Raw genomic sequence first — 46,782 nt, forward strand, 5'->3', positions numbered from 1 at the left:
CGACATCGATCTCGACGAGGCCATCGCCATGATCCGCGGCGCGGGGGGACCGACCGCCCATCTCGACGAGGGGCAGATGCGACGGCTGTACGAGCGCTACCAGCTGTTCGTCGACCTCGGCCACGACCACACCCCGGCCCGGTTCTCGGGCGATCTCCAGTTCTTCTCCGCGACCGTCGATTCCGATCCCACCCTCACGCCGTGGGCATGGCGGCGCTACATCGCCGGGTCGATCACCGACTACCCCGTCGACGTCCCGCACAACGCGATGGGCACGCCGGACGCGCTGGCCGCCGTCGCACGTCGCCTCGGCGGTGTGCGTCCGGCGCTGCTCGCCGGTGCCCGGTGACCGCCGGACTCTCCGGAGGAGCGACTCTCGCCGTCGACGTCCGATCGTTGGTCAAGGACTACACGGGACGACGTAACACGCACCGGGCCCTCGACGGCGTCGACCTCACGGCCGCTGCGGGACAGGTCACCGCGGTGCTCGGCCCCAACGGCGCAGGCAAGACCACCACCGTGCGGATCGTCGCGACACTGATTCGGCCCACGTCGGGTTCCGTCCACGTCGCGGGCGTGGACGCCGTGAAGGACCCGCGCACCGTGCGTGGGCTCATCGGGCTGTCCGGCCAGTACGCCGCCGTCGACGGTCGGCTCACCGGCTACGAGAACCTCCGTATGCTCGGGCGGCTCTACGGGCTCAGCAGCCGAGACGCACGCGCGCGGGCGCGCGAGCTCCTCACCCGGTTCCGCCTCGACGACACGGGAACCCGCTCGGTCTCCACATTCTCCGGCGGTATGCGCCGCCGTCTCGATCTGGCGGGCGCGCTGGTGGCGCGGCCACCCCTCATCGTGCTCGACGAACCCACCACAGGTCTCGACCCCCGCAGTCGGAACGACATGTGGGACATCGTCACCGACCTCAAGGCGGACGGAACGGCAGTGCTGCTCACCACCCAGTATCTCGAGGAGGCCGACCGACTGGCCGACGCGATCGTCGTCGTCGACGGCGGTGTCGTCGTGGCCAGGGGCACCCCGTCCGATCTGAAGTCGCGCGTCCGTCCGCCGTCCGTCGAGGTGCGCCTCGCCGACCCTCGTGACCTGCGCCTGGCAGCGGATCTGCTTCCGCGGATGAACTTCCGCGTGCACCGCGCCTCTGCGTCCGCCGGGTGGTTCACGGTGGATGCGCCGTGGGGCAGCGAATCCATGGTCGACGTGCTGAGTCGCCTGCACGGCACCGGTATCCGTGTCGGCGACGCGCGGGTGAACGTGCCCGATCTCAACGACGTCTTCTTCCAGTCGACCGGTAGCGCGTCCCCCGCCGCCGCCCTCGCGACGGCCACCGCATGACCGCCGAACTGGTCGGTCCCCGCGGAGTCCGGGAGCAGAACGCCTCGAGCTTCCTCGTCGACTGCGTGACCATGACCCAGCGCAACCTGCTGACCATCCTGCGGGTCCCACAGCTGTTGCTCGGAGCGACGATTCAGCCCCTCATGTTCGTCCTGCTCTTCAGCTACGTCTTCGGCGGAGCACTGGGCGGTGCCACCTACCGCGAGTTCCTCATGGGCGGCATCTTCACGCAGACCGTCGTGTTCAGCGCCGCGTTCACGGCCATCGGGCTCGCGACCGACAGCAAGGAGGGCATCGTCGACCGGTTCCACTCGCTGCCGATGTCGCGTCTGTCCATCGTGCTGGGGCGCACTCTCTCCGACATGCTCGTGTCGGTGGTGAGCATCGCAGTGATGATCGGCGCGGGCTACGCCGTCGGGTGGCGTATCCGCGGGAGCGCTCTCGACGCGCTGGGCGCCGTACTGCTGCTGATGTTCTTCGGCTTCGCCATGTCGTGGATCGGCGCCGTGGTCGGATCCGTCGCCAGCACTGCCGAGAGTGCCCAGAGCGCGCTCATGATCATTCTGTTCCCGATCACGTTCATCTCGTCCGCGTTCGTGCCGTCCTCGACGCTGCCGGGTCCGCTCCGCGCTGTCGCACAGTGGAATCCGATCACCTCGGTGGCCCGGTCGACGCGCGAGTCGTTCGGCAATCCCACCGCACCGTCCGTCGCGATCCGCGAACCGATCAACTGGGCGTCGACACACCCGATGCTGTACTCGGTGATCGTCTCGCTGCTGATCCTCGCGATCTTCGTCCCGTTGACATTGCGGGTGACCCGCTCACGCGAGGGCTAGTCCGTCCCGAGCGGATCGATCGAGACGGCGAGCCACACCACCGCGCTGCCCACAGCAGCCAGCGAGAAGGTGTCGAAGGCGCGCGACCGCACGGCCAGGATCCCGACACGCTCACTTCCGAGGCACAACCGGCACGCGGCGGCGATCAGGGTCGCGACACCGAACACGAACGCACCGCGGCGCCACCGGTCGGCGAGCACCAGGACCACGGCGACGACGATCACCAGCACGACGGCGACCACCGGAATGCTGCGCCGGAACATGTCCCGCGCCGGCCTCCGCCGCGTCGGCTTTCTCACGAACGGCCGGCCTCCGGCCTTCCCGCCCGTCACCGACCGGCCTCCGGCCTTCCCGCTCATGACGAGACCGACTCCGATGCGGCCAGCATGCGCTCCGCGCGCTCGACGACGTTGCTCAGCAGGAACGCGCGCGTGAGGGGTCCGACGCCGCCGGGATTCGGGGACAGGAAGCCGGCGACCTCGTCGACACCGTCGGCCACGTCGCCCTTCAGCCCGTCGTCTGTGCGTGAGACGCCGACGTCGATGACCGCGGCACCGGGCTTGACCATGTCCGGGGTGATCAGTCCGACGACGCCGGCACCGGCGACGACGATGTCCGCGCGCCGCACCTCGGTGGCCAGGTCACGGGTACCGGTGTGGCACAGCGTCACGGTGGCGTTCTCGGAGCGCCGGGTGAGGATGAGCCCGAGAGGACGGCCGACGGTCACGCCGCGTCCGACGACGACCACATGAGCACCGGCGATGGGGACGTCGTAGCGACGCAGCAGGTGCACGATGCCGCGGGGAGTGCACGGGAGGGTGGAGTCCTCGCCCAGGACCAGTCGGCCGAGGTTGACGGGATGCAGGCCGTCGGCGTCCTTCTCGGGGTTCACGCGTTCGAGGGCGCGGTTCTCGTCCAGGTGCTTCGGCAGCGGGAGCTGCACGATGTATCCGGTGCAGGCCGGGTCGGCGTTCAGCCCGTCGATGACGGCGTCGAGCTCGTCGCTGGACACGTCCGCCGGGAGGTCGCGCCGGATGGAGGCGATGCCCACCTTGGCGCAGTCGTTGTGCTTGCCTCGCACGTAGGCAGCGGAGCCCGGATCGTCACCGACCAGCACCGTCCCCAAGCCGGGGGTGATCCCACGCTCGCGCAGTGCGGTGACCCGCGCGGTGAGGTCGACGAAGATCTCGTCGCGGGTGAGTTTGCCGTCCAGTCGCGTTGCGGTCACACCGCACAGTTTCCCACGCTCGGGCAGGCGGGTGGGACATGGCAGGCTGAACGGGTGTTCCGTCTGATGTTCCACGAACCGCGTATCCCGCAGAACACGGGAAACGCCATCCGCCTCGTCGCCGGTACGGGGTGTGAGCTGCACCTGATCGAACCGCTCGGCTTCGACCTGTCCGAGCCCAAGCTGCGGCGCGCCGGCCTCGACTACCACGACCTGGCGTCGGTCACGGTGCACCCGAACCTCGAGGCGGCGTGGGACACCCTCGCGCCCGAGCGGGTCTTCGCCTTCACCGCCCATGCCACCACGTCCTACGCGTCGGTGTCCTACCGGCCCGGCGACGTGCTGCTGTTCGGGCCCGAGCCCACCGGCCTCGCACCGGAGGTACTGGCCGACGAGCACGTGACCGACCGCCTACGCATCCCGATGTTGGCGGGGCGCCGGTCGATGAATATCACCAACGCCGCATCCGTCGTCGTCTACGAGGCCTGGCGTCAGTGCGACTTCGAGGGCAGCGTCTGAGCGTCCCGGGCGTTCGAATGGCGTTTTCGCTCCCGTCGAGGGCGTGCGGAGCGGGATCCCGCCGGATCGGCGCGCGAGAGGAGCAGAACGCCCACCATCAGCGGAAGTCTCGGGAGCGCAGCAGCACTCGCAGGTCCAGCGTCTCGAGCTTGTCGGCCACCAGCGTCACCACCCCCTCGGCGTTCTGCACGATGCCGCGGATGAACAGGGCCTGCGACAACTGCGCCGCGGAGCGGTACTTCTGCCACAGTCCCACCGAGCACACCACGTTGATCATCCCGGTCTCGTCCTCGAGGTTGATGAACGTGACTCCCGCGGCGGTGGCCGGACGTTGGCGGTGGGTGACCGCCCCGGCCACGAGCACCCGATCTCCATCGGCCACCGACAGCAGGCGGTCGGCAGGGACCACGTCCATCCCGTCGAGCCGCTCGCGCAGGAACTGGGTGGGGTAGCTGTCGGGTGAGACACCGGTGGCCCAGATGTCCGCGGCGGCCAACTCCCACGCACTCATTCCCGGCAGCGACGGAGCCCGGGTGGACGCACCCAGTGCCGGGAGTCGATCGGGGCGTTCGGCTGCGGCGGCCCCGGCTGCCCACAGCGCCTCTCGACGTGTCACACCGAAACACGCCAGGGCGCCGGCGGTGGCCAGCGACTCTGCTTGCGTGACGGAGAGTTCGACACGTCCGGTGAGATCGAGCAGAGACGTGAACTGCCCGCCGGACTCCCGCGCCGCCACGATCTTCTCGGCCAACGCCGTCCCGATGGACCGCACGTCCGACAATCCCAGGCGCACCTCGAGGCCGTTGTTCTCCACGGTGGCGTGGGCGAGACTGGCACGGACGTCCGGCCCGTGCACCAGGACACCGTGCCGTCGAGCGTCGGCCACCAACGATTGCGGCGAGTAGAAACCCATCGGCTGAGCGCGGAGCAGCCCGGCACAGAACGCCGCCGGGTGATGCAGCTTGAACCACGACGAGTAGAAGACCAGCGACGCGAAGCTCTGCGAATGACTCTCGGGGAAGCCGAAATTGGCGAAGGCGTAGAGCTTGTCGAAGATGCGGTCGGCCTTGGCGCCGGTGATGCCGTGCAGGTCGCGCATCCCGTCGTAGAAGCGTTGCCGCATGCGGTCCATCTTCTCCGGACTGCGCTTGGACCCCATGGCCCGGCGCAGTTGGTCCGCCTCGGTGGCCGAGAACCCGGCGACGTCGACGGCCATCTGCATCAGCTGCTCCTGGAACAGCGGTACGCCGAGAGTGCGTTCGAGTGCCCGCTCGAGCGACGGGTGATCGAAGGTGACGGGCTCGAGTCCGTTGCGGCGCCGGACGTACGGGTGCACCGAATGTCCCTGGATGGGTCCGGGTCTGATGAGGGCCACCTCGACGACGAGGTCGTAGAACTCCCGCGGCTTGAGGCGAGGAAGCGTCGCCATCTGGGCCCGCGACTCAACCTGGAACACCCCGACCGAATCCGCGCGCTGCAGCATCTCGTACACCGCGGCCTCGCCGAGGTCGAGTTCGGCGAGATCGACGTGCAGTCCCTTGTGCTCCTTCACCAGGTCGATCATGTAGTGCAGCGCCGAGAGCATGCCGAGCCCGAGCATGTCGAACTTCACCAGACCCACTGCGGCACAGTCGTCCTTGTCCCACTGCAGCACGGTGCGGTTCTCCATGCGCGCCCACTCGACGGGGCACACGTCGGCGATCGGCCGATCGCAGATCACCATGCCGCCGGAGTGGATGCCGAGATGCCGCGGGAAGTTCTCGATCTGCGCGGCCAGCTCCAGCACCGGCAGCGGGATCGTGGTCTCGCGGGCCTCGGCGGACAGGTCGCGGCCCGGCACGCCGGACCAGCGGGTGATCTGCTTGCTCCACGCGTCCTGCTGCCCTTGCGATGCACCCAGCGCCTTCGCCATGTCGCGTACCGACGACTTCCCGCGGTAGGTGATGACGTTGGCCACCTGTGCCGCGTAGTCGCGGCCGTACTTGGCGTAGACGTGCTGGATGGCCTCTTCCCGACGGTCGGACTCGATGTCCACGTCGATGTCCGGCGGGCCGTCGCGCTCGACGGAGAGGAACCGCTCGAACAGCAGACCGTTGCGCACCGGGTCGACGTTGGTGATGCCGATCGCGTAGCAGACAGCGGAGTTGGCCGCAGATCCTCGCCCCTGACACAGGATGTCGGCCCTCTTGCAGAAGTCGACGATGTCGTGGACCACCAGGAAGTAGCCGGGGAAGTCGAGTTCGGTGATGACGGCGAGTTCGCGGTCGATCTGGGCGTAGGCCGCAGGTTCGTCCTCGCGTCGACCGTAGCGTCGCTCGGCACCGCGCATCGTCAACTCGTGGAGCCACGTGATCTCGGTGTGGCCCTCCGGCACGTCGAACGGCGGCAGCTGCGGCGCGATGAGGTGCAGGTCGAACGCGCACTCCTCCCCCAGCGCCGCGGCGTGGGACACGGCGGTGGGATAGGCGGAGAACATCGCCGCCATCTCGGCCCCGGAGCGCAGATGGGTTCCGCCGAGCGGCGGGAGCCACCCGGACGCGTCGTCGAGACTGCGCCGCGCACGGACCGCGGCCATGGCCATCGCGAGCCGGCGCCGACTCGGCCGCGCGAAGTGTGCCGACGTCGTCGCGATGACGGGCAGCGAGAGACGCGCGGCGATGTCCGCCAGGGCGTCGTTGCGATCGTCGTCCTCGGCGACGCCCTGCCGCGTCAGCTCCACCGTCACACGGTCCGTGCCGAACCGATCCACCAGGTCGCGCAGCGCCTGCTCGGCAGCCGCGGGACCACCCTCGCTCAGCGCGCGACGCACGCTGCCCTTGCGGCACCCGGTCAGGATCTGCCAGTGCCCCCCAGCCGCCTCGGCCAACGCATCGATGTCGTAGCGAGGACGCCCCTTCTCGCCCCCGGCGAGATGCGCGGTGGCGATCTCCCGGGAGAGCCGCCGGTAGCCTTCCTGCCCGCGAGCGAGTACGAGAAGATGAGTTCCGTCCGGATCGGCTGCGCCGGTGCGTGATTCGGTCGGCATACCTGGATCACCGAGCGACAACTCGGACCCGAAGACGGTCTTCATCTCCAACTCACGTGCCGCCTCCGCGAACCGCACGACGCCGTACATGCCGTCGTGATCGGTCAGCGCGATGGCGTCCAGACCCAGCCGTACGGCCTCCTCGACCATCTCCTCGGGCTGGGAGGCGCCGTCGAGAAAGCTGAAGGACGAGTGGGCGTGCAGTTCCGCGTAGGGAACGGTGTCGCGCGGCCGCACCACCGCACCCTCGTAGGGATCACGCTTGCGCGACCAGGCCGGACTGTCACCGCCGTCACCCATCGCCAGCGGATCGATGACACGAGGCTTGCCCGAGAGCAACCGCTCCATCTCGGTCCACGTGGGCGGTCCGTCGTTCCATCCCATGACGCACCCTCGTCCGCTTGCTGGAGAACTTGTGTTCGAACGTATGTTCCCATTGGACCACCACCTCCACTCCGGCGGCAAGTCGACGGAAACCGTGGTCTCGCCCGGAACCACACCCCCACGGGGGCACCCGGTACGAAAGGTGCCGAACGGTCCGCTTCCGTTGCACACTTCCCCTGGAAGCGACCATCGACGACGAAGAGGACATGCCGTGCGGAAACTCACCCGAACCCTTCTCGGCACTGCAGCAGTGATTCCCCTGGCCCTCGCCACTCCCGGTCTCGCTGCCGCGGCGGAACCCACCGACGTCACCTACGCGTTCGCTGTCGACGGCACCCGCACCTGACGGCGTCCTGCCGCCGCTGGAACCGTTCTCGGGACCGATCGGCGAGGGGGGTACCCGCCACCGGCAGAGCGATTACAACGATCACGTTTCTAGCAGCAACTATGTCATAATATAAATTATCGGCAGATCAGTTCTCGTGGGCATCCGAGATGCATCGTGTGGGTAGCTATCGACGGTGGCAGGAAGCCGGAGCCTGCTCCTTGACGTCTTGTTCAAGCGCTGGCGCGTACACCCAGTGGCTCAACGTCGCCACCACCACCCTCCGGCCGGATCTAGCGCCTTTGCGCGCCGCGCATGGCGGGGCCCACTCCTAGCTCTTGCGGTAGCCCTCGTGGCCGCGGGTGCGTCTTCGATGACTGCTCTGCGGTCTTGAGTTCGCCGTCCACGCACTTGGTACGACCTTCGCACCCATCAGGGGCACGGGTCCATCTACCGCATCCTGACGGTCCTGCACGTATCGGACCATCCTGAATGTAAGGAACAAGTGCCAGCAATCGCGAACACACCCGGCAGGCGCGGGTGGCCTAGTGAAGAAGGGCGCGGACCGCCATGACGAACTATCTGCCCAGCGCAGCTGAGGCTTACCGAATCGTCGGGGCATGGCAAACTCAGCGGCAGCTAGCCGCTTTTATTTCGCGCTATCCGACTGTTTGACAGTCGAATTGAACGCACACGCTGGGTTCGAACGCCCCGTTTGGTCGGATTGCCCGGTCCGATCCCCCGGCGCAGAACGCTAGATCCAATCGTGTCGCGAGCTTGGGTCTCCTGTCCTGGCAAAAGGGCGCAACTGAGTAACACCCGCCTGTAAGTTGACGATGAACCGATGGGACCGGAAAATCCGGATTTCCATGGGAGGGGTTTGCGTAATGCAAAACTGGAAAAAGTTGATCGCGTCAGTCGGCTTGACGGTCCTAGCTGCATCTGTGGCAGCAGCACCAAGTGCGGGTGCGCAGTCAGCCGCTACCGAGTGCTCGGAGGCGCAATCACTCGCGGGTGAGTGCTTCGTGGGGTATGTCAGTCCAGGGGAAAGTCCGGAAGCTGCTGTGGTGAAAAGCGCGATCATGGGGGGATACGCCGACGCCGCACTGAAATATGTTCAACGCTACGCGAGCAGTCGCACGCCAGCACTTCAGGCGGAGCTGCAAAGTTTTGTTGACGGCTGATCTGACTGTTCACTTTAACGGCGGCTCGGATGGGACGCCAATTAACTCCCGTGAATGGAACCTGAATACAACGGAAGATCTCCAGGTCTGTTTCGATACCTGTACAATTATTGATACGGTGTCAATTCAGTACCGGGTTAGCGGATACCGAACTGGTGAGCTTTTGCTTGCCGGCCAAATTGCGTCGCAAGGCGGTAAAAAAGTCACGGTAACAAACCACAGTTGTGAAGTATATCAAGACATTCCGTACTTCGTGGATCCGCAAGTAGGGTTTTTCTCCTCTTGTCAGACCTTTACGGATGCAGCTAGCTACCAGATACTTGAATCATCGAGTTCGTCTTATCTGGCACGAACAAACGATTACATAAGAATTAATGTCGTGCTGATGCCAGGGACAGGAAACTCCAATGCTGTATTGAAGATTCCCAAGAATCTGAACTACGAGTCGCAGAACTTTGCATCGGATTCCGGGCGTACTATCAACTGGATGGCGTCTTAATCTTCGCCAAGAGGAAGGGACACCCTTTGCCCGAAAACGAAAGTCGGGAGTCGGAACGACTGAGGATCCTTCGTGCCCTGGATACGTGTCTGAACAGCACTGCTCAGGTCATGACGCTGGTGGCCGACTCGGTTGACGATCACGATGCGGTACGCGCACTTCAGGCGCACTTCGATTTTGACGAACTTCAGGCGCGAGCTGTACTTGCAATGCAGGTCAGGAGATTCTCGGCAGCAGAGAAGAGCAGCCTGAGGGCAGAGATTGCCGAGCTTGAAACCGAGAACGGGGGGTAGGATCCGTTTTGCGAGCGAGACGAGCCGGCTTCCTCTCGCTCCTGCTGCTGGCTGGATGCGGTGATACGTCGTTGCCGGTGACCTACCACGACAAAGGCGCTTCGTACGAGCAGTCTATTGCGCCGTCCACACAGATTCGTATAGATGGTGGTAAGACGTGCAGCCTCGCGTTGCTCGGCAAAACCAGCGACGGACGTCTCGCGGGATTGACAGCGGGCCATTGTGGAAAAGTCGGATCAGCCGTATTCACGTCAGCGATCCCGGGTCGTGCGTTGGGAACACTGTCGGCGAGCGATTTATTGATCGACGTTGGATTGATAACGTTTGACGGCAGTGTCCTCTCTGCTCCCGACGCCGCCTCTGTGTCCGCATTAGCAGCAACGGCACCTGCGGTCGGTGACACAGTGTGCCAAGTCTCACCGGAAACCGGTACGAATTGTTCTTTTGTTGGTGGAATCGACGAGATAGAAAGGCGTGTGCTTGCAAATTATTGCTCGCTGCCAGGAGACTCCGGCGCCCCGGTGTACTTCAACGATAAACTAGTCGGAATGAATCTGGGAAACGTTGGTAACCGGGGCGACCTAGGCCGCAATTTTGATATCCCGTGTGAAGATGCGGTGAGCGCGGTGCCGCATAACTTCGCGTTCTATAGGCCTATTCAAGACGTGCTGAACGTAGCTGGAAGCCTTACATTCTCGGACGTTGGTTTCTCCCCACTGCAATAGTGATTCCGCCAGCGGCGCTGTGAGAAAAGTTCGGTTGATGCATCGGGACCGGACCAGCGACCAACTTGGCGACCGGTGCGGGCACAATTTGGCTGGCGTTCTCAAGAGCGAACCGTTCGGCTCGGTGGTAGCCACGCGCAGTGTGCTCTGGCTTGCCGTGACTAGCTGCACCACCGTAACCCGCAAGGTTCGACCACGCGGACGCGATTTACATCGTGCAGCAAGCACAACGTGGCCACGGTAATGAGTCACCGTGGCCACGCTGTGTGTTCTGGCGTCCGTACCTTAGGTGGTCTCCTTCCACCCTCGGTTACAAATGAGTGCGGGGCTCACGGACGACGTGCGCCAGGCCCTCTTCGAAACTCAGGTATGGCTTCACCAGGCCGAAGACATCGTGTTCGCATCAGCCGCGAGCTCCGGCAGCTGAACGTGAACCCACCCCGGCAAGGCCGTTGCACCTCGGCCCGTGTACGCCCGGTGACGTCAAAGAGCAAGGCTCCTGGCTTTACCTGACAGAACCTAAATTATCGGCAATGACTATCATTATTGAATATCGAACTCGGAAGGTGCCCAGTACCGACCGTGTGACGGCGGTTCACGGTGTGCGAAGGTCGCTACTGACTGCGTCAGGGCAGAGGCGATGGACCTCGTCCTGGGGCGTTCCGGGGCGGCGGGCCGGAACTGAACTCGGGGCAGCCCCATTCACCCTCTTATGTTACCGGCTGAGCCATATCGTCACCAGTGACCTTTCGCGGGGACCGCGCGGTTGTGGCGCTCAGTCGGAGCAGGACTCGTGATCTCCCCGTAGCGACACCGTGAGCCGAGTCGTAGTCGTCTGGCAGACTCGACGCACGCTATTGAGACGTTCAACTGGAGCGACCTGGCGTCGATAGGAGTCGGGTCTACAGATGGCGCGTCCTCAGCGTTGGGAACTCCTGCTACGCGCGTCGCAGCAAGAGGCCATGCTTGCTGTCAGCTTGTTCAACGATCCAGGTCGAGAGCGAGCACTCGAAGGCTTCATCATTCACATGCACATCGCCTGGCTCTACGCGTTCCAGTCGAAGTGGATGCAGGAGGGCAACAACTACCACGTGCTGCGTTCCGAGCAGCCTCGCCGGTACAAGTACATCAACGGTGAACGCATGTCGCAGCCGCTGGAGTGGTTCGTGAAGGAGGAGTGGCCCAGCGAGAAAGCCACTGTGCGCGCCAACCTTGAGTTCTTCATCAAGCTGCGGAACAAGATCGAGCATCGCCACACCGGTACGGATGTAGCACTCCTGACGATCGTGAACGGGGAGTGTCACTCGATGCTGCTCAACTACGAAGAGTTCGTGACTGGGTTTGCGGGTACCGGCTACTCACTGGCTCACCGGCTGCACTTCCCGGTGTTCATCGGCGGGTTCACTGACCAAGGAAAGGAGGATCTGCTTAAGCTCACCAAGACCCTGCCGAAGGACCTGCGTACCTTCCTCGCGGAGTACGACGCCGGACTCGATGACGCGGTCTCCCGCGACCCCCGCTACTGCATGCGACTCACCATCGTCTTGGAGAGCGGCAACCGTAAGGGCGATCTTTCGCTTCAGTTCGTGAACGACAAGGATCTGTCTGACGAGGAGCGCGCGGTGATGGAAGAAGTTGCTGCGAACAAGGGATACGTCATCACCAAGCAGAAGAAGGTCCCGGTAGCTAATATCGGGAAGCATCGACCAGGGGCAGTTGCGAAGATGGTTTCCGCCGCGATCCCCTATCACTTCGGTGCGTCATCTCAGATGGCCGCCGCGTGGAGGAAGCACGGATGGCGACCAGCCGCCGGCGCAGCAGAACCCGAAGCGACGAAGTCTGAATTTTGCGTCTACGACGACGCTCATAACGATTACCTGTACACCGATTCCTGTGTGAAGTGGCTCATCAAGAAGTGCAAGACTGCGGAGGGGTTCCGAGAAGCCACAGGACATGAACCTCGTATGAAAGCGGAGTGATCAGTGGTGCATGAGAAACGCTGCTAGACAACCATTCGAACGTTACCTGCCATAATAACTATTATCGGCAATGAATACAGATAGCGTTCATCGCACCACGAGCTGCTGGGTGGCGCGTTTCATGGCAACTTAGCGGTCGACGGTGCGATCCACACCCGATCGGTCGACGAGGATGACAAGATTGAAATCGAGTCACTCAGCCGACCGTGCGCTCAGCGATGGGATTCTTTCGGTGTGCTGAAGAGATGGCATTTGAATGACGCGTGCCTGGTGGTAGTCCGACTACCACGGCATCAAGGAACACGTGGAAAACCTCGTGCCGTGGACGACGTACACCGTCCAGCAGGAGTGCTCCGTCATCACCATCGACGAGGAGGCGTTGGCGGAGCCGGTGGTTTCCGAAAACGGCGATCTCAGGGACGCGTTCGGCAGCTAGGAGCCGGGGCAGGGCCGCTCGCTTTCGGCAGATCTAGTGGTGAGCTGGATCAAGTGGGACGATGCAGTGATCTCTTACACCGGAGGTCCGAGGCTGCCGGAATCGCGCTCTATTCTAGGGATGCAACATCCACCAAGGTCTGTCCGCTGACGGGCGAGGCGTCGGTCAACGCATCGAGCCAAGGCAAGGCAATCGGTGTACCGATTGTGGCGCCAGTCCGGAGGTCGTGCTGCGAATATCTGGCATTTCGTCCGGGCACTACCACGTCTACTTTGCCATTGTCTACCGAAGCGACAGCATTGCCTTCAACTCCCGGCAGCGACCACTCGCGCCTGACTATTCCCGCAGCGTCGGACAGGTCAACGCTTAACACCTCTTTGGCGGCGTTGATCCAGTACGCTCTGCCGTCGAGAACGCTCATTGTCCCAGATACGACGCTCCAATCGAGGCCGGCCATGCCCAATGGTGTATCTGTTCTGGAGCCTGTACTGGTGTCGACTCGTGCGAGCGTCAGACCGGGCATACCGTTTTGTGAGTTCAAGGTTGCATTGTCTGCGTAAAGCGCATAAATCGCTTCTCCGTTCGGCCCGCACGCTGCCGTTCGGGAGATGGGCTTGAAATCTGCGGGATAGTCCCAAGCTGCGGTCAGCCGTATGCCATTGCTGTCGGCTCGATACAAGCCGCTTCGTGTTGATTCCTCGCCAACTCCGGTAGCTATATCCTGAATGATTGAATACGCGAGATCCCCACACTGCGCAACGGTGCGAGTTAAGCCATTCACGGTGCCACCGAATAGCTCACCCTGTGAGCTTATAGAGGCGTAGGAGTTTGTGTAGATGCCGGACACCATGCCACTGTTGTACCAATATGTCGCTGTGCCGGCGCGCTTGTCTGAGGTAGATGCTTGGACGATATTCTCAAACCCAATTGCGAATTCGGATTGTCCGCTCGGTGTTGTTAGCGTCAGCTGTTTCGACGACGTGGATGCCAGTTTGTCGCCTAGCGAGGAGACGCTGTTCGCGTAGATGGCGGGCCCGGTTATTGCTCCAACGAGCGATCCCGATGCATCAAAGGTGTAAACACTCGACACGTCGTCGGACTTTATGCCCTCCATAGTCGACGGACCCAGGGCCACGGCAGCGAGAGTGTCTTGGAGTGACGTGAGTTCTTTGGGTTCAATTGCTGCATTGTCTTGCCCGCAGGACGTCACTGCTAGCGCGGCCACCGCAGTGAGGAGAACAAGATGGGGTCCGCGTCTGCTAATCAACTCGTAACTCCTAGAGTGCGTGCCACGACGCGGGCGCCTTTCCCGGCGTTATGAGCAGGCGCCCGCGGGTGACTTGTGCCCGCAGTTACGGGTACAGGGTTGTCCAGTCGGACTTTACTATCTCGTTAGGGAAGATGCCTGAAGGGGTGGCATCTTCGCCGCCGCCTGGCTCTTGGTCTAGATCTACACCACCACCGGACGCTGACTGGAACGCCGCCCAGACCAGGGATGAGCAATTGTAAGCATCGCCGTTGATGAACCGCTTGTTGAAAGCGAAGTTACTGTTGTAGTCCTTCCCGACCTGATTAAGCGCAAAAAACACAGCATTCGCGCGGACACCGCTTGACGTGTTCACGAACATCATCTTGGGGCCGTAGACCGTACGGCGTGTCCCATCAGGATTTCCGGTCGTGTTGTCCGTCAGCTGGACGCCCTTTGTCGGATTGAGCGCCTCAACGGTTTCAGTTGTCGAAATGAAGATGCCGTTGTGCCCGTGGTTGACGTTGGCGGTATCAGCATCTGCGTAAAAGATGTCGCCTGCGCCACGGGCGAAAGGCAGGGTTGTCGGGGAGCCAGTGACCGGATCGGAAGCAAGGGTCTCGATCCGGCCACCTTCGACGGCCTCGAGAATCACGTCAGCGACGTCGAGAGCTCGCTGTTGCGCGTTGAAAATCGCCTCATCGATCATCTCCTGGGCAGTGGTTCCAGGATTCTGGGTTGCGAGCTCGACAGCGTTAGCTCCAGGGGTCTCCAACTTTCCACCCTGAAAGCTCTGCTCAATAGTGACGCCGTTGTCTACCTGTTCTGCGGTCGGGTAGCGCAGTGGTCCAGTCTCGTAACCGACACCAGCCCACTGGTCCAAGATCCTGCCCGTGACCGGCCACGCGCCAGTCGCGGGTGACCAGTAGATGACGCCGTTTTGGAAGCGTGCCATCTGGCCTCTCTGTCGTACCCGCAGGGCCCGGAAGCTCCCGCCGGCGACGGCGTCGGCACCCGCCAGGCATTCTTCGGTGGCACCGTCTACTACTCCCCCACCACCGGCGCCTACATCGAATAGCCAGACCAACCGAACGCCACCGGACAGCAAGGAGCACACCGTGCGAATACCCAGACGCGTAGCGATGATCGCAGCCATCGCGGTACCCCTGGCACTGGCGGCACCCGGCAGCGTCTCCGCAGCCGAGCCCTCCGACATCACATACTCCTACGACGTCGTCGGCGATACCGTCACCAACACCATCACCAACACGGCCGACGGCACCGTCCTGTGCACCACAGGCCTGGCATCGGCACCCGAAGGTGTCCTCCCCCCGGTCGAGACAGTGCTCTCGCAAACGCACGAGTACTACGACACTGGTTCAGTCGAACCCGGCACCACCGCGACTCAGACGGTCACCGACATCCCACCCGGCTCGTACGTCGTGCTGGCCACCTGCACGCTCGGCGAGTTCAACTCCACCGAAGCCTGGTGGTTGTCTGACTATCCCGGCATCAAGGAACACGTGGAAAACCTCGTGCCGTGGACGACGTACACCGTTCAACAGGCATCCGTCGTCATCACCATCGATAAGGCGGCGCCGGAGCCGGTACTTCCCGCGATCGGCGATCTCACAGACGCGTTCGGCAGCTAGATCGAGGCCGGGCCGTTCGCGTCACCCCGGACGCCCCGGCGTCAACGCCACCGGGTTCGCCACGATCCCGGTGGGTCGGCATGGCGCCGATAGATCTCCGTGTGCGGAAAGGCCTTGGCCCGGATGTAGGCGTCCTGCCACAGTTGTTGCGAATCGGTCGAATCCGCGACAGCGCGTTGCGAATCGGTCACCGGGAAGTGGAACCGCACTGCGTCCATCAGCGTCTGCTCCACAGTCAGGATGCGCCGCAAACGGAGCCCCAGACCGTCCAACCAGTCGACGACCGAGAAAACGGGCTGCTCGTATCCAGGGGGGCGCGATCCGTCTCGCGGATGCTCTCCGCCCTCTTCGAAGAACGCCCTCATCTCTGACAGTTCGGTGGCGATGTCGTCGATGTGATCGAGAAGCCGGCCGGAATCGATCACCAGCCGCGCGTAGAACGACGATGCTTCCGCTGCCGTGAGTGCATCTTGTACGTCACCGGACAACCGGTCCAGCTCGCGGGAAGGGACGCCGTTTACGAACGAGTTCGGTTCGCGCGCAACGGCGTCGAACGCCGCCAAAGGTCTGCGCACCGCCACGATCGTGGACCACAGATCCGCAACCGCCCGGGCCGTCTGCTGATTCGCAGTGAACGCGCGGTCTCGTCTGTTCGTCGTGAGCGCGACCACGACGGCGCCGGCTGTCAGAATGGCGCCGACCCAGGCTGCGAGTGGGCCGAGGACTTCGAGCGTGAGTGCCCCGTATGCAGCGGTAGCCACGACAACCGAAAGCACGTAGCCGACTACCAGAACGGTGGCCGCGGCCAGCCGACTGGTCTTGATCCGAGCCCACCGCTCACCGAGGGTTCTGCCCGCCGCCCCTCGACGAGCTTTTGGGGAACGCTGCCGACGCCACTTTCGGCCCATATCGGTTCCTTCGATGGGTAGCTCAGCCCTTCGGGGGGTGCGGATCCTTCTTGCCGATCGTGTCGGTGTTCCTGATCTGGTTGTTGTCCTTGCGGTGGTCCCGTACTTCGCCGCCGCCGCTGCGCTCGGCGTACCCGGCGGCCGCGTCGGCCTGCGTATCGAATCGGCCAGCTACTCGGGACGCCCCCGCTCGCTTCGCGGTCCAATCACCGGAATCGTGGTCGTACTGCACGTCGTAATCAGCCACCTGCACTCCTCTGCACGGGAAACCGTCGAACTGGATGTACCGACCGTACCGTTCGGCGTGGTCGCCGACGCTGACTTCCGTCCGTGTCACAGGTAGCCCCGACAAGGACGCGGCCTTTAGCTGACAGAACCCAAATATCGGCGATGGTTGACGTTATTGATGATGTGCCGGGTGTGGTGGTGGTGGTTCGCCATAGGCGCCCATGCGAAGTGCCGGCGTCGAGGCGACGATGGCCACTTGTTTCAAGGAGCCAGCACGTCGACGTCGGCGTTCACATCGACAACGAACCCGTCGGAAGTGTGGACGGTTACGTCGTGAGACGCCACGTTCAAGGACATCGATGATGGTGCCGTCCGGTTGAGATACGCGATCGTCGCCGTGGGCGGCAAAATGCGTGCCGGCGGCCTCCCGGCGTCTGCTGCTGGTAGCATAGCTGCCGTATTCAGCGGATCACGATCGCAACGGATCAGCGAACGTAAATAGCTTAAGCCTTTGAAAAGCGAATGGGTAAGCGAAAGACTCGTGTCGTAGCTCGAGCCGAGGAGGTTGAGTTTCGTGGATGACCCGTCAGTTAAATACGAGGTTTCGTACGACCCGGCGGCGTTTGCTTCCGACCTCGAAAAACAACCATTTGCGGAAGTTGGCACTGGCTGGCGAATGGAGTTTTTCAGCGCCTTGGTGGCAGCGTTGCGCCGGGGTGAAGCCCAGTCGCAATTTCGGGTCGACCAAATTACTCTGCGCAATTATATAGTCACTACCATCTTAACTACCTCCGAACAAGGCCAGCATCGAACATACGGAAATAATGCGAGTATCGAATACATACAATCGAAGTACCACTCCCCTGCTTCTGTAGCTGCAGAGGAGTGGTATTCCGATCTATCGAGTCCCAAATGGGATGCGACCCGAGTTGTTGATGGCATCTGTTGGCGGGATTACCCAGCAGGGCCCGTGGCGACTCAGTAGAAAGCGTCGATGATCCACTGATCGCTTCGGCAGGCACATACGCGGCCCTGTCCGCGGACCGTCACCGACTTCTCGAGCATCGCGACCGGCCGATGCTGACTCCGGTTGAAAGTCAGTCCGCAGCGCTCAGTCGACACGAGAGATCGAATGGTGGCAGCCCGGGCTCGCTGGGATCGCGAAAGCGCCGGGCACTCCTGGACGCGGCCAGTAGTTTCGGCGGTGGCCGTCGACGATCGAGGCGAGGGGCACCACCGCCCCCTCGTGTCTAGTGCAGGCTGCCTCCGCCCATTTCGGTTCGGCCGCGCGGTAGATAGTGCACTGTGTCTCGCCCTCGTCCAAGAGCTTTCGGGCGAGCCCTGCCACGTACCAGGTGTTGAATTCGGAGCGCGCCAGACTGCTCGCCGCGTGTTCGATGTTCACCCGCTGCGGTCGGCTCACGCCATGTCGCGTAGACATTTCCATCGTGTGCCACAACTCCGAACGGGCTATGGCTCTTCCCAGGGTCACTTCGTTACCGTCGGGATCGTTGATGGCGTCGAGCATCAGCGACGGCCACTCACGCACACCGAGATCAGTCAGTCGCGGAGACCGGTAGGGCCTTCTTGCGCCAGACTCCTCGATCGCGAGGCATCGCGCCATCCACTCACGGGTACTCACGTCCAGCTCGCGAAACGTCATCTTCATCAATCCAGGCTATCGAGTAGCTCGCGCCGACAGGTTGGTCGATCGGGGGCTATCCCGACGTCGGCAACGCGCGTGGTGATCTTGGGTGCGACACCGCCGCGGGGTCACGACAAGTCGATGTGTACACGTCCCGTGTCGTTCAGGTCGTGGTTCGCACACAACCACGCGCTGATGTGAATGGTTGCGTGAGGAACCGAGATGTCACCGACATGTAGATTCCGTCCTTGGCTTCGTCTTGACGGGTGGCCGGCGCCGTGCATCCCTGAACGGCGCACGTGTGCTCGTCACTCATCCTGCGAATTCCCACGTGTGATGGTTACGCCGCTCGGTGGTCCACAAGATTCTGATACCTGTGCCCGCTGGCAACTTTTGGTCGAACGACTGACCAGGTGCGAGGGCGTGCGGGACCTCGGTCTCGATGACGCTGCCGATGCCCGTCAGTGTGATCATCTCGGCCAGGGTGTCGGTGGCGTTCGTGAAGCGCCACTTCCCGCTGCCCACCAGCTCGACGGTCCACGGCTCGATGGCGCTCATCCCTGGCTGTCCTCTCCCACGGTGCGGATGGTGGCGAACTCCTCGACATCAATGTCGCGGCGGTAGTAGGCGGGGTCGATCTGGTGGAGCCTGTCGTTGCCCTCGGTGGTGTACTCCAGGAACACGTGAACGCCGTGCTCCAGCGGGCCGCGCTTGGGGCGGATGTGCCACACGTCAGCGATTCGCCAACGGTTCGAGTTGCCATCGACGTAGCCCTGGCCGACAACGGGCGGGATCTTCACCCACTCGGCATGGTCGGAATCCCCGTCGGGGTAGTGATAGTTCACGGTGAGGTTGTAGCGGTCTGAATCCTGCATCGCTGTGGTCTCTCTCGTTCGGCTAGCGTCCGGGGTGGACGAACCGAACGGTATGACACCCCACCGACAGCGTTCCCGTCGGACCTGTTGCTAGCACCGAAACCAATCGCTACGGTTCCAACCATCCCATTCCGCCCCATACCGACCAGCGAGTTCACTTTGACGTGAAGAACCCGCAGATCGTTGATGCCCTCACCTCCCGACCGGGTCATTCATCGACGATGCGCCGGAATGCGATACTGTGCAACTTATTTCAGCTTGTGTCACGACTTTCGGTAGTGGAGTCGTTGTCGCGACAGGGGGTCGTGGGCGCTGATAACTGTCGGACCACCCCGGCATCAAGGAACATGTGGAAAACCTCGCGCCATGGACGACGTACACCGTCCAGCAGGAGTCCGTCGTCATCACCATCCGGTGCCTGGCCGTCAATCGATGCATCGTCGACCACCACCCTGAGTAGGGGCTCAGGGATCGACCTGCCCCGGCTGACCATCGCGTCCAAACGGACAGTGGTGCGGGGTCGAACGTGCAGTCGAGAATGTAGAACGGTCGGTCTCGCCAGCCAGCACAATTAGTGACATTCGCGGGAAAGTTGGGACCGTGAGCCACCTCTGTAACCGCAAGCTAAGGACGGCGACCGAGTAGACACCACATATATAGCGCTGCTCCGGAACAGGATCCCGTTCCGGAGCAGCGTCTCACACTACTTCTGTCTCTATCTCACGGGCTCGCCGTCCACCTGCGGAGGTAGGTCAGGCCCCTCCGGCAGTTCTGCCTCGGATCCGTCACCTAGCCCTGTGTTGTTCGGATCGAACGGAATTTCGTTCTCAACTGCGGACACAGCTTCCTGCACCTCTTCGGGCAATCCTGCAGCGACACCGCCGCGTTGCGCGAGTTCTGGATCGAGGTTTACAACATCTGCGGTGTCAACTGGCACTGCACCGACAATGGGGATGAAGTTCTCGGCGGATATTGCCGTATCTAACACGGTCGAGAAGATGTAACTCTGGCCGATGTTGAGTGGGGTATCGCCTTCGGTATAAATTGCCTGATCAGATACAGGGTCGTAGCCCCCTTGCTGATTGACGACTACGTCACCCGCTAGATCACCTTTTATTACACTCAACACCGTTACGGAGAACTGAGTCTCCGGCATTGCTGTCCGGTTGACGGTTCCGATCACCTGATTAACTGTCCCCACGAATACAGAATCAGCCGCGCCAACTACCCGTCGCTGATCGTATATGTCGAAGGCCCACGAGGGCTCCAGGTATACAGTCTGGGGCGCAGTTGTAGAACGTAGCTCCTCGTTGGGATTGGTTGCTGGTGCGGGAGATGACGTGCAGGCGGTTGCAACCGCAGTGAAAGCTACGCCTGCGGTGACAACTAAAATCTTAGTAAGGGTGTTGTTCATTTCATCCCCAAAGTCTTCTGAGTGATTCGATATCAATCTGCCCAAGGTCGCCAGTCGGTCCGGAGCCAATGCCCATGAGCTGACCGGAACAACTGTGAGAAAGACCGAAAGCGTGCCCGAGTTCATGTGTCACGATCGCTTGGTTCTTTTGGGCCCCAAGTTTGGACATATATGCATCGTTGTAATAGATCTGGTCGACGCCGTTAGGAAACCACGAGTACAGCCCTTGGTTCCCGTTGTTTGGGATGTTGACATCGATGATCTCTAGATCGGGAGTGTTTGGGGCGGCGATAAATTGAACGCGTCCTTGTCCGTTCCAACGACTTGTACCCGCTGCGACTTGGTTCGCATACTTCGTGGACTTGTTCGCAACTTGGACAAATCGGTCGACGACCGAAGAGTATCCGTTGTGGAAGTTCGCATCTGTTCCGTCATATAGAGCGCCACGTTCGAACAGTTGACCTTTAGCCGGTGCGGCGTTTCGATTGGACGCAGTCGTGCATGCAACACCATCGCTGATGGGCCACCCGTACTGGCCATTCTCCCAATTTGCTTGACCCCACTGAGTATAAATTGCGCCTCTGACGGATCGCGCTTGGATTGCGCCGTACTTGTAGTATATCGAACCTGATTCAAAGTCGTTGAATCGGCCACCATTGGCTTGCAGTTCGCGAGTGATCGGGTATTTATGAACTCCCACTTCGTAGTTCAAATCCAACCACTTTTGCAAAATCAATCCACCGATTTGGCGGCCCTTGTTTGGGTCGACGTTCGGGCTCCAGAGAATTCGATTGGTGAAACCAAATTCCTGCCATCGGCCTCCGTTGAACGCCAGGAGTTCATCGCTAGTTGGCTCACCAATGCTTGAGGTGCCACCTTGTCCGAACTGATTCGCCCCTGACAAAAAGTCCACAAACTCGCGTTCTATCGAGCCGTAGACCCATCGACCATTGCGAAATTGATCCGCATTCGCAATGCCTGGTGTCGACAAGAGTAGGATTGTTACCAGCGTAAGAAGAGTCAAAGGCAGCGCGACCTTTTTCCTGGAATGTTTCGGTCTTGAATTGACGATTTTGGAGTCGGAGTTACGCCGCTTGGTCACGACGCGCGCCTTTCGGTTGGTGCCAGTGCGAACTCTGGCGATAGCCACAGTAGCGACGATCGGGCGCTATGTCTGGTTCTGGACCGTGTGTTGCAACTATTCTCCAGTAGGCGCAGTGTTCCAAATGTCGTTACGGCACGATATTAAGTTGTTGATCAGTCTACGCCGTCCGAAACGGTATATGAGGCTGCTCATACCGTAATTTCGCCGAAATTGGATTGTTTGTGGCCGCTGGTCGTTCAACGCAAGCTGGTTTATGTCGCGGATCGGCCAATACTGGCTCCGGCCTTCGCGTCGTGGCCCGTGCGCAGGGCTCTCATCGGGCCTATCTGCCGCCGCGGTCCATGCTGGAATCGAGCTCCCGCCCTCGGTCCCCTGGTGTGGCCGCAGGCGTAGCTGTCGGCATGCGCATGGAGTTGATGTCGAGTGCAGCGGCGTTGGCGGTGTCGGTGAGCAGATGGGCATCGATTGCCTCGGTGTCGAGGCCCGCGATGGTGAGTTGGACTCTGTGTTGTTCCCGGCGTTGCGCGGTGTCCCAAGCAACAGTGCTCAACGGGAGATGTTGTGTTGGCGGGTTGGTTCGCGATCCCGGGTCACCGAGAACTGACCGGTCGGCGTTTTGATCGACCTGGCGTTCGTGTTCGGCACGGTCCGCCAGCTCACGTTCCACGGCAGTTGCGACGAACGCGGTGTTCACGGTGTCGCGCAACGACGTGAGGTCGATGCCCTTGTCGGTACGTAGCCGGTTCTCGATGGTGATCGCTGCCCGGTCGGCGACAGGGGAAGCGTCCTTCCAGGTGTGCGCGATCCGGACGGCGTCAACGATCTGCGCATCCTGGGCAGTGGCCCACCACTGCCGGTCACCCGTGCGGCGCAGGAACGCCTCTGCCGAACGTTGTTCGGCGTTCAGCCGCCCGGCCAGGGCTTGTGAGCGTGACTCCGACGCGGCGGCCGCGGTGCGCAGGGACTGCTCGCGGCGTCGGGCGAGAGCCTCGGCGACCTGCATCGCGACCTGGACCGCGGTGCGCAAGACCATGCCGGTCTGGCGAGAGAGCTGGTCGTGTTCGTCGTCGGCCATGGGTGTCTCCTCGTTCGGGTGGTGGGCGGGGCGCGTCTTTGTCACACATGCGCTTTTCAGGCGGGTGAGACCGGTGAATCTGCAGTGTGGAGTGCCAGCAGTTCGGCGGGGATGGTGATGCTCGGGAGCGGGTGCACTTGCCGGTGGTCGGGGGTGCAGTCCTTGAAGGTGCCGTCCGGGGACAGCAGTCTCGACATGTGGTGATCAGCGTGGTCCTTCCACCACACACTCATCCCGGTGGCCGGGTCGAGCCGGAGGTTCCCATGCCCGCCACAGTGCGTCGACGCGGGCGCGGGCTTCGGGGTGCAGGAACCAGCTCGGGCACCACCGCATCGCCGGGTGGTCGACGGTCTTGCGCCGGTACGCGGGGGCGAGGAAGTCGGCGAAGAACCGGTACGCGTTCGGGTAGTACGGGCCCCGAGCCGCGGAATCGGCCCGCTCCCCCGCCTCGCCCGCCTTGTCGTCGTCGGTGTGACTGTCCCGCAGCTCGTCCCGATCATCGGTGGGTGATGCATCACCCGGACAGGCGCTGTCCATGTCGGCGTCGAGGTCGAACTCGTCGCTCACGAGACGGTCACCGCTCCCGACCGGGGCGCTGCGACCGGATGCTTGGTCGGGGACGGGAGCAGCGATGTCGCGTCCGTCGGATCCGGGTCGTCGGCGCTGGGATGTACGGCGGGGTCCTGGCCGGCGCGGGTCCGGGCGTCGGCGACGGCGGCGGCGAACGGTCCGGTGTACCAGGGCATCGTCTCGATCAGCGCAGGTGGGCATTTCGCGGCCCGCAGGATCGCCCGCCCCGCGGGCATCGCTTCGAGAGCATCCGCGGGAAGGGTGCGGATCTTCTGCCGCTGCTGCGAACTCGACCGACCGGATGAGTTGGTGGAGACGGTCTGGCTCATCTCCCAGTGATCACCGAGGGCTGCGGAGGTGTTCTCGAGGAACCGGCCGTCGTCGGTCGACCCGCCGCCGCCGTACACGCGGATCGTCGACGCACCCCACAGTTTCTTCATCCCACCCTGACCGAAGCATTCCTCCCCTTGGGACCAGGACTGCAGGATGGTGGTGACGGTGATGCCGCGGGAGCCGAAGTGGCTGTACAGGTTCGGCAACTGCCGCCACCGCACCACGTTCGCGGCCTCGTCGAGCGCGTAGGTCGCCGGCACCCGCAGCCGCCCCGCCGGCAGCGATCCCTCCGCGGGGGTGGCGGTGGCCCGGTCGACCAGGGCGTCGGTGACGGCGACGGTCAGCGCGGTGACCAGGGCGCCGCACTCGTTGGCGGCGTCCTCCATCGACAGGCAGAACAACGTGGGGGCGTCCTCGGCTGCGAACTTGGCGGGGTCGAACTCCGGCCGCGTGTCATGCTCCCCCATCCGGCTGATCCACGGGTGGATCTCGGCGTAGGCGAGGGCGCCGAGCATGTTCGCGGCGGTGGCGAACACTCCCCCGCGTTGCTTGTCGGGTGCGTTGTACTGGGCGATCATCGATTCCGCCCACTGCCCGAACCCGTGCCCTCGCAGCAGCCGGACCGGTTCCTGATTCTCCGGGGTCGTCGCCCAGGTGTAGACGATCGGCAACGGCAGACGCTCCAGCGCGGCGGCGAGGAGGAACCCGGTGACCAGTCGCTGGCCCATGGGGTCGAAGAACGGTTCGCGCTTCGTGTTCTCCCCCGTCAACGAGGTGGCGAAGATCCCGGCGAGGGTCGCGGCTTTCGTCTCCTGCGCCGACTGACTCATCGTGGCCACGACGTTCTCGCCGAGCAGTTCCGCCAGCTCCGCACGGCGACCGTCGGATGCGGTGGTGTCGGTGATGCCTTGCGTGGTGGACGGCCGGGCGGAACGCACCCAGGTCAGCGGGTCGTAGAACCACCGGGGCAGCTCTTGGGCGACTCCTTGCGGGTCGAACACCCACACCGGGCCCTTCTCGGCCCGGTACGCGCGGGTGGTGTCGACGACGTCGCGTTTGTTGGAGGTGGTGAGCACGGCGCCGCGGGCGGCGAGGAGCTGCGGGATGATCACGCAGCTCGTCTTGCCCATCCGTGGTCCCCAGATGTGGGTGGCGACGTCCTCCGGACCGGCATACAGGGTGATACCGAACCTGTTCGGCCCCAACACCAATCGGCCCAGCGGCGCCGCGACGGGCTGATCGGCGGCGACGGGGTCCCCCAACCGGGCGATCTCCGTACGTAGCGCCTTCTCCCCCAGCCTCGCCACCTCCCGGGGGCGGCCGAGGAACCGGCCGGCGTCGTCGACGCGCGTCACGCGTCGGCGGCGTTTCATCGCCCGCACCGTGCCGGCGACGATCACGACCAGGGCGAGTATTCCGAACGCGGCGGCGATGATCGTCGCCCCCACCGGCCACACCAGCGACCCATTCGCCAACGCTGTCACCAGAGCGAACGGCGAACCCGGCACGTACTGGTCGATTCCGGACAGCGGGCCGCCCAGGTGCAAGGCGGCTTCTGCGCCGCCGTAGACGAGGGCGGAGATGACGATAGCGCCGCCGGTCAGGGCCAGCATCGGGTCGACACCGGCGTTCGGGTTCTTCGCACCTCTCCCTGTGCTCATGCGATGACTCCTTCTTTCCCGTGGGTGTGGGTGGAGCCGACGAGGTCGGCGATGAGGCGTTGCGCTTCGACGAGTTCCGCACGGAGCCGGACGATCTCACCGTTCTGCTCGCTCGGCATCAGGGGCCGCTCGTCGGTGACGCCTTGTGATTGCCGGTACCACCACCGGACGGTGTTGGGGTGCAGGGACAGGTGCGCGGCGACCGCTTCGATGGCCGCCCACGTCGAGCGGGCCGTGGGCAGTCGGTCTGTCACCATCTGCACCGCACGGGTCCGGATCTCCGCCGGATACGGCTTGCCTCTCATCGCCCGCCGCCGCCGACGTGGGCGAAGCGGGCGTTCGTGTCGTGGTACCCGGCGGCGGCTTCGGTGGCGGTGATGACGGTTTGCAGCACCACCCCGGGTCGGCGGGCGGTACCGATGCGCAGCAGGAACTTCCCGCGGCCGGGTGGAGGCAGTTCGCGGCCGGTGTCGTCGATGCCGGCCGGGGTGGACCATGACGACACGAGATCCCGGTCCTGTTGCGTGAACGGGATGATGCCGTCGAGCTTGTCCATCTCCTGCGTCGGCAGTCCTCCCACGATGACGGCTCCGGCGCGTTCGATGAAGCCTTTGGCGCGGCTGATGTCGACGGCGGTGGCGAGGGTTTCCAGGTCCGCGACGGTGTGGGTGATCATCAGCAGCGCCGTTCCCATCGTGCGGGTCAGGCGGGTGAGCTGATCGACGCGCAGGACCATCTGCGAGCCTCCGGCCAGCACCCGCCACAGCTCGTCGAGCACCACCAGGAACGTGCGTTTCTCTCGCAGCCCCACGTCGGCGAGGACGTGGGCGGCTTCAACGGCGCCGAACGCGTCCGACCAGCAGGCGAGCATGATCGCCGCTTCCAGGGTCGGGTCCTCGGTGCCGATGGAGGACACATCGACACACACCGCGACCGGCGGCCGCTCCCCGGCGAGATCGAGAGCCGTGGTGGTCTGGCGGGAGAACACTTCGCCGAGCTCACCGTCGAGGAGACCGATCAACGTCTCGAGCAACCCCTCGACCTTGGCGGCGTACTTGGCCGGGTCGTCGACGCTGATCGTCTTACGGGCCAGCTCCGGCGACCCCTTCTCGATGAGGGTGAACAGATCCGACAGCGGCGGATGCTCCGGGGTGAACCGGGAATCGGCGTCGAGGACACGCAGCGCCACGGCGAGGACGTTCGACTCGGACTGGGTGAGCGGCCCACCGCGTTCGAGTTCGCACAGCCCCGACACCAGGCGCCGGCGGCGCTGGAGCACCTGGGCGGCGACCTTGCGCTGCACGTCAGGAAAATCGTCGAGCAGCGGGAGGATTGAGCCGAGTGCGCCGACGGCGAGCGGGTTGAGGTAGCCCTCGCCGTGGCCGAGCCGGATCACCAGGCCGCCGTAGTACTCGACCCGTTCGCCCACCATCGCGGCGCCAGGCGATGTGGGTGTCCGACTACCCCGGCTCTGCGGAGTACATGGCCACGGTGTTGCCCTGGACCGTGACACGGTCCAGCAGGCGTCGACGGTGATCACGGTGCCCGAGGCAACACCGGAACCGGCTTTCCCGTCGCTCGACGACCTCGCGGACGCCTTCGGCAGCTGACCTGTCGACCGTTCGACGTCGGGTTTGGGGAACGGACGAATCGGGCACATCACGGCGATGTCGACTGCCGAACACGCGCCCACCGCCACCGTCTTCGCGCCGTCCCCGCTGCTCACCATCACCCTGGACGCAGCGCCGAACGGCGACACCGAACTCCACGTGCACGCCGGCGGCCAAGGCCACTGGATCGCCCGCATGGCCACCAACCTCGGCATGGACGTGACGCTGACCGGCGCGTTCGGCGGCGAGAGCGGCGGCGTACTGCGGGATCTGATCCACCGCGAGGGAATCACCGTGCGTGCCGTGGACATCGGTCACGAGTCCGGGTCCTACATTCACGACCGGCGCGACGGCGACCGCACCGAGGTGGCGACGATCGATCCCCCGCACCTCGCCCGGCACGCGCTCGACGACCTCTACGGGATCACCCTCGAGTCCGGAGCCTCGTCCGACATCGTGCTGCTGGGGGGCCCGCACACCGGGTCGGTGGTGCCCGCAGACTTCTACCGACGGCTCACGACCGATCTGCGATCGCTGTCGAAGCCCGTCGTCGCGGACCTGTCCGGACCGACCGCGACGGCGGCTCTGCAGGGCGGGCTCACCGTGCTCAAGATGAGCCACGAAGACCTCATCGAGGACGGGCGCGCGGAGTCGGAGGACCCCGACGTCCTCATCGAGGCGATGCGCGCCCTGCACGACGAGGGTGCCGACATCGTGGTTCTGTCCCGCGCGGCGGACCCGGCGCTCGCCCTCGTCGACGGCACGGTGCTCGAGGTGGTCACTCCCGACCTGGAACAGACGGACCACCATGGTGCGGGCGACTCCATGAGCGCCGGCATCGCCACCGGACTCGCCCGCGGCATGTCCATCGAGGAGGCACTCGCCCTCGGCGGCGCCGCCGGCACCGCCAACGTGACCCGCCGCGGACTGGGTACAGGACAGGTGGGGCTCGTCGAGACCATCATGTCGACGGTCGAGGTACGCCCCTTCTCGTCCTGACCGGCTGCACCCACTCGCAGGAGGCACACGTGCGCGTGCTCATCACGAACGACGACGGAATCGACAGTCACGGGATCGCCGTGCTCGCTCGGGTCGCCGTCGAGGCCGGTCACGACGTCGTGGTGGCGGCGCCGCACGAGGAGCGCAGCGGTGCGAGTGCGTCGCTGTCGGCGCTCCAGAACCGCGACCAGCTCGTGGTCTCCCGCGCGTCGGTCGCCGACCTGGACGTCGACGCGTTCGCCGTACAGGCCTCGCCCGCCATGATCGCGTTCGTCGCGACGCGCGGAGCATTCGGTCCGCGGCCGGACATCCTGCTGTCCGGCATCAATCACGGTCCGAACACCGGCTCCGCCGTCCTGCACTCCGGCACCGTGGGGGCGGCCCTCACCGCGTCCACCCACGGGGTTCCGGCGATGGCCCTGTCCCTCGCCGGCCTCGACACGGCGTCTCTCGCCGCGCCTGGCGACATCCACGCCCAGGTCGACCGTGAGGTCGCCTCGGGCGCTCCGAGCTGGGACACCGCCCACCTCGTGGCCCGGCGCGCACTCGACTGGTTCGTCGACCACGGTGCAGCGGACTGGGTTCTCAACGTCAACATCCCCCCGGTCGCGCCATCGGAGCTCCGCGGCATCCGCCCGGCCGACCTCGCGGCCTTCGGCGCCGTCCAGGCGGAGATCGGCGACACCGACGACGAGTTCGTCACCGTCCGCTTCGACGCCATCCACGCGCGAGACGACGACGACAGCGACGCCGGCCTCGTCGCCCGCGGATGGGCGACGACCACCGCACTGCGACCCCCGTCGAGGGTGGACGTCGACCTGGCCGGGTTGGAGTGATCGCGTCCCGTCACAGCAGGAGCAGCACGGCACCGACGAGGAGCAGGCCCGGGCCCCGCAGGACCTGACGAATCACGTCGACCGGCACTGTGCCGAACATGGTCACCACGGCGAGGCCGTCGTAGACACGCGGCGGCGCGGTGCGGGAGCGAACAACGGCGACCAGCGACGTCGACCCGACCACGATGCCCGCCCACCACGACACCGCCGCCGCTACCGTGACTGCGACGGTGAGCGCCACCAGCGACGGCACCACGAGGAACGCACCGGCCATCGTACGGTCCGGCAGCGCGAGTGAGAACCGTAACGATCTATCCGCCAACATATCTCGGAACCCGATGCTGGCCGCCGACGTCGCCACGTAGCCCACGAGAAGGCCCACGACGCCCGCCCAGTACGGCATCGACACCGCGGAGGCGGCGAGCACGAGACCGAGTCCGGTCACCAGGACCGCCGGCAGCATCGTGTTCCGGCGATGCCGCATCAGGTCGGACCGCACCAGGGCGCGGACCGGGCCGACGGATCTTCCGGCACGACCCCGCGGGCGCACCGCCCCTCGGCGTCGGTGGGCCCTGGTCTCCAGCGCGGACACGAGGAACCCGACGTCGAGGAAGGACAGTCCCGCGGACCCGGCAGCCAGCAGATCGGCCCCCGACGTCAGGGACGTCCGACGAATTCGCCCGAGGCGGGAGTCGGCCGCCCACCATCCGATGACGGCCGCGACGGCGAGCACAGTCGCGCACGCGACAGCTGGAGGAGGCGGTGCGAGCGTCGCGACGCCCGCCGACACGACTGTTCCGAGCTCGATCATCGGCAGCGCGGACGACCACCTGCGGGACTGCTGCCCCAACACCGCCAGGGCGACCACCAGCGCACCGGCCGCCGCCCCGACGGCGGCCAACGGCCACCAGGACGTCGCACCCGCGATCAGTGCCAGCAGACGAGCGACCAGCACTCCGAGTGCGACGAGCGCGCCGGTCCAGGCGAGCACCTGGCCGCGCAGAAGAGTGCGTCGATCGAGCGGCGCCGACACGAGCCAATGCGTCGTGGCCGCGTCGGTTCCGATCGGTCCGACGACGCGCAGGACATGGAGTGCGGCCGCCGCGAGGACAATTCCGACACTCGTCGATGCCGACGCCGACAGCACCGGGTCCAATGTGAATCCCGGCCCGCGGCCGGACAGCACCCATAGCGCGACGGCCACCGTCGACAAGGCGCCGCCACCCCAGATCGACACCTGCTCGACCGCACTCTCGGTGCCGCGGCGGCGTCGGCGGAGCTCTCGGTGCAGATCGGCGGCGGAGGTCATCGCCATGTGTCGGCGTCGACGACGACGTCGGCCACGGCGTCGACGATTGCCCTGTCGTGCGAGACGAACAGCACCGCCACTCCGGCCTCCTTCTCGGCCGCCAGTGTGCGGGCGAGCCACGCGCGCCCGTCCGAGTCGAGATGCTGCTCCGGTTCGTCGAGGACGAGGACGCGACGAGGTCGCACGAAGGCGGAGGCCAGGACGAGCCGCTTACGCTGACCACTGGACAGCGTGACCGGGAGCTGATCGGCCTGGGCGGACAGGGCGAGCCCGTCGAGGATCGCCGTCACGACGGCCTCCGCGTCGTCGACCGCATGGGCCGTGGCGATCAGTGTCAGATGTTCGCGCACCGACAGGTGAGGGAACATGCCCCCGTCGTCGAGGACGGCCGCGATCGCCGTACGGGTGGCGGGATCGGTCTCGTCGAGGTCGGTGCCGTCGAGGAGCACGCGCCCCTCGTCGACGTCGTCTGCGCCGACGGCACAGCGGAGGAGCGTCGATTTTCCGGAGCCGTTGGCACCGACCACGGCGCAGGCCGAGCCGGGACGAGCAGTGAGGTCGACGTGCCGGAAGACGGTGAAGTCTCCGTGGGCACGGGTGATGCCGGAAAGGTGCAACATGAGGTCTCTCTCCCACGATCCGAGATGTGAACGGTGTCGTCGGTGCGGAGACGCACGGCGCCGATCAGCTCGGCTGCGCCCCCGCGAGAGCTCCGGGTGCTCGGGGCATGGGACGGCCCGGCGTGGCGGGGTGGGACTGACGGCGGAAGGATCCGCGCAGTCGGCGTTCGTCGGCGGGAGGGCCGTTCGCCGACTCGACGCGCCCCACGAACGACTCGGGTCGCAGGAACGCGGCGGCGAGCAGAGCCACCGATACGGTGACGGCCACAGCTACGGCGACCTCGATGGGTTGCGGCATCGCGACGATCAGCGTGAGAGTCGTCGAGAGCACGAGCATCGCCACCGTCAGCCGTTCGCTGATCTGCCGTGCCGTTCGCATGGCCCGAACTGTACCGCCCGGTCTGTCCCCGCTCTCAGAGCTTCCCCAGAACCGTTCACTACAGTCACACACGACCGTGGATGCTCGACCTGACCGATATGGGGATTTTCTGTGACTCGCTGGGCTTCGTTCGTGGTGTCGCGGGCACGGTGGGTCCTGACCGCCGCGATCGTCATCGTTCTGGCAGGCGCCACGTGGGGACTCGGGGTCTTCGGCAGCCTCAGCCAGGGCGGATACGAGGATCCCGGCAGCGAGGCCGTGCAGGTCGCCCGACAGATCCAGGGCCTGGGAACCGCCGCCCCGGACATCATCGTCATCTACTCCGCGCCCGACGGCCGCACACTCGACGACATCGGCGCGGACGTCACGCCGGTGCTCGACGCGTTCCGGGCGGAGGTGGGTCCGAACGACATCACCTCCTACTGGACGGCCGGACCGGTGCAGAAGCCGTTCCTGGAGAGCAAGGACGGCACGAAGGGACTCGCGACCGTCACCCTCGGCGACGCCAGCGGCATCACGGTCGCGTCGTTCTCGGAGTTGCTCCCCAAGCTCGAGGTCGCCGGCATCGACACGCAGTTCGCGGGCGCCTCCGTCGCCGGCGTCTCCTTCAACACCCAGCTCCAGGAAGACTTGGTCCGTGCCGAGATCATCGCCATCCCGATCACGCTGATTCTTCTGGTCGTCATCTTCGGCGGCGTCGTGGCCGCCGCAGTGCCCGTGATCGTGGGAGCGCTCTCGGTGGCCGGCGCGCTGACCGTCCTGCGCATCTTCACCACGTTCACCGAGATCAGTTCCTTCGCCGTCAACGTCGCCAGCCTGCTGGGTCTCGGACTCGCCATCGATTACGGCCTCTTCATCGTCAGCAGGTTCCGCGAGGAACTCAGGGGCGGAGCCACGTCCCACGAGGCCGCACGACGCACGATGCTCACCGCCGGGCGCACCATCGTCTTCTCCGGTCTGCTGCTCATCTGCGCCTTCGCGGGGATGCTCGTCTTCCCGCAGGCCATCATCCGATCCCTCGGCTTCGGCGCGATGGCGGCCGTCGGATGTGCGGCTCTGCTGTCGTTGACGGCTGTACCGGCCGTCCTGGCCATGCTGGGTGACCGCATCAATGCCATCACCTGGTCCAGGACCGCCTCGGATCGCGGAGATGCACGCGCACACAGGTTCTGGGGCGGGGTCGTCACGAAGGTGATGAAGCGCCCCATCGCTGTCGCCACCCTGATCATCGTCGGCCTGCTGGTCGTTGCCGCACCGCTGGTCAAGGCCCAGTTGGGCGAGGTGTCCTACACCGCGCTGCCCGCCGACGATCCCGCGCGTATCGCGTTCGAAACCCTCGCCTCGGACTTCAGCAGCACCGGCGACAGCGCCACCATCGTGTTGGACGGAGAGTCGGCGCGGCCGGACGGCCCCGCCATCAATGCGGTCACGACGGCTGCGCGCGCGGTGAGCGGGATCGCCAACGTTCAGTTCGGCACGGCCAGCGGCGACTTCGTGGTCATCAACGCGACCTTTTCCTCGGACGTGTCCCAGGAAGCGCAACAGGATGTGGTGCAACAACTCCGCGCGATCCCGGCACCCGACGGAACCGACCTGACGGTGGGCGGAGCGGCGGCCCTGGTCCTCGACGGCAACAACGCCATCGTGAACTGGCTGCCGGTGATGCTCACCATCATGGTGGTGTCGACGCTGATCCTGCTGTTCCTGGCGTTCGGCTCGGTGGTGCTGCCGATCAAGGCTGTTGCCATGGCGGGACTGAGCATGGCCGCGACGTTCGGGGCTCTGACGTTCATCTTCCAGGAGGGTCACGGGGCGGGCCTGCTCGGCGTCACACCGGCACCGCTCGAGGCGACGTTCGTGGTTCTCATCCTCGCGGTCGTGTTCGGGCTGTCCACCGATTACGAGGTGTTCCTGATGTCCCGCATGGTGGAGGCGCGCACGGCCGGCGCCACCACCGAGGAGGCCGTGCTCATCGGCGCCCAACGCACGGGCCGCATCGTGACCGCGGCCGCGCTGATCCTCATCATCGTCACCGGGGCGTTCTCGCTGTCGGGTCTGTCGATCATGCGGTTCCTCGGAGTCGGCATGATTCTCGCGCTCATCATCGATGCCACGATCATCCGCATGCTGCTGGTCCCGTCGCTGGTCAAGCTCATGGGCGAAGCCAACTGGTGGGCACCCGCGTGGATGAAAAAGTTGCACGAAAAAGTCGGCATCGGTCACTAATACCGCCGGTACTTACTCCGCGGTAAGGTCCGCGGATGAGTACTTACGTGGTCACCGGTGGCACAGGATTCCTCGGCCGGGCCGTGGTGCGCCGGCTGGTCGAACGCGACGCCAAGGCTGTGGTCCACGTTCTCGTGCGACCGACCTCGGAACACCGCCTGAGCGGCGTCGCGGAGTCGTCCGGTCACCGCGTTCGCCCGCTGATCGGCGATCTCGAGCGACCCGGTCTCGGCATCGACGACTCGGCACTGTCCGCTCTGACAGCGGTCGACCACGTGATCCATCTCGGCGCTGTCTACGACCTCACGGCCGGCGACGAACAGCAGGCGACCAACGTGCAGGGCACCGCGGCGGTGGCCGCGCTCGCCGTCCTGCTCGGTGCGACGATGCACCACGTGTCGTCCATCGCGGTGGCCGGAGACCATCGAGGGGTGTTCACCGAGAACGACTTCGACCTCGGTCAGAACTTTCCGACGGCGTACCACCGCACGAAGTTCGAGGCGGAGAAGGTGGTCCGCGAGACTCCGGGCCTCACCTGGCGGGTCTACCGACCGGCAGCAGTGGTCGGTGACTCGACCACCGGCGAGATCGACAAGATCGACGGCCCGTACTACCTCTTCCGGCTCATCTCCCTCCTCGCCGAGTTGCCCTCGGCCCTGCCGATGACGGTGCCCGCACTCGGCGCGACCAACATCGTCCCGGTCGACCACGTCGCCGACGCGATGGTCGCCCTCCTGCACGCCCCGGATCTCGACGGCCGCGTGTTCCACCTCGTCAACCCGCGTCCGCAACCGATGCGGGAGATCTACTCCGCTCTCGCCGACGCGGCCGGCGCACCCCGCGCCGTGGGGAGCATCCCCGGCTCCGTCGTCACGCCGCTGCTCCGCTCGACCAATCGTCATGTCGTTGCCGCCCGCGACGCGGTGTTCGAGAACTACGACATCCCGCCCGTCATGGCCGAGCACCTCACGCTGCCCACCCGGTTCGACTCGACCCTCACCCGTGCCGCACTGAACGAGGCGATGGGCGAGAACGCGGCCCGCGTACCGGAGTTCCGCACGTACGCACCCGCACTGTGGTCGTACTGGCGTGCGCATCTCGACCCGTACCGGGCGCGACGCGACGATCCGGCCGGGCCACTGGTCGACCGACACGTCGTCATCACCGGCGGTTCCTCGGGTATCGGCAAGGCCTCTGCCTTCGCTGCGGCCCGCAAGGGCGCGCGCGTCATCATCGTCGCCCGCGACGAGGCCAAGCTGGCGGCCGTCGTGGAGGAGATCCGGGCGACCGGCGGCGACGCGCACGGCTACGTCTGCGACATCACCGACGACGCGTCCGTCGCCGAGACCGTGGCCGCGATCCTGCGCGGCCACGACCACGTCGACATGCTCGTCAACAATGCGGGCCGATCGATCCGGCGCTCACTCACCCTGTCGACCGACCGTCTGCACGACTTCGAGCGGACCATGGCCGTCAACTACTTCGGGGCACTCCGCCTAATTCTCGCGCTGCTCCCCCACATGCGCGAGCGGAAGTACGGCCACATCGTCAACATCAGCAGCGCCTCGGTGCAGAGCCACCCGCCGCGCTTCGCCGCGTACGTGGCGAGCAAGTCGGCGCTCGACGCCTTCACCTCGGTCGCCGCGTCGGAGACCCTGGCGGACGGTGTCTCGTTCACCACCGTGCACATGCCCCTCGTGGACACCCCGATGATCGCTCCGACCGGCAACAAGAACGTCAACAAGGTCGAGACGCCGGAGAAGGCCGCCGCGATGGTGATGCGGGCACTGATCGAGAAGCCCAAGCGCATCGACGTTCCCACCGGAACCGCCGCGGAGTGGGGCAACCTGCTGATGCCTCGCTCGAAGGACCGCGTGCTGGCGTCGTACTACAAGGCGTATCCGGACAGTGCCGCCGCCAGAGGAATCACCGACACCAGCTCGTGGTCGTCCGGTCCCCGTGCACCGAAGAAGAACCGACGCGAGTTCCGGATGCCCCGGGTCGTGCGGCGGGCCGGACGATGGGTTCCCGGCGCCCACTGGTGATGTCACAGATGCCGGCTCTCTCTCGTCCTACTCTCGAACGGGTTCCACCGAGGACTCGCACGACGGAAGGATGACGCCATGCGGATCGCAGTGGCAGGCGGAACGGGCGCAGCGGGGCGGCACGTGGTGGAGCAGGTGCGGGCCCGAGGACACACTCCCGTGGTGCTCGCGAGATCGGCCGGTATCGATCTCGTGCGGCCGACGCCGGAGCTCGACCGGGCACTGACGGACGTCGACGCGGTGATCGACGCCGCGAACGTCACGACGATGTCGGCGCGCGCGTCCGAGAAGTTCTTCGGCGCCGTCACGTCGACGTTGCTTGCCGCCGGTGAGCGCGCGGGAATCCGTCACCACGTGGCGTTGTCCATCGTGGGGTGCGATCGTGTCGACTACGGCTACTACGCCGGTAAACGTCTGCAGGAGAAGCTCGTACGCGAGTCGACGCTGCCGTGGACGATCCTGCGCGCGACGCAGTTCCACGAGTTCACCGATCAGGCTCTCGCGATGACTCCGGGTCCGGTCGCGATGGTCCCGACGATGCGGAGTCAGCCGGTCAGCACCGCCGAGGTCGCCGCCCACATCGTCGACCTGGCGGTGGGGACACCGCTCACCTCGATCGTGGAGTACGCCGGTCCGCGCCCGGAGTACCAACCCGATCTTGCCCGGAGGCTGCTGCGCGCGCGTGGATCGAAGCGTCTCGTCCTCCCGCTGCGGCTGCCGGGCGCCGGGGGTCGCGGCATGGCGAACGGTGGGCTCCTTCCCGGTCCGGACGCTGCGCACGGTGAAGAGACGTTCGATCAGTGGCTCGCGCGCGTGGGTGCCTCGACCCGGTGAGTGTCACCGACGACTTCGTCCGCGTCCGCCCACGGCTGGTCCGCATCGCCTACGCCGTCCTCGGTTCGCACGCCGACGCCGAGGACGTCGTGTCCGACTGCTGGCCGAAACTGGTCGCGGCCGATGCGACGTCACCCGTTCTCGACGTCGAGGCGTGGGCCGTGGTCGCTGTCTCGCGCGCAGCACTGGACGTGCTGCGGTCGGCCCGCGTGCGACGAGAGACGTACGTGGGACCGTGGTTGCCCGAGCCGTTGGTCGGACCGGCCGACTCGCCGCCCGACCGGGTGACGCTCGACGAGAGCGTGCGCTTCGCGCTCATGGTGGTGCTCGAGACGCTGTCCCCGGCCGAACGCACGACATGGGTCCTGCACGACGTGTTCGACGTCCCGTTCGACGAGATCGCGCGGATCGTGGGCCGCACTCCGAATGCCGTGCGGCAGCTCGCGTCTCGTGCACGACGGCACGTGACGGAGGGGGCTCCACGTTTCGCGGTGTCGCCCGAGCTGCATGCCGGCGCCGTGCGTGACTTCACCCGTGCCGCCGGTACGGGAGTGCTCGCCGATCTGCTGACGACGTTGGACCCCGACGTCGTTCTCGTCAGCGACGGGGGCGGAGTCGTCTCGGCGGCACGGCGTCCCGTGATCGGCGCCGACCACGTCGCGAGATTCCTCCTCGGCATCGCGGCGAAGGCGGGAGACGGTCTGCGGGTGCGTCCGTGCCGTGTGAACGGCAGAACGGGACTCGCCCTCGTGGCGGGCGACGGGTTGGTCGGCGTCGTCTCGTTCGAGGTGTCGTCGACGGGCCTGGTGTCGCGGATCGACATGATCCGGTCACCAGCCAAGCTCGCGCTCGTCGACCCCTCGGTCTGGCAGGACCGACCCGACAGCTAGCGGCCGATCGAGTCGAGGGACGCGAGCGTGCGCACCACCGCGCTCGCCGCCTCGACACCCTTCTTCTCGAGGTGCTCCGCGAAGAAGCTCGTGTGGTCGGCATGCTCGTGGAAGTGGTGCGGGGTCAGCACCACCGAGAACACGGGCACTTCGGTGTCGAGCTGCACCCGCATGAGTCCGTCGATGACGGCCGTCTCGACGAAGTCGTGCCGGTAGATACCGCCGTCCACCACCAGCGCCGCCGCGACGACGGCCGAGTACCGGCCCGTGAGCGCGAGTCGCTTGGCGTGCAGGGGGATCTCGAACGCACCGGGCACCTCGAAGGTGTCCACGTCACGCCCGAACTCCCGCACGAAACCCTGGCGCACCCGGTCCACCAGTTCGCGATGCCAGGTGGCCTGGACGAAGGCCACCGAGGGAGTCGCGTCCGTCGTCATCGAACGGGCGCCAGCACGGTCAGCACCGGCGCCGCGGTGACGATCGAACCGAGTTCACTGCGACCCTCGGGCGTCGCCCGGAACGCGCGGTAGGCGGCGTCGGCCTCGACGCTGGCCCAGCTCTCGACGATGACGACGTGCGCTGGATCCTTCACGTCCGCCGTCACCTCGACACCGAGGCATCCCTCGAACGCGCGGGTGGCGACGAGGGTCTCGTCGATGATGCGGTGCGACTCCTCGAGGCGGGCGGGATCGAGACGCAGTTCGAGCAAAGCGGTGATGGCCACGGGACGTCCGTTCGGTCGGGGATCGCTGTCGATGCCAGTTCACCACGCGTGTGGTCAGCCCCAGTTGGCGGCATCCGTCAGGCAGAACGGATGGCCGGCCGGATCGAGGAGAACGCGCCACGTCTCGCCCGGCTGCGGCTCGGCGAGCGTCGCCCCCAGCTCGATCGCACGGGCCTCGGCCACCGGGATGTCCTCGACCGCGATGTCGAAGTGGAACTGCTTGCTCCCGTCGGGGTTCGGCCAGGCGGGTGGCCGATAGCCGTCCACGCGGCCGAAGCCCAGCGCCGGGCCCCCGTTCGCGGGAGAGAGCATGGCGTAGTTCTCGCCGTCACCCATCGTCTGGGTCAGACCGAGGAACGCCGCCCAGAATTCGGCCACCGGAGGAACCTCGGCACAGTCCAGGGTCGTCATCGCCAGTCGCGTCGTCGTCATGACCTCAGCCTCCCTCACGATCGGCACCGTGACGTGAACAAACGCGCCAGCCCGAGCGGTACGGTTCGCTCCGTGACGGAGGATCCGTTGACCCGAGCAGGCCGACGCGCGCAGTCGGCGATCCTGCACCCCGCGCGTGCGGAGGGTCGGATCACCCTCGGCCGCTCCCGCCCTCCCGACGACCTCTCGACCCTCGTCGACTACTTCTGGTGGGTGGAGTGGCACTGCCCCGAACCGCACGTGCAGGAGGTCGTCCCGCGCCCGGTGGTCCATCTGACGGCGGAATCTCGGGACGGCGCTCCGCGGCTGCTGGTGCACGGCGTGATGCGACGTCGCTTCCAGCGCACCCTCGTCGGCGACGGGCGCACGGTCGCCGCAGCGTTCCGTCCCGCAGGTTTCCGCCCCGTTCTCGGCCGGCCCGTGAGCTCGATGACCGATCGGGTCGGGACCGTCGCGGACGTGCTGGGCACCGACGATCGCCGACTCGCCGGTCTCCTCCTCGACCCGGACGCGGACGTCACCACGTGTGTGGACCGACTGTCCTCGTGGCTGATCGAGCGGACCGCGACGGCCGACCCCGTGGCCGCCGACATCGCGGACCTCGTGGAGCTGGCCGAGACGGACACGACCGTCATCCGGGCGCAGCAGCTCGCGGATCGTGCCGGAGTGAGCCTGCGGACGCTGCAGAGACAGTTCGCCGACCACGTCGGCGTCGGGCCCAAGTGGGTGGTGCAACGGTGCCGACTCCTGGACGTGGCGGGTGCCGCGCACACCGACGGCACGGTGGACTGGGCGGCGCTCGCCGCCGACCTCGGATACGCGGATCAGAGCCATCTGGTCCGGGCGTTCACCGCCCTGGTGGGTAGTCCCCCCGCGCGCTACCGGGCGGACACCTGACTCACTCGTCCCGTGTGTGCGCCTCCCGCGCCTCGTCGACGAGGCGGTGGATACGGCGTGCGACCTCGTCCAGCTGATCGACGATGTCGCGCCGAAGTTGGTCCACCGCATCCTGATCCAGCGGCACCGCGGGCGCACGATCGGGGTCACCGATCTCGATGAGCAACTCGATGTTGGTGCGCAAGGCGGTGAGCGGCGCCAGCAGCTCGGTACCCGCGTCGACGATGAGGTGGTTCTGTGCGAGCCGCGAGCGTTGCAGGGCCGCCAGCATGTCGTTGAACCGATCGGCGAGATGCGCCAGCTCGTCGTCACCCACCACGGCCACCGGACTGAGGTCGCCGGTCTCGGTGATCCGCCGCGTGGCGCGGGTGAGTCGGCCGACCGGGCGCAGGCCCGTCCGCGCCACCAGATACCCCGACAGCCCTGCCAGCACCACCAGTGCGCCGCCCACCGTGACGAAGATGAGGAGCAGTCCACTCATCACCCCGTCGAGCGACCGGTAGGACTCTCCGACCAGCACCGTCGACCCGCTCGGCGCCTTCTCGATGGCCACCGCGTAGCCGTTCAGGTCGGTGACGACGCGGTCCGACTCCCCCGCGACCACCGACGCGACCACCGGTTCCAGCACGCCGTCGGGAGAGGCGAACGGAGTGAAACTTCCGGACGCGGAGTACACGTCACCGTCCTCGCTGACGATGCCCACCTGCAGATAGCGTCCCGCGCGAGGTCCGGCAGCGAAACCGAAGGCCGCGGGCGAGAGTCCGGAGGAGTCACTGGCGATCAACTTGTCGGCGTCCCGGCCCACCCGATCGGCGAGCTGCGCACGCAGAGCGTCCTCGGTGACCATGTAGATCACGAAGGAGCAGATCGCGACGGCCAGCGCCGCCACGCTCACCGTGAGAAGTCGGATGCGACTCCGCAGCGACAGCGTCGCCGCGCGGGGCCGGGTGACGGTCATGACACGACGGTAACCGGCGGATCGTTCGGCGGCTGTGCGGTCCTATCGACCGCGTGCGAACCGGTCCCGCACGGCTCGGCCCCAGATCGGGAGGAAGCCGACGGTCATGTAGGCCAACGGTCCCACCGTCCCGCCCCACTTGACGATGCTGAGCGCACTCGACACGGTCGCGGTCGTGTCGGTGATGCGGCGGGTGTCGCGGTGGAGGTAGAGGTTGACGACGTTCTCGGTGATGTCCGCGGTGGCCGCGACGGCCGGGGCGGCGACGAGCACCGCGCGCAACGACCGCGACATGGGAACCAGCTCGGCGAGCCGCACGGCGCCCAGCCGCAGCGCCGCCGCGTAGAGCACCGGGTGGTGGAAGTTGGCGTGGTATCCGTTGGTCAGCTCCCGCGCGGCGCGTGGACTCATCCCGTCGACGACCGACCGGTAGCGCGCACCCGACGGACACACCTGCAGTTGCGCGTAGGCGGCCCCGCCCTGGCCGGTGACCCTGATGAGGCTGAGCTCGGACACGGCGTACATCAGGGCCCGAGCAGCGAGTTCGCCGTCGGTCCGGGTCACGGTGAACTGCTGGGTGGGTGCCGTCATACGCCGACGGTAACGACTGTGGTCGCCAGGGACGGCGAGGACGTCGTCGGTTCTGGACGCCTCACAGGGCGCGGGGAGTTTCCTGGTGCTCGGCGAGGAACGGGCCGACCGCGGCGTCGAACTCGGCGAACCGATCCCGATGCACACTGTGGCCGCTGTCCACGGCGACGACCCGGCTGCGCGGCACCAGCGCCGTCATCGCCTCGAGGCGCGCGCGGTCGACCATGCCGGTGGGACCACCCACGACCAACAGCACATCACTCTCCATGTGCGTAAGCGCCTCCCACCACAGCGGATCGGGGGCGCGGAACTGGGTGAGCGCGGACGAGGTCATCGACCGATCGAAGGCCAGCACGGCGCGGGGGTGTCGGATCACGCTGGTCGTGGCGTGCAACAGTTCGCGCGCGGACGGGAACTTCGTCGTGATCGACGGGGTCTCGTCACCAGGACGGATGGGGAGTGGGGCCTCCTCGACCACGAGCTTGCGCACCGTCGTCGGACGGCGTTGGGCGACGAGCGTCGCGGCGTGGCCTCCCAGGGAGTGGCCGACGAGGTCGACGCGAGTCAGCGAGAGATGATCCAGGAGCGCCTCGAGGTCGTCGCCGAACTCACCGAACAGGTAACTCCGTGCGCGTCCGCTGCGGCCGTGCCCGCGGAGGTCGGGGACGACGACACGGCGGCCCCGCCGAACCAGCGTGCGCGCGAACGTGTCCCAGGTGTGGCCGTCGCCGCCCATGCCGTGCACCAGGACGACGGGCGACCCCAGCACGTCGGCACCACCGGAATCTCGATAGTGCAGCCGCACGCCCTCGGCGTCCACCACGCCGTCCGTCATGATCATCGAGCCATCCTCCCAGAGGCGCCGACCCTCACTCGTGGAGCATGGGCACCGATGTCTGCTCCTCTCGCCCGAGCAGCACACCGCGCGTGAGCGCGGAGGTGCCGAACCGGCGCTGCACTCCGTCGAGCGCCTCGTCCAGGGCCGTCCGGTCTATGGTCGGATGCTCGTCCTCCGGCGTCTCGAACGGCAGCTCGAGCTGCATCGCGGCGCCGTCCTCGAGATTCGACACCGCCACGCCGACAAGGGTGAGGCCCTGCATCGTGATGGTCGACATCGATGCGCCCAGCAGCGATCGGGCCGCGGTGAGCACGACGAGGGTGTCGGCCGTCGCGCGGCTCAGCGTCGTGGATCGCGTCGCTCGCGTGAAGTCGTCGAAACGCAGGCGCAGCGTGATCGTGCGACCTGCCCGGTGACCCTTCCGCATGCGGTGAGTAACACGGTCGACCAGTCCGACGAGGGCTGCGTCGATGTCCGCCGGGGTCTTGTGACGACGCCCCAGAGCATGTTGGGCGCCCACCGACCGCCGGCTCCTGCCGGTGCTCACCCGGCGCGCGTCGACACCGTTCGACAGGGCGTGCAGGTGCCGACCGGCGGCCGATCCGAGGACGGCGGCCAGCGCGCCCTCGCGGTGCGCGGCGAGGTCACCGATGGTGCGGATGCCCTGCGCGTGCAGCTTGTCGGCGGTGATCCTGCCGACGCCCCACATGCGCTCCACCGGAAGCGGATGCAGGAACTCGAGCTCACGATCCGGCGGAACCTCCAGCAGGCCGTCGGGCTTGGCGACGGCACTGGCGATCTTGGCGAGGAACTTGGTACGCGCCACCCCGACGGTGATGGGGAGACCGACGTCCTCCGCCACCGTGCGACGCAGGTCCCGAGCGATGTCCGACGGCGATCCGGACAGCCGCGCCAACCCGGTGACGTCGAGGAAGGCCTCGTCGATGGAGATGCCCTCGACCAGCGGGGTGACGTTCTCGAACACCTCGAAGACGTCCTTGCTCGCCTGCGAGTAGGCGGCCATCCGGGGCGGCACCACCACCGCCTGCGGGCACAGAGCGCGCGCCTGCCGGCCACCCATGGCCGTCTTCACGCCGAAGGCCTTGGCCTCGTAGCTCGCCGCCAGAACCACACCACCGCCGACGATGACGGGTCGCCCGCGCAGCGACGGGTCGTCCCGCTGCTCCACCGAGGAGTAGAAGGAGTCGAGGTCCGCATGCAGGATCGTGGCCTCGCCCGTGCGTTCGCGTGCGCGTTCCGCCGTCATTCGTAGATCCCTTCCACGAACCATCGTCCACCGTCGTGCAGGACCAGCAGGGCACGGGTGTCCTCCAGCAGCACCTGCGCCCGTGCCACCTGGCGGGCCGTGGAGGTGGCGCCGAGATCCCACCACCGCTCGTCCGCCGCCCACGGTCCCGCCCAGCCGTGCAGCACCCAGCTCCGCGATCCCCAGTCGACCCGGCCGGGCACGCGATCGAACATGCCGCGCTCGGTGACCTGCACCGCCACTCCCGACTCGTCGGTCACGGCGATCTCCGGACGCGTCGGCATCAGCGCCGAGGGCGACGGGGACGGCAACCGGCCGGGCCACGGAGCGGAGGGATCGGCATCGGGCACCGGCTCGTCGCCCCACGGCAGCATCGTCACGCGCTCACCCGGCCCCCGACCACCGCTGAGCACACCCACCTGGACGGCGTCGCCGCCCAGCAGACCCTGCACCCGCACCAGGGCACGGCGGGCCCGCTCGTCCTCGTCGCCGACTCCGCCCCACAGTCCCAGCTGCAGCGCACCCGCCGACACCACCTCCACCGGCTCGAGACGCAGCAGGACGATGCCGGCGGTCGGCTTGTTCTCACTGCGGCCGGTGAGCCAGCCGTCGAGCTGCCATCGCACGCGATCCGCGGTGCCCTCGGGAGTGAGCGGTTCCGCGCATCGCCACGTGCGGGAGAGGTGTTCACCGTTGGCCGTGGTGGCCTGCACCAGCAACCGGGTGCAGGCCACGGCCGCGGCCGACAGCGTCACGTGCAGTCTCTCGGCCAGGGCGCGACCCGCGAACGCCGCCGCGTCGACGCGATCGATCGGAGGGTCGCAGCGGTACTCGACCTCGAGATCGGGAGGAAGCACGCGCGCCGAGGGCGGCCGCTCCGGCTCACCTCGCGCGCTGCGGTGCGCGAGGACCGCGTCGGTGCCGAAGCGGGAGGCCACGTCCACCGGTGACAGTGCCCCGAAGTCCCCCACCGTGCGCAGACCCAGCCGCACCAGCAGATCCACCAGGTCCACCCGGTCCGGCGCCGCGAGAGACGGTTCCGCCGACAACTCGGCCACCGGGAGCGGAGCCAGGAACTGCGCGCCGCTCCCCCGCGGCACGATCGCGCCGTGCCGAGCCGCGACGACGGCTGTCGACACCTCGTCGGCGATCCCCACCTGGCACTCGACACCGACCGCCGCGACGGTGTCCACCAGTCGCTCCGCCGCGGCCTCCTCCGAACCGAAGTACCGCGCCGCACCGCGCGCCGACAGCAGCAACAGGCCGGGCCGCAGCACCTCGATACCGGGCACCACCTCGTCCACCGCCGAGGCGACCGGCTCGAACAGTCGCGCGTCACGATCCGGATCCGCCCGCGCCACATACAGTTCCGGACAGCGGGCCTGCGACTCACGGCGTCGGCCGCCGCGACGGACCCCCTCGGCGCGTGCCGTCGCGGAGCAGGCGACGACACGATTGGCGGAGACCACCGCCACCGGCGACGAGGCCGGGATCTCCGCCGCGGCGGCAGCGGCCACGGCCGGCCAGTCGGGGCACCACAGAGCCAGCACCCGGCTCCGACGGTCGGTGCTCACGACGGCAGCGCTTCCAGCACCGGATCCTGATGCGACACGGTGGAGTCGGCCGATCCCCACTCGACCCCGTCGCCCGTGGACGTCAGGGTCAACCGGCCGGTCCGCGGCCGGACGGCACGGCCCTGCACCTCGACGCCCAGATGCACGGCGCGCACCCGGCCGTGACCCGTACGGGCCCCCGAGCCGAGCCCGCCGTACCCGCGGATGCGGGCGTCCAACCGGAGCTCGGCGCCGTCCCAGCGTCCGTCGGTGACGATCAGCGTGGCGCCCTTGTTGCGCGCCCGAGCGACCACCGCCCGCGCTCGCGACGGCGGCACCGACATGCCGCCCAGCCCCAGCACCACCAGATCGATGCCGTCGAGCAGCACGGCGGCGACCTCCACCGGGTCCGGCCCGGGATCCGGGACCAGCGCCACCCGCTGCAGATGCGCCCCCATCTCCGACGCCGCCAACAGTCCCAGCCGCGGCAGACCGATGACGGCGGCGTGCCGTCCCGATCCGGTGACCGACGCCAGGATCCCGAGGAGCAACGATCCGGCGCCGGACACCGAGACCACCGTGCCGCGGGCCAACCCACCCTCGGGGAGCAGCGCCGACAACGCCTCCGGGACCGGGAGAACCGGGCGGACCCGGGCCGGCGCAGGATCCGGGGCAGGCGCGGTGGCCGTGAGGGTGACCGGTGCGGCAGGAGCGGGGGCATCGGCCACACGCGCAGGTGAGGACCGGATACGACGCCGCAGGAACTCGATCCGCTCGGTGCGGGACAGCCCTTCGAGGCCTTCGAGATCAACGGAAACAGGCATACTCACTCCCCGGTCGGGACGGTCGAGACTGCGTTGGAGACCCGGGGGAAGACCGAGAATTCGAACATACTTTCGAACGCTCACACCAGTAAAGCCGCTGCCCGTTCGAACGTCAAGACGCCCGGAAACGTCCTGGTGACAGCCCTGCCCGGCACTCGATCGGCTCGTCCGATAACCTCGAACACCGTGACTGATCACCAGCAGCCCAGCGGAGCGGTGGCCGGCTCGGGGCGCACGCGACCGGTCATCGGACCCGACTACCTCCTCGCCGGTCGCTACCGACTCGACTCCAAGCTCGGCGGCGGCGGAATGGGCGCGGTGTGGCTCGCGAGCGACACGTTGCTCAGCCGCAGGGTGGCCGTCAAACAGGCCACCTCGACCGTGGACCTCACTCCCGAGGCCGCCCGCGAGATCCGCGAACGCGCCATGCGCGAGGGGCGGATGGCGGCCCAGCTGAACAACCCGCACGCCATCGCCATGCACGACGTCGCACTCGACAGCGGCGAGCCCTGGCTCATCATGGAGTACCTCCCCGCCCGCAGCCTCGCGATGGCCCTCAACATCGCCGAGTCGCTGCCCCCGGACGAGGTCATCCAGATCGGTGCCCAGATCGCCGACGCCCTCACCGCCGCCCACGCCGCCGGCATCGTGCACCGCGACATCAAGCCGGGCAACATCCTGGTCGCCGATCGCGGCAGCGCGCTGGGCATGGTCAAGATCAGCGACTTCGGCATCTCGCGCGCCAAGACGGACACGCACGAGGAGAACAGCGCCGTCATCACCGGCACCCCCGCGTACTTCGCACCCGAGGTGGCGCGCGGCGCGGACCCCACCGAGGCCAGCGACGTCTTCTCGCTCGGCGCCACGCTGTACACCGCGACCGAGGGACAACCACCCTTCGGCATCGACGCCGACTCCATCGCCCTGCTGCACCGCGTCGCCGGGGGGCGCATCATCCCACCGCGCAAGAGCGGACCGATGACGGCCACGTTGCTGCACATGCTCGAACCCGACCCCGCGCGCCGCCCCACCATGGCCGAGGTCCGCACCCGCTTCGTCACCCTCGCCGTGGGCAAGAACGGCAACGCCGGATCGGTGATCAACCACCCGCTGCGCGCGGCCGACGGTCAGGTCCCGTTCTGGGCGCTGCGCGGCTCCCGAGTCCCGGGCACCTCCCGGCGAGGCGAACGCATCCACGGCCGCACCATGACGGGGCTCCCGGCAGCGGACACCGCCACCCCTCTGGATCGGGTTCCGCGTCCGACGGCGGCGTCCACCACGCCGGCACCCGGGCCGGCTCCGCGCCCGACGTACTCCCCGCCCGCGTTCGAGACGAAGGAACCCAAGTCCTTCACCGCCCCCGCCGGGCTGCCGCTCTACCTCGCGATCGGCGGCGCGGTGCTGCTCCTGCTCATCGTCCTGCTCCTGGTGCTCTGACCCGCCCCCGCCCCCTGG

The 46,782-nt window shown here is 66.3% G+C and carries 47 protein-coding genes and 1 pseudogene (1 of these 48 only partly in view); 19 read left to right on the forward strand and 29 right to left on the reverse strand.

Annotated elements, in window-relative coordinates; translation table 11 throughout:
* The 3 genes in view from HQ312_RS12355 to HQ312_RS12365 are tightly spaced (each overlapping or abutting the next) and all read left to right on the forward strand, a layout consistent with a single transcriptional unit that may run on beyond the window.
* On the forward strand, nt 1-349 hold the final stretch of the coding sequence (locus tag HQ312_RS12355) for a non-ribosomal peptide synthetase (protein WP_222638745.1). It extends 10,154 nt beyond the left edge of the window; 349 of the gene's 10,503 nt are visible here — the last part of the coding sequence; the start codon falls outside the window, past its left edge; it ends in the stop codon at nt 347-349.
* On the forward strand, nt 346-1,350 hold the full coding sequence (locus tag HQ312_RS12360; RefSeq protein WP_056447647.1) for an ATP-binding cassette domain-containing protein: 1,005 nt from the start codon (nt 346-348) through the stop codon (nt 1,348-1,350). Before HQ312_RS12355 ends, HQ312_RS12360 begins: the two co-directional genes overlap by 4 nt.
* Nucleotides 1,347-2,186, forward strand: a complete 840-nt coding sequence (locus HQ312_RS12365; protein ID WP_056447645.1) for an ABC transporter permease — start codon at nt 1,347-1,349, stop codon at nt 2,184-2,186. The genes HQ312_RS12360 and HQ312_RS12365 overlap by 4 nt, the downstream gene beginning before the upstream one ends.
* On the opposite strand, the gene HQ312_RS12370 is transcribed toward HQ312_RS12365, so the two are convergent.
* Together HQ312_RS12370 and HQ312_RS12375 are read right to left on the reverse strand one after the other, a co-directional pair.
* Nucleotides 2,183-2,449, reverse strand: coding sequence for a DUF3017 domain-containing protein (locus HQ312_RS12370; RefSeq protein WP_222628594.1), 267 nt, complete (start codon nt 2,447-2,449; stop codon nt 2,183-2,185). The two genes, HQ312_RS12365 and HQ312_RS12370, sit on opposite strands and share 4 nt — an antisense overlap.
* Nucleotides 2,450-2,541: 92 nt before the next feature.
* Nucleotides 2,542-3,414 carry a bifunctional methylenetetrahydrofolate dehydrogenase/methenyltetrahydrofolate cyclohydrolase gene (locus HQ312_RS12375; protein ID WP_027503763.1) on the reverse strand — a complete coding sequence of 291 codons (873 nt, stop codon included), beginning with the start codon at nt 3,412-3,414 and terminating at the stop codon, nt 2,542-2,544.
* Between the two features lie 54 nt (nt 3,415-3,468).
* Here HQ312_RS12375 and HQ312_RS12380 point away from each other — a divergent pair, with 54 nt between their 5' ends.
* On the forward strand, nt 3,469-3,933 hold the full coding sequence (locus HQ312_RS12380) for a tRNA (cytidine(34)-2'-O)-methyltransferase (RefSeq protein WP_222627246.1): 465 nt from the start codon (nt 3,469-3,471) through the stop codon (nt 3,931-3,933).
* Between the two features lie 97 nt (nt 3,934-4,030).
* Here the strand turns inward: HQ312_RS12380 and HQ312_RS12385 are convergent, their stop codons facing one another.
* A complete protein-coding gene (locus HQ312_RS12385; protein ID WP_222638746.1) occupies nt 4,031-7,342 on the reverse strand; it encodes an error-prone DNA polymerase in 3,312 nt (1,103 codons plus the stop codon).
* Between the two features lie 211 nt (nt 7,343-7,553).
* On the opposite strand from HQ312_RS12385, the gene HQ312_RS21925 reads away from it, so the two are divergent.
* The 5 genes from HQ312_RS21925 to HQ312_RS21930 all read left to right on the forward strand — a co-directional run bounded on the left by HQ312_RS21925 (nt 7,554) and on the right by HQ312_RS21930 (nt 12,783).
* Nucleotides 7,554-7,688 carry a hypothetical protein gene (locus HQ312_RS21925; RefSeq protein WP_261782249.1) on the forward strand — a complete coding sequence of 45 codons (135 nt, stop codon included), beginning with the start codon at nt 7,554-7,556 and terminating at the stop codon, nt 7,686-7,688.
* A 1,772-nt stretch (nt 7,689-9,460) separates the two neighbouring features.
* Nucleotides 9,461-9,643, forward strand: coding sequence for a hypothetical protein (locus tag HQ312_RS12390; RefSeq protein ID WP_222627251.1), 183 nt, complete (start codon nt 9,461-9,463; stop codon nt 9,641-9,643).
* Nucleotides 9,644-9,720: 77 nt separating this feature from the next.
* Entirely contained in the window at nt 9,721-10,368 is a 648-nt protein-coding gene (locus tag HQ312_RS12395; protein WP_222627253.1) for a S1 family peptidase, read from the forward strand.
* Nucleotides 10,369-11,276: 908 nt separating this feature from the next.
* Nucleotides 11,277-12,347: a DUF3644 domain-containing protein gene (locus HQ312_RS12400; RefSeq protein WP_222627255.1), complete on the forward strand. Its 1,071-nt coding sequence runs from the start codon at nt 11,277-11,279 to the stop codon at nt 12,345-12,347.
* A 304-nt stretch (nt 12,348-12,651) separates the two neighbouring features.
* Complete coding sequence (locus tag HQ312_RS21930) at nt 12,652-12,783, forward strand: hypothetical protein (protein ID WP_261769654.1); 132 nt, start codon at nt 12,652-12,654, stop codon at nt 12,781-12,783.
* Between the two features lie 109 nt (nt 12,784-12,892).
* On the opposite strand, the gene HQ312_RS12405 is transcribed toward HQ312_RS21930, so the two are convergent.
* Nucleotides 12,893-13,873, reverse strand: coding sequence for a hypothetical protein (locus HQ312_RS12405; protein WP_222638747.1), 981 nt, complete (start codon nt 13,871-13,873; stop codon nt 12,893-12,895).
* 262 nt (nt 13,874-14,135) lie between these two features.
* Nucleotides 14,136-14,984, reverse strand: a complete 849-nt coding sequence (locus HQ312_RS12410; protein ID WP_374198295.1) for a hypothetical protein — start codon at nt 14,982-14,984, stop codon at nt 14,136-14,138.
* Here HQ312_RS12410 and HQ312_RS22310 point away from each other — a divergent pair.
* Complete coding sequence (locus HQ312_RS22310) at nt 14,970-15,107, forward strand: hypothetical protein (protein ID WP_374198296.1); 138 nt, start codon at nt 14,970-14,972, stop codon at nt 15,105-15,107. The two genes, HQ312_RS12410 and HQ312_RS22310, sit on opposite strands and share 15 nt — an antisense overlap.
* A gap of 64 nt (nt 15,108-15,171) precedes the next feature.
* The gene (locus tag HQ312_RS12415) at nt 15,172-15,681 is read left to right on the forward strand and encodes a hypothetical protein (protein WP_222638749.1); all 510 of its coding nucleotides are present in this window, start codon (nt 15,172-15,174) and stop codon (nt 15,679-15,681) included.
* Nucleotides 15,682-15,722: 41 nt separating this feature from the next.
* On the opposite strand, the gene HQ312_RS12420 is transcribed toward HQ312_RS12415, so the two are convergent.
* The 12 genes and pseudogenes from HQ312_RS12420 to HQ312_RS12475 form a co-directional block, all read right to left on the reverse strand.
* A complete protein-coding gene (locus tag HQ312_RS12420) occupies nt 15,723-16,262 on the reverse strand; it encodes a hypothetical protein (protein WP_222638750.1) in 540 nt (179 codons plus the stop codon).
* 349 nt (nt 16,263-16,611) lie between these two features.
* Nucleotides 16,612-16,836 (reverse strand): DUF2188 domain-containing protein, encoded by a 225-nt coding sequence (locus HQ312_RS12425; protein ID WP_222638751.1) that lies wholly within the window; start codon nt 16,834-16,836, stop codon nt 16,612-16,614.
* A gap of 1,092 nt (nt 16,837-17,928) precedes the next feature.
* Nucleotides 17,929-18,486: a hypothetical protein gene (locus tag HQ312_RS12430; protein ID WP_222638752.1), complete on the reverse strand. Its 558-nt coding sequence runs from the start codon at nt 18,484-18,486 to the stop codon at nt 17,929-17,931.
* Between the two features lie 288 nt (nt 18,487-18,774).
* Entirely contained in the window at nt 18,775-19,020 is a 246-nt protein-coding gene (locus HQ312_RS12435) for a hypothetical protein (RefSeq protein ID WP_222638753.1), read from the reverse strand.
* Nucleotides 19,017-19,337, reverse strand: coding sequence for a hypothetical protein (locus HQ312_RS12440; protein WP_222638754.1), 321 nt, complete (start codon nt 19,335-19,337; stop codon nt 19,017-19,019). The genes HQ312_RS12435 and HQ312_RS12440 overlap by 4 nt, the downstream gene beginning before the upstream one ends.
* 715 nt (nt 19,338-20,052) lie before the next feature.
* Nucleotides 20,053-20,751, reverse strand: coding sequence for a hypothetical protein (locus tag HQ312_RS12445; RefSeq protein ID WP_222638755.1), 699 nt, complete (start codon nt 20,749-20,751; stop codon nt 20,053-20,055).
* Between the two features lies 1 nt (nt 20,752).
* Nucleotides 20,753-21,853: a reprolysin-like metallopeptidase gene (locus tag HQ312_RS12450; RefSeq protein ID WP_222638756.1), complete on the reverse strand. Its 1,101-nt coding sequence runs from the start codon at nt 21,851-21,853 to the stop codon at nt 20,753-20,755.
* A 325-nt stretch (nt 21,854-22,178) separates the two neighbouring features.
* Complete coding sequence (locus tag HQ312_RS12455; RefSeq protein ID WP_222638757.1) at nt 22,179-22,931, reverse strand: hypothetical protein; 753 nt, start codon at nt 22,929-22,931, stop codon at nt 22,179-22,181.
* A gap of 56 nt (nt 22,932-22,987) precedes the next feature.
* Nucleotides 22,988-23,468, reverse strand: a pseudogene (locus HQ312_RS22315) (DUF4913 domain-containing protein).
* Between the two features lie 26 nt (nt 23,469-23,494).
* A complete protein-coding gene (locus tag HQ312_RS12465; RefSeq protein WP_222638758.1) occupies nt 23,495-25,495 on the reverse strand; it encodes a type IV secretory system conjugative DNA transfer family protein in 2,001 nt (666 codons plus the stop codon).
* On the reverse strand, nt 25,492-25,800 hold the full coding sequence (locus tag HQ312_RS12470) for a transposase (protein WP_222638759.1): 309 nt from the start codon (nt 25,798-25,800) through the stop codon (nt 25,492-25,494). The genes HQ312_RS12465 and HQ312_RS12470 overlap by 4 nt, the downstream gene beginning before the upstream one ends.
* Nucleotides 25,797-26,927 (reverse strand): ATP/GTP-binding protein, encoded by a 1,131-nt coding sequence (locus HQ312_RS12475; RefSeq protein ID WP_222638760.1) that lies wholly within the window; start codon nt 26,925-26,927, stop codon nt 25,797-25,799. Before HQ312_RS12475 ends, HQ312_RS12470 begins: the two co-directional genes overlap by 4 nt.
* A gap of 235 nt (nt 26,928-27,162) precedes the next feature.
* On the opposite strand from HQ312_RS12475, the gene HQ312_RS12480 reads away from it, so the two are divergent.
* Entirely contained in the window at nt 27,163-28,104 is a 942-nt protein-coding gene (locus HQ312_RS12480) for a 1-phosphofructokinase family hexose kinase (protein WP_222627280.1), read from the forward strand.
* 29 nt (nt 28,105-28,133) lie between these two features.
* On the forward strand, nt 28,134-28,940 hold the full coding sequence (gene surE, locus HQ312_RS12485) for a 5'/3'-nucleotidase SurE (RefSeq protein WP_222638761.1): 807 nt from the start codon (nt 28,134-28,136) through the stop codon (nt 28,938-28,940).
* Between the two features lie 10 nt (nt 28,941-28,950).
* Here surE and HQ312_RS12490 read toward each other — a convergent pair whose 3' ends face one another.
* From HQ312_RS12490 to HQ312_RS12500, 3 genes are all read right to left on the reverse strand, one after another.
* A complete protein-coding gene (locus tag HQ312_RS12490) occupies nt 28,951-30,255 on the reverse strand; it encodes a DUF6297 family protein (protein WP_222638762.1) in 1,305 nt (434 codons plus the stop codon).
* Nucleotides 30,246-30,869, reverse strand: a complete 624-nt coding sequence (locus HQ312_RS12495; protein ID WP_222638763.1) for an ABC transporter ATP-binding protein — start codon at nt 30,867-30,869, stop codon at nt 30,246-30,248. The genes HQ312_RS12490 and HQ312_RS12495 overlap by 10 nt, the downstream gene beginning before the upstream one ends.
* Before the next feature lie 64 nt (nt 30,870-30,933).
* Nucleotides 30,934-31,248: a DUF6412 domain-containing protein gene (locus HQ312_RS12500; RefSeq protein WP_261781651.1), complete on the reverse strand. Its 315-nt coding sequence runs from the start codon at nt 31,246-31,248 to the stop codon at nt 30,934-30,936.
* A 111-nt stretch (nt 31,249-31,359) separates the two neighbouring features.
* On the opposite strand from HQ312_RS12500, the gene HQ312_RS12505 reads away from it, so the two are divergent.
* The 4 genes from HQ312_RS12505 to sigJ all read left to right on the forward strand — a co-directional run bounded on the left by HQ312_RS12505 (nt 31,360) and on the right by sigJ (nt 37,243).
* Nucleotides 31,360-33,474, forward strand: a complete 2,115-nt coding sequence (locus HQ312_RS12505) for an MMPL family transporter (RefSeq protein ID WP_222638764.1) — start codon at nt 31,360-31,362, stop codon at nt 33,472-33,474.
* 35 nt (nt 33,475-33,509) lie between these two features.
* Nucleotides 33,510-35,519, forward strand: coding sequence for an SDR family oxidoreductase (locus HQ312_RS12510; protein WP_222638765.1), 2,010 nt, complete (start codon nt 33,510-33,512; stop codon nt 35,517-35,519).
* Nucleotides 35,520-35,597: 78 nt separating this feature from the next.
* The gene (locus tag HQ312_RS12515; protein WP_222638766.1) at nt 35,598-36,353 is read left to right on the forward strand and encodes an SDR family oxidoreductase; all 756 of its coding nucleotides are present in this window, start codon (nt 35,598-35,600) and stop codon (nt 36,351-36,353) included.
* On the forward strand, nt 36,350-37,243 hold the full coding sequence (gene sigJ / locus HQ312_RS12520; protein ID WP_222627294.1) for an RNA polymerase sigma factor SigJ: 894 nt from the start codon (nt 36,350-36,352) through the stop codon (nt 37,241-37,243). Before HQ312_RS12515 ends, sigJ begins: the two co-directional genes overlap by 4 nt.
* Here sigJ and HQ312_RS12525 read toward each other — a convergent pair.
* Genes HQ312_RS12525 through HQ312_RS12535 form a run of 3 tightly spaced genes read right to left on the reverse strand, consistent with a single transcriptional unit; the run spans nt 37,240 to nt 38,399 of the window.
* A complete protein-coding gene (locus HQ312_RS12525) occupies nt 37,240-37,680 on the reverse strand; it encodes a 6,7-dimethyl-8-ribityllumazine synthase (RefSeq protein WP_222638767.1) in 441 nt (146 codons plus the stop codon). The two genes, sigJ and HQ312_RS12525, sit on opposite strands and share 4 nt — an antisense overlap.
* Complete coding sequence (locus HQ312_RS12530) at nt 37,677-37,967, reverse strand: putative quinol monooxygenase (protein WP_027503772.1); 291 nt, start codon at nt 37,965-37,967, stop codon at nt 37,677-37,679. The genes HQ312_RS12525 and HQ312_RS12530 overlap by 4 nt, the downstream gene beginning before the upstream one ends.
* Nucleotides 37,968-38,021: 54 nt before the next feature.
* Nucleotides 38,022-38,399, reverse strand: coding sequence for a VOC family protein (locus HQ312_RS12535; protein ID WP_222638768.1), 378 nt, complete (start codon nt 38,397-38,399; stop codon nt 38,022-38,024).
* Nucleotides 38,400-38,471: 72 nt separating this feature from the next.
* Between HQ312_RS12535 and HQ312_RS12540 the strand changes: the two genes are divergently transcribed.
* Entirely contained in the window at nt 38,472-39,296 is an 825-nt protein-coding gene (locus HQ312_RS12540) for a helix-turn-helix domain-containing protein (RefSeq protein WP_308123883.1), read from the forward strand.
* Nucleotide 39,297: 1 nt separating this feature from the next.
* Here the strand turns inward: HQ312_RS12540 and HQ312_RS12545 are convergent, their stop codons facing one another.
* The 6 genes from HQ312_RS12545 to HQ312_RS12570 all read right to left on the reverse strand — a co-directional run bounded on the left by HQ312_RS12545 (nt 39,298) and on the right by HQ312_RS12570 (nt 45,327).
* Nucleotides 39,298-40,254, reverse strand: coding sequence for a sensor histidine kinase (locus tag HQ312_RS12545; RefSeq protein ID WP_222627299.1), 957 nt, complete (start codon nt 40,252-40,254; stop codon nt 39,298-39,300).
* 42 nt (nt 40,255-40,296) lie between these two features.
* The gene (locus HQ312_RS12550) at nt 40,297-40,845 is read right to left on the reverse strand and encodes a hypothetical protein (protein ID WP_051612916.1); all 549 of its coding nucleotides are present in this window, start codon (nt 40,843-40,845) and stop codon (nt 40,297-40,299) included.
* 61 nt (nt 40,846-40,906) lie between these two features.
* Complete coding sequence (locus tag HQ312_RS12555) at nt 40,907-41,686, reverse strand: alpha/beta fold hydrolase (protein WP_222638769.1); 780 nt, start codon at nt 41,684-41,686, stop codon at nt 40,907-40,909.
* A gap of 28 nt (nt 41,687-41,714) precedes the next feature.
* Nucleotides 41,715-42,950: a DNA polymerase IV gene (dinB, locus tag HQ312_RS12560; protein WP_222638770.1), complete on the reverse strand. Its 1,236-nt coding sequence runs from the start codon at nt 42,948-42,950 to the stop codon at nt 41,715-41,717.
* Nucleotides 42,947-44,524, reverse strand: a complete 1,578-nt coding sequence (locus HQ312_RS12565) for a DNA polymerase Y family protein (protein WP_222628090.1) — start codon at nt 44,522-44,524, stop codon at nt 42,947-42,949. Before HQ312_RS12565 ends, dinB begins: the two co-directional genes overlap by 4 nt.
* Nucleotides 44,521-45,327: a hypothetical protein gene (locus HQ312_RS12570; protein WP_222638771.1), complete on the reverse strand. Its 807-nt coding sequence runs from the start codon at nt 45,325-45,327 to the stop codon at nt 44,521-44,523. Before HQ312_RS12570 ends, HQ312_RS12565 begins: the two co-directional genes overlap by 4 nt.
* A 186-nt stretch (nt 45,328-45,513) precedes the next feature.
* On the opposite strand from HQ312_RS12570, the gene HQ312_RS12575 reads away from it, so the two are divergent.
* Nucleotides 45,514-46,764 (forward strand): serine/threonine-protein kinase, encoded by a 1,251-nt coding sequence (locus HQ312_RS12575; RefSeq protein ID WP_308123884.1) that lies wholly within the window; start codon nt 45,514-45,516, stop codon nt 46,762-46,764.
* Nucleotides 46,765-46,782 lie beyond the last annotated feature (18 nt).

Source organism: Rhodococcus sp. BP-316 (genome assembly GCF_019836105.1).
Lineage (GTDB): Bacteria > Actinomycetota > Actinomycetes > Mycobacteriales > Mycobacteriaceae > Rhodococcoides.

What these genes read in the sequence shown, in the direction of transcription:
- HQ312_RS12445 (WP_222638755.1), bottom strand. Translation starts at nt 20,751, where the DNA reads ATGAACAACACCCTTACTAAGATTTTAGTTGTCACCGCAGGCGTAGCT.
- HQ312_RS12370 (WP_222628594.1), bottom strand. Translation starts at nt 2,449, where the DNA reads ATGTTCCGGCGCAGCATTCCGGTGGTCGCCGTCGTGCTGGTGATCGTC.
- HQ312_RS12385 (WP_222638746.1), bottom strand. Translation starts at nt 7,342, where the DNA reads ATGGGATGGAACGACGGACCGCCCACGTGGACCGAGATGGAGCGGTTG.
- HQ312_RS12455 (WP_222638757.1), bottom strand. Translation starts at nt 22,931, where the DNA reads ATGGCCGACGACGAACACGACCAGCTCTCTCGCCAGACCGGCATGGTC.
- HQ312_RS12390 (WP_222627251.1), top strand. Translation starts at nt 9,461, where the DNA reads ATGACGCTGGTGGCCGACTCGGTTGACGATCACGATGCGGTACGCGCA.
- HQ312_RS12365 (WP_056447645.1), top strand. Translation starts at nt 1,347, where the DNA reads ATGACCGCCGAACTGGTCGGTCCCCGCGGAGTCCGGGAGCAGAACGCC.
- HQ312_RS12400 (WP_222627255.1), top strand. Translation starts at nt 11,277, where the DNA reads ATGGCGCGTCCTCAGCGTTGGGAACTCCTGCTACGCGCGTCGCAGCAA.
- HQ312_RS12435 (WP_222638753.1), bottom strand. Translation starts at nt 19,020, where the DNA reads ATGAGCGCCATCGAGCCGTGGACCGTCGAGCTGGTGGGCAGCGGGAAG.
- HQ312_RS12545 (WP_222627299.1), bottom strand. Translation starts at nt 40,254, where the DNA reads ATGACCGTCACCCGGCCCCGCGCGGCGACGCTGTCGCTGCGGAGTCGC.
- HQ312_RS12495 (WP_222638763.1), bottom strand. Translation starts at nt 30,869, where the DNA reads ATGTTGCACCTTTCCGGCATCACCCGTGCCCACGGAGACTTCACCGTC.
- HQ312_RS12550 (WP_051612916.1), bottom strand. Translation starts at nt 40,845, where the DNA reads ATGACGGCACCCACCCAGCAGTTCACCGTGACCCGGACCGACGGCGAA.
- HQ312_RS12440 (WP_222638754.1), bottom strand. Translation starts at nt 19,337, where the DNA reads ATGCAGGATTCAGACCGCTACAACCTCACCGTGAACTATCACTACCCC.
- HQ312_RS12510 (WP_222638765.1), top strand. Translation starts at nt 33,510, where the DNA reads ATGAGTACTTACGTGGTCACCGGTGGCACAGGATTCCTCGGCCGGGCC.
- HQ312_RS12475 (WP_222638760.1), bottom strand. Translation starts at nt 26,927, where the DNA reads ATGGTGGGCGAACGGGTCGAGTACTACGGCGGCCTGGTGATCCGGCTC.
- HQ312_RS12555 (WP_222638769.1), bottom strand. Translation starts at nt 41,686, where the DNA reads ATGATCATGACGGACGGCGTGGTGGACGCCGAGGGCGTGCGGCTGCAC.
- HQ312_RS12570 (WP_222638771.1), bottom strand. Translation starts at nt 45,327, where the DNA reads ATGCCTGTTTCCGTTGATCTCGAAGGCCTCGAAGGGCTGTCCCGCACC.
- HQ312_RS12515 (WP_222638766.1), top strand. Translation starts at nt 35,598, where the DNA reads ATGCGGATCGCAGTGGCAGGCGGAACGGGCGCAGCGGGGCGGCACGTG.
- HQ312_RS12525 (WP_222638767.1), bottom strand. Translation starts at nt 37,680, where the DNA reads ATGACGACGGACGCGACTCCCTCGGTGGCCTTCGTCCAGGCCACCTGG.
- HQ312_RS12480 (WP_222627280.1), top strand. Translation starts at nt 27,163, where the DNA reads ATGTCGACTGCCGAACACGCGCCCACCGCCACCGTCTTCGCGCCGTCC.
- dinB (WP_222638770.1), bottom strand. Translation starts at nt 42,950, where the DNA reads ATGACGGCGGAACGCGCACGCGAACGCACGGGCGAGGCCACGATCCTG.
- HQ312_RS12415 (WP_222638749.1), top strand. Translation starts at nt 15,172, where the DNA reads ATGATCGCAGCCATCGCGGTACCCCTGGCACTGGCGGCACCCGGCAGC.
- HQ312_RS12430 (WP_222638752.1), bottom strand. Translation starts at nt 18,486, where the DNA reads ATGAAGATGACGTTTCGCGAGCTGGACGTGAGTACCCGTGAGTGGATG.
- HQ312_RS12490 (WP_222638762.1), bottom strand. Translation starts at nt 30,255, where the DNA reads ATGGCGATGACCTCCGCCGCCGATCTGCACCGAGAGCTCCGCCGACGC.
- HQ312_RS12500 (WP_261781651.1), bottom strand. Translation starts at nt 31,248, where the DNA reads ATGCGAACGGCACGGCAGATCAGCGAACGGCTGACGGTGGCGATGCTC.
- HQ312_RS12470 (WP_222638759.1), bottom strand. Translation starts at nt 25,800, where the DNA reads ATGAGAGGCAAGCCGTATCCGGCGGAGATCCGGACCCGTGCGGTGCAG.
- HQ312_RS12410 (WP_374198295.1), bottom strand. Translation starts at nt 14,984, where the DNA reads ATGGCACGCTTCCAAAACGGCGTCATCTACTGGTCACCCGCGACTGGC.
- HQ312_RS12535 (WP_222638768.1), bottom strand. Translation starts at nt 38,399, where the DNA reads ATGACGACGACGCGACTGGCGATGACGACCCTGGACTGTGCCGAGGTT.
- HQ312_RS12465 (WP_222638758.1), bottom strand. Translation starts at nt 25,495, where the DNA reads ATGAGCACAGGGAGAGGTGCGAAGAACCCGAACGCCGGTGTCGACCCG.